The following is a 57,671-nucleotide window of genomic DNA, read 5'->3' on the forward strand; positions in this document are numbered from 1 at the left end:
ATCCGATCGCTGTCGAGCACAGTCGCGAAGGTCGAGGACTGTTGACCGGTACAGCGGTGCGCCTCATCGGCAATGACCAAGTCGAATGCGGGCACATGACCGAACGTGAACGCCTCGGCGATCTGTGGAGATGACTGGTAGGTGCAGAACACGACACGGGGGCCGGACCCCGTGCGCAGGAACTCGGCGATGTCAGCGGGGTTCGTGGTGACAGGCAAGCCCAGTTCGCTGACGTGCTCCACCGGGGTGTCCTCGCCGCGTGACACCGTTTCGTCGGAGCACACCGGCAGCACTTCGACTCGGTCCTGACCCTGCCACACTCGCATCGTCTGCTTCAACAGCGATAGTGATGGAACCAGCACCAAGATGCGCTGTGCGTCCAATTCCTTGCTGATGAACTGCGCGGTCAGTGTCTTACCTGTGCCGCACGCCATGATCAACTGGCCACGATCGGCGGTGTCGAAACCGGTGACTACAGCGTCGATCGCCTCTTGCTGATAGTCGTGAGGCCGGACGGGTTCCAACGTTGGTGATGGCCGTAGCTGTCCCGGGTCAGCCGGCCACTCCACGTCGGCGGTGAGCAGGTCGCTGAGCCCGACGAGTCCCACCGCCTTCTCCTGGGCGGCGATCGTGCGCCGGGCGGTGGAACTGAGCTTGTCGGTGGTGGCGATCAGCAACCGGTAGGAGAACACGGCCCTGGACGACTCCGCCAAGAACGTATCCACGTCAGCCTTGGTGACGGCGTACTGCTGGCCATACGCCTTCGCCTGAATAGCCCACAACCGCCCCACATGGTCTTCGGCGACCAAGTCGATACCGGCGTCAGGACCCCACCGGCCGGTCCACTCGTCCCAGAGCCACACCCGACGAAGGATGCCCCGATACTGGGGGTCGTTCGTCAGATACCAGCGGCAGAGATGTTCGAACTGCCTGCCACGTACGCGAGGATCCACGGCAAGAGAAGCGAGAAGGTCGGTGAACGTGGGCACGGTGATGAAAGCTACCCTCAACGGGTGACATCCCGGCACCTCAAAATCCAGACGCCGCAGGCCGCGATCATGATGACCGTATCGGTCCTATTCTCCTGTCCGTCCCGGATCCACAGCCCTGGCTACTCAGCGCTGTGCCGATCCCCCGTGATGCGGTCCGCGACCGGCGGGGCGTCCGGCAAATGGCCCTACCGGCGGTTTTTACTCGGGATGACGACGATGGGCGGGCGGCCAGCGCCCGCTACTCACCCCCTCTGCCCTTGAGAGGCTCCTTTCAGTGCAGCTTCGTTTCCCTACGGAAGGTTGAGATGAGAGATTCGGTAACCGACTTCAGTTTCTCTTGAGACATACGGGGTTCGAGCGTCTGAAGGTTACCGAGCTCCCACCGAACGATCTTAGTGGTGCTGTCGGAGTGGATTGAGTGAAGTGAATGGGCGCATTCATACAGATCGCCGGAACCGACAATCCTTATGCGCATGACCTGATACGCCATCCCCCGTTCGTGCTTGAGCAGAATGTTGATCAGGGAATTACTCAGATCTGTGCCATCGTAATTATGCCAATCGATGATCGTTTGGTTACGCGATGTTGATTCTTCGATGAGGGTAGCGACAGCGTCGGTCAACATCTCCCGCCTAGTCTTTTCTACCTCCCGCCGGTTCGCACTCCTAACTGTGAAGAACAGCGAGAATGCGGAGAATACCAACGCGCTCGCGGACAAAATTACCGTTACATTCATCGCCGCACTCCTGTTCTTTTGGTCGCAGAGTAGTTGCCAGCAACTCCATCCTGCCCGCACAGCTAGCCGACTATTCACCTGTTGGCACGAAGTTTCCCAAGAATCGATAGCGCTGGTCAGGCTATCGGAGTCTATGCGCCGCGGCAGGCACCACCACGTCTTCGATTGCTTTCAGCACGTCCTGACAGACCTGCCGAAGCCGCCGGCTACCTCCCTGGACCGACATGAGCGATGGAAGGTCCACGGCGCCCCGGGATCGTCGACAACCGCGGTGGTCAGTTACCCGCAGCGACAATAACGGATAGCTCACCAGAACCGCCATCGTCGTCGAAGGCGGCCTGCCGCACCGATTACCGGCGCGAATGGTGAACACGACCTCGGCGTGGCCGCGTACCGAGCGCGCGGCCCCGTCGCTGTACTCCGGCGACCGGGACGAGCGAGCGTCTACGTTGTACGACTCGGTTACCGCCCGAACCTGTGGCGGTGGTCGACAAACCCACTCCACACCCGACACCACCGGATGGGGCGGATGCGCCGCGTGAACGCGAAATTCCCAACCAGCAAGATGTTCTCGTTGTGGCGCCTGGCGAAGTCCGTGATTCCCGAGACCACCCAGAACGCGCTCACCACGCTCGAATGGGTTCATCGCCGGGAGAACTTGGCCCGCACACCCGGACGCCGAGACGCTCGACCTCCTCATCCGCTACGTGGAAGCGCGCTCAGGGTGCGACTCCAAGCATGTCCTCCGACCAGTCGCGGCATTGGCGCTGATCCAACGCAATACCGTTCCGAGCTACACCGAACGAAAACATTTCATTCAAACTCGGCGAACCCGCCGTTGCAAAACCACTCATCGGACGCTAGCGCCTGGAATGCGACGCCCTGATAGCCGTTAGTTCTAGCGACTTGGCGCGACTCGGCTTCGTCGGACAGGTAAGCCGATACACCGGCCGCCCCAGTCCTGTCTAGCAACTTCTGAAGTCTGGTCCGAAGATCGGGAATGAAACTGTTGGCTTCAAGCGAGAATCGAGTTAGCAAATCGAACACTTGTACATGATGCCGCAACCGCTCGGCCCGCAGCGCGCCCCAATTGGCGGGAGTACGGACGTCATACTCGACGCTAGGCGACTTCTCCCGCATGACACGCGCGAACAGCCACTGGTCGTCACCAAGACGATCAAAATATGGATGCAGAGTCTGCTCAATCGCGACAGCCGGAGTAACCTCTAGTTTTGATTTGTTGCATTCATTACAGGCTGGGACCAAATTTAGAGCCGACACACATAACGCCGGGAACTGCATCTTCGGCAAATGATGATCTAACGTCTTCACACGCCCGAACCCACAAAGCGGGCACCTTTCGTGAGGCGAAGACTGCATCAACACGTCGTAATATACTCGTCCGGCTTTCCGGCCAACCATCCCGTCTTCGTATACTCGCTTCACGAGCACCTCCGCCTCGATGCCGTCGAACTTGAACTCGTCCGATCTGAGTTCATGAAGGGACTCTGCGACAACTGCTAACTCGAACTCAAGTTCCGCTCGAACAAAATCCGGGAGCAGCGAAAGAACTTTATCGCGAGTTTCTGCGTCTCGCATCCCTGCGACACACGCTGGTAAGACAACAGCAATGTCGAACGAGGGCCGGTTTAGCGGAAGCATTACGCAGTGCCTCTATTCCGGTCCGCGAGCAAAATTCGGACCATCGCCTTGCCTTCCCCCCCTAGCTGACCATTGAAATGCCGGATTATTTGCTCGTACGTTTCAAACCGATCGACGGCCTGGGCGATCTCACGATGAAATCCGGAGCCCGTAACTTCGAGCCCAAAAACGTCGTGGGTCAAAGCACCAATACTCTCGCCGAACGTTTCCATTTCTGGCCTTTCGGCAATCAGAACATCGCCGCGGCGCCGCAACTTCCATACGCATCCGCTTGGCACCTCCTGCAGAACAACCGGAGAGTGTGTTGCGATCACTGCCACACCGTTTCGGTCAATCAACAATTCTGAGAGCGCTCGGATGAAGGCCGCGAGCAGAGGGGGGTGAAGATGCGACTCAGGCTCGTCGAGCAGCACCAACGATCGCTCCACAACCACCTCCACAAGGCGGGTCATCGTCAAGAGGACTATCTTGTGGCCAGAACTCATTCCGTCGAAAAGCACCCTCGCCTTCTCACGATCGGTCGCTATCTCCTCCTCGTTTCGCAATTCCGTTGCGCGATCAAGGAGGGAAGTTACGGCGTAATCCGCGAAATTCGGGTCGTTCTCCAGCAGCTCGACGGCACTTCGCCAGCGTCCGTGGCGACCAACCGAGATAATTTCCTGGAGACTGTCAGCGAACTCCTCTGCGAGTTCGTTTGCATTTTTCAATATCCGCCCGACGGCTTCGTCAACATCTGTCATAAAAACTCGCGCTGGATCTACGTTCGCCCTCAGTCCAACATAAGAAAAACTGATCCCTTCGCTTGAGCTTGAGTCAAAAAACTCTGGGTAATCAAAAGGGTCGAAAGCGCTAAATGCAACGGAAACAAGATTTACAAACGGCTCAGCCTCGCGGTCGGCCATATCCTCAATCTCACCAAAATTGTGATTATTCGGCTCCCGAAGAGTGCGCGCCAACCTTTGAAGGAGGGTCGTTTTTCCGACACTGTTACGCCCAATGATCACGTGCACATTCGTCGGAGGATTCGACTCGGGGTCAACATTGAAGGTTAGCTCCGGCGAAGTTAGGAAGTCGGTACCCGCCGGATACTGATATTTGAAACTGAAGGTAGAAAGGCGTACGCCGCCCTGCGCGATTCTCCGAAATTGACGGATTACCGTACCGCGCTTAATTGAACGAAGAAGAGACACATCTGTAACTTGCTGCGCGGAAGATACTTCGAAAGCGCTCTCGCTGTATGCGATGTCCTGTAGGGATTCGAAAACGTCGGCACGAAGAGGCTCGCCAAAGTCTCGGATCGTCTCGTAATAGCTATCATCTTGACCGAGAGAGAAATATTCCTTCGGCAAACCGGTGGTGAACTCCGAGCCGCCACTAAATGGTCGTTCGCGCTCGCCTAACCCAACGCGACCGACCTTCACCTTGCCGAGGTTTCTGAACATATTGGCCGTTCGAATCCATAGATCGTACGTCGTGGTGTAGTGATAGTCATCCCAGCTATCTGGCACCAGAACGAGAGCTGGGGGACCACTTTCCGATGGGTAGATCCGGTCGGCTTGTACTGCAACCCGCACGATGTGCCCTCCACTTGACAATACAAGATCATAGATTTCCGTCGAGACGGTCGTAACAGAATAGAGGGTCGACTCAGGCAGCTGGTTGGCGGCCGTGAGTTTCACTCACGCCGCGGCTACCGAGACCTATGCCTCCGCCCCTGTCCGAGGCGCCCCTCTAGCCGAGCTTGTGTGTACGCCGAACTCCTATCCCTTCCCTACGGATTGCAAGCCGTCAAATTCAACATGAGTCCAGACCCCAGTGTCAGAGAATTTCTCAGACATCGCCGATCAAGTGCCGAGCTTGATCGGAGATGCCATCTGTCGCGGAACCTGTTCCCCCTTGATCGCGCGGACAAACGTGAACTGCTCGCGGACATCCACCGAAAGAACGTCGAACCCGTAATCGGCAAATACCTGCTCAAGTCGGAGTTCGTCTGCACCGATGTGCGAGGTGGGCTCGCTAAGCCAGAGTTGTCCATCAACTGGGAGGATTCGGTGCGCTTCGCGCACATAGTCAGTGTGGTTCTTGCCCATAAGGGCGAGCGAGAGCACTGCCACATCGACGGAGGCGTCGTCGACCGGAAGTGCCGCGATATCGCACGCGGTAACTCGATCGTCGATGGCGACGTGATCGAATGGCAATACAGTGTGGGTCCCCGTCAAGTGGTCTGCGAGCAGCATCTCGCCGCATCCTAGGTCCGCGACTGTGTACGGACGTTGCCGCCTATTGAGCCATCCGGCAAACTCGATGGCGGGCACGACAGACCACTGTTGCCTCGCCCGCTTGTACAGATCGTGATATCGGAACCATTCAGTCGGATCTTCGGCCAGGCGTGTGTGCGTAAGGGTGGAACGCGTAGATGCCCAAGCACCGTTCATCCTTGACAGCTCTCCAAAGCGTGCGATCCTCGTGGTATCGGACATTCGGTCCACATCCTCGCCCAGGAGGCCGTCAATGGGTTTCCGCGTAATGGTCTGAGCGCCGATATCCTTGAGACGGCGCAGCCAGTCGACGCTCGACTTTGCTGCTTCTGCTGGTGTGACCAACACTCCTCTCGGAACCATCCCGTCGACCGCGCAATCGGACAATGATTCTTTCATCGCCACGCGTGCCCAGCGTTGCCCGCACCACGACCACCGCTCGACATCGCCGTCGGAATTAGTCACGTCAGCAAACGTTGATGGCACGACAACCTTGACAATGTGCGACTGTTGACCCTGTCGGTGAACTCGGCCAACTATCTGCTGATAGTTTGCGTGCGTCCACGGTAGGGTTGCGAAAATCAGTGTGTTACAAACATGTTGAAGCCCATCGACGCCGGTCGAGATTGCCTCGGATCCGATCAGAACATCGACCTGTTCTTGATCGGCGACCGGTTCGCCGCTTGGCCATTTTCCGGTGAACCGACTGAGTCCGTCCTTGTCGTCACCCGTGAATAGGCCGACCCGCAGCCCTGTAGCGGTCAGCGCTTGCATCAGGGGCTCGACGATTCCGGTCGTAAATTGGGTATAGATCAGGGTCTTTTGTCCGATTCGGCTTTCGGCGACGATGGTGTCGAGTTTGTCTGCCAGCAAGACTTGGTCGAGCGCGGCCGGCACGGGGTGCCCTCCGAGCGCAATGACATCGTCGAGCCGGTGTGACACGTCGATTGCCGGGGTCGTGAATTCGAGTTCGGCCGCGTACTCGGGCATCCACCTCGATCCCACCCGAACGAGATGTTGGTGCATTCGCATGGCGTTGGGAACCGTGCTTGCGGTGTCCAGGTCCTCGAGTTTGACGCCCTCGATCATTTCGAGGAGGCTTCGTGCTTCGTGCAGGTCGTTGACCACGGGGGTTGCGGACATTCCGAGAACTGCTAGCTCTGGATTCGATTGGCTCGCCTCGACTGTGAGAGCGGTCAATACTTGGCGCCGCTGGGACGTTGGAGTGTTCTGGCGTTCCTTGACGTAGTGCACTTCATCGATCACAAGCATGTCGACACGGTTGTCGACAATGAGGTTCTTGATCGCACCCTCACGCCCTGGGAGTCGGTCGTAGTTGAGGATCAACCACCGCGGACCTGCCCCTCTCACCCATGTAGGCGAGAGTGTTCTCGACGCGACTCGAGCGTCGGGATAGCAGTTCTTGATGGAGCTCGCCCATCCTGCGACGACGTTGTTGGGACATATGACCAGCACGATTCCACCGTCGTGACCGGCGTGAAGTAGGCCTGCGGCGAGGATGGCCGAAACCGTTTTTCCCGCGCCGGTGCCAGACCAGTTGCCGACGCGCTTGCGGCTGAGAAGCTGTGCAGCGACGTGCTTCTGCATGAGGTTTGGTTGGGTGACTTCGGTGGCGTCGCCTACTCTGAATGACCAGTTGCCGGCGGGGACGAGGGCGATCGCCTGCTCATACCCAGACCGGAAGCGGAGGCGAATGCGTTCTGAGTATTGATTTGAGCGTGGTTCGATCGTCTTGTCGAGTTCAGTTTGCAGCTCGTGGCGCTGCGCATCGCTGAGATGGCGCTCGTCGAGTCGGTAGGCGATCTTCCAGATCTGTTCGGCTGCAGCGATTGTCAAGTACTCTGCCGTGTCCACGTCGGAGCTTGCCAGAAACTTCTCACCCATCGCGAGCACTTTGTCGACCGTGAGTGAGGGCAGGCCGGCGTCGTGACTATCGCAAGTCGGTTCGTCGTCGGTATTCGTGTCGTCGGATGTTGCAGACGCAGCTTCGTCCGGTGTGGGGATGTCGCCTGCGGGGTTGAGACCTTCGACAACATCGGAATCGGGCATGTCCTGATCGGGAAGGGGCGAATCAGAATCCAAATCTGCCAGCCCGATGAGGCGTTGCGGGTCTGCGAGAAGGTCGGTGATGTCGCTGGCCTTCGTTGATGCCAGGACACCGGCTTGCTGACAGATGGCATAGAGCATGGCTGGGGTCATCGAGTCGGCGTGCTCTCCGAGATCGGCGACGAAGCCCTCGAGCCGGCGTGCGTTCCACACCTTCACTTCACAGTGACAGCCCATCTTCTGATTTGTGCGCCACAACACGGGCATTTCGAATTCGTGGCCGCATGGACCGAGCCACCAGACGCGCTTGTCGGTCTTGGACGTTACTCCGCTGGGTGTCAGGGCGCCGTTCTTGCTGGGATGCCACTGCGCGGCGATCGCCGGGAACAGGGACGCAAGGTCATTGAACCCGGCCTTGACTCGGCGGCCTGCGCAAATGGGGCAGCCCTGGCTTCCCCGTGTTCGATCCTTGATTGGTGCGTCCCACTCATGCCCGCAGCTGATGCCGAGCCACCAAACTCTCCGGTCGTTGATCGCGGTGATGTGCTCAGGTCGCGCGTCGCCGTTCTTGGTGGGGTGCCACTCGGATGCCACCTCCGGGAATCTCGACTTGAGGTCGTTAAATCCTTCGAGCACGCGCAAGCCAGCGCATATCGGGCAACCACTGGCGTGACGAGTCCGATTCGCGACTCGTGCGTCCCACTCGTGACCACAGTGGCCCAACCACCAGACTTTCCGGCTGGTTCCGGCACTGATCGCGTCAGGAGCGGTGTCGCCGTTCTTTGTTGGATGCCACTCCGCCGCGACGTCGGGGAACTGCGAGGCGAGATCGTTAAAACCGGCAATCGTACGCAGCCCGGCGCACACCGGGCAGCCGGTGTTTTGACGGGTCCGATTCACAATCGCTGCGCGCCACTCGTGCCCGCAGGCACCGAACCACCAGGCGGGCTTCGCGCTGCCAGCGAGGATGCCGTCAGGAGTGAGGTCACGGTTCTTGGTGGGATGCCACTCTGCTGCAATCTCGGGGAACTGCGACGCAAGATCGTTGAGGCCAGCAAGGACCCGTTTTCCTGCGCAGGTCGGGCAGTTCGTGCCCACCGTGGTGCGGCTGACGACCGCCGCGCTCCACTCATGGCCGCAAGGTCCAAGCCACCAAGCGTCGCGATTGCTACCCTTGCTGATTTTGTCTGCGGTGAGGTCGCCGTTCTTGGTGGGATGCCACTCCGCCGCCACCTGAGGGAACTGTGACGCAAGATCATTGAAGCCCGCAAGAACACGGCTACCAGCGCAGATGGGGCACGCTTGGCCGACCCTTGTTCGGTTGGACACCAGGGCGTCCCACTCGTGACCGCAGTGGCCTAACCACCACACCTTCTTGTCGGACCCAGCGCCGATTTCGGCAGCCGTGACATCCTTGTTCCTGGTGGGATGCCACTCCGCCGCCACCTCGGGGAACTGCGACGCAAGATCATTGAACCCCACAAGAACACGGCGACCAGCACAGATGGCACACCCCGTTCCTCCTCTGCTGGTTCGGTCATTGACTGTTGCGTCCCACTCATGGCCACAAGCACCGAGCCACCACACTCGCGTCGCCGTGCCTGCCGCAATCTGGTGTGGCCGCAGGTCGAGATTCTTGGTCGGATGCCACTCTGCTGCGACGTCGGGAAAGCGGGTGGCAAGATCGTTGAACCCTGAAAGGAGTCTCCTCCCAGAACATACCGGACAACCAGAGCCGCTACGGGTCCGGCTTGCAACCAGTGCGTCCCATTCATGGCCGCACCGGCCCAGCCACCAGACTTTTTTCTCGCTGCCGGGGTGGGTGGTATCGGGTGTGGTGTGACCGTTCCTTGTAGGGTGCCACTCGGCGGCAACCTCGGGGAAGAGAGCACGCAGATCGTTTACGCCCGCATGAATCTTCCTTCCCGAGCAGATCGGACACGCACGCTTCAGCGCCGTCCGATCCACAATTCGAGCTTCCCATTCATGCCCGCATCCGCCCAACCACCATGCGGAGGATTCACTGTTCGTGAAGACGGATTCCGGAGTTGGCGTGTTGTTCTTGGTGGGATGCCATTCGGCGGCTATTTCTGGTGATCCGGTCGCCAAATCGTTGGACCCGACGGCGACTCTGCGGTTGGAGCAGACCGGGCATCCGTACTGCCGCTTGGTCCGTTTGCGAATCGACTGGTCCCATTCGTGACCACACCGTCCCGACCACCATGCAGTTTTGGTACTGCCCGAAAACACACTTTCCGGTGCGAGGTCACCGTTCTTGGTGGGGTGCCACTCGGCGGCAACCTCCGGGAATTGCGAGGCGAGGTCATTAAACCCGGTCAGAACCCGCTTCCCCGAGCAGATTGGGCAGCCGGCGCCGATGCGGGTACGGCTCGACACCGGGGCGTCCCATTCATGGTCACAGGGTCCACGCCACCACACCTTCGTATTGCTTCCCGCGCCAACCTGGTCCGATGTCACCGAGCCGTTCTTCACGGGGTGCCAATCGGCGGCAATGTCCGGACGCTGCGAGAGCAAATCGTTGAATCCGGCCAGAACCCGCTGACCCGAACAGATAGGACATCCGGGACCTCGTTTGGCATGGTTGTTGATCGCCGCATCCCACTCGTGTCCACATTGCGCAAGCCACCACACCTTCTGCTGTGAACCGGCACCAACATCTGCAGGAGACAGGCCGTCGTTCTTAGTGGGGTGCCACTGAGCGGCGACGTCAGGACGGCGCACCGCAAGAGACTTGTGCGTATCGCGGATCGGATCGAATTTGGCCATGTTTATTCCCACCCTGTCTGACTCATACCTTGCACGCTGGGGCGCCGTGGCAAACCATACTGGTTTTGATTTTCAAAACTATTCTTGCCCAATACATGTCAATCCGTTTCTGGAAGGATTCGCCAGTTCGTCCGCTTTGCTGGCAAAGCCCTGTTCACCGCCGGTCGCAGGGAGTTGGGCACCCGAGGTGACTGCCGTCCGACCACCACGTGCGCATTCTCGCCGATAGGAAGGAATGGCTTCACGCTCGTGCCATTGCAATGCCGCTGGCCGCGGCATCTGCGAGAACACGTTGAAGGTAGGCGGCGGATCGAGCGATGCCTTGGCCGTAGGCGGCGATCTTGTCGATTTGCTTTAGGTAGGCGACGACTGATCGCTGGTCGATGATCGGGATTAGCGGGATGGTGACGTTCTTCGATTGGACTCTGGGCACGATGCTGCCGACCGTGACCGGCTCCGTAATCAATCTTGATGTTAGGCATAATGCTAGAAACTCTGGATCGAATTCTGCCGCGTCGACGACGCGGAGGATCTCGGCGTGAGAATTGGGCAGCCACCCCGCCTCGTTCCACACCTTGGCGACAACGCCGCTTGGTGTGGAATGGGCGACGACGTCTCCGGGCTGAGTCAGAGTTATGTTGCCGCGCACGGTGTCCGGATCGACGTATCGAATGTCCTCGTCGGTAGCGCGTCCGTTGAGGGCTTGCAGGGAGAGCACGGGAACGCCGGTCTCGGGATCGGCGTCGAGGACGCGGCGATCGAGGCTGGCGCCGCGATGGATTTGGATGGCGGAGAGCAGTCCGATGGTCGTGTGCCGTGAGGCGAGTCCGGTCTGAGGTGCCCAGTCGGTGTCGATCGTTGTTGTGATCCCGGAGAGGGCTTTCTCTAGGTTTGTTTGGGCCTGATGGAGTGCCTGGACAAGGTCATCTACTTCGGGGCGGTTTGCGGCTTCGCGCCACTTGGAAGGATCAAGGGAGCCCTGAGGCGACAGGATCTCCCGCACGGGTGCGCTGAAGGCGTAGTCCGCATCGGTGTCGACTGTCGCGGTGGCGAGCCACCGCCGGTAGGTGCGAACCGCGGTCGAGAAGTCAGGTCGATCGCTGCGCCGCTCTGGCTTGGCGAGATCGATGAGCAAGACGTTCTCGGGATCGCGTACCTCTCCTGGGCGTGCGAGCACCAGAAGGCATAAGCCGACTCCGGTGTTTCGCACTACACCTGGAGGGAGCGCGATAACCGCTTCGATACAGCTTTGACGAATAAGGCTTTCGCGGATGGCCCCGGCGCCACCCATCGTGTTGAAGAGGACCGACTTAGCGCATAGCAGGAGTGCGCGACCCCCCGGGTTGAGCCGGAAGATAGCGTCTTGCAGGACAGCCCAGTGCATGTCTCCGCGAGGCGTTCCAAACATCCACCTCGGGTCGGTGTCGTAAATCCGCTGATGCTCGTTGTTTAGTTTCCTCCCCAATGGGGCGTTACACACAACCGCATCCGCTCGAAGATTTGTAGGCATGTCGCCGGCGATGACGTCACCGCCGAGAGCGGTGAGCCTGAGGCCGGCAGTCAGCGTCCACCGCATCGTCGATTCGAGGGACGAGTCATAGGGGGACGCCACCGTCAGGTCCGCTTCAGGCCGGTGCAACCCACACGTCGCAATAAGCGAACCGCTGGTGCAGTACGGATCGAAGATGCTCTTTGCGGCCTCAGGAAGGAGTTCGGCGACCATTGCTGCAAGATCAGTAGGAAGAGTCGCTTCCCAGGAGTGTTCGGAACGGGCGGCGTCGACGAGCGCATCGTGCATCGACTGTAGATTCTCAACCGTGTCGATCTGGCGAAGGACGCGTTCAACAATGTCGATGTCCTGGCGGCGCGTCATAAGCAACGGAGTAAGAATTGGGAGCGTGTCGGTCACAGGGCTAGAGCGTGTCCACACATTCGCCGCCTCGATTGCATCCGATAGTTCGGTGCCATATACGCCGCTTGTCCAACGACAAGCTTCCGGCAGGATCTCCGCGCGGGACAGGTGCGCGTAGCAAACTGCCGCGCTGAGGACGTCAGCGTGCAGTCCCTGGTTTCGGAGCATGTCGAGAAGTTGTGCGACGATCTTTTCGACCCCAATGCCGCGGAGTTGCTTCTCCGTGGCCTTTCCGTTCGCGATCAGCCAGCGGAAGATTTCCTGCCGGTCGTACAAGGGACTGCGCGGGGTACCGGCCACGGGCTCCGGGAAATCGTCTTTGCGACTCTTCCAGTTCGTGATGGTGCCCCGGGTGACGCCGAGGATCTCCGAGATCGCCACCGTAGAGATGGTGTCGGTGGCCGAGGTGGTCATGCGTGCTCCTTGGCGAAGGCATCAAAGGACAACTGGGTGAAGGTTCCGGCAGCCATTCGCAGACGCCTGGAAGCGGTACCGAGTCCAGCGGCGATCTGCACATGGACACCTCCGACGGCCAAGGCTGCGGTGATCTCGGTGAACAGGCCGTCGCCTGTGCCGATGCAAATACTGGAGAAACGCTCCGCCACACGCTCTTCGCGGAGGACCTCAATGAGGGCGAGGTCGGCTCCGTCCGCGCCCGAGCGAACGCAGAACCGAGCGGAAGGAAGCGCGCCACGGACGGCGAACACGTTGTGATGCGAGACCCCCACCACGACATGATCCGACCGTCCGATCCCAACCTGCCCCTGATACGCCTTCAGTGCCCCTCCGGCGGAATCTTCGGTCAGATGACTAGCACCACAGAGGTTCTCGATGTCCAACAGATGCAGACGACGAGCGTCGCGCCGGCGACGGGACCCAATGAGGACGTGCGTGGACTCGGCGGCGCGGACCCGGGCGGAATGGAGGGTGACAACGTTCATGTTGACCTCGCTCTGTCGACTGCTTAGGTGATCGTTTGCTCTGTTGACGAACATACAGATTGAACGGACTGTATGCAAGTACACAGTTTACGAGTCAGTTGATCAGTGTCACGGCAGGCTGTGTACAAGTGCGCTGGATCAAGGCGCCTACCTGGACCGCTTAACAGCAGCGGCGGACCGAACGCCAAGGGGCAGAGAGGATGCGGTGCTGAACCAGGTGGTCGAGTAGTTGATAGAGGAGCGCGAAGAAGGTGCAGATATTGGGCAGGAGCTCGTCGAGGCCAGATCATGCCGACCAACGTCGGCCAGTGGTCGAGCGGCCCCCGGTTGGTTGGGCCGTACCTCCGCCGACCCCAACCAGATTTCGCGGGTGGTGGCAACGTTGTACCGAAGCGTCGACAGAAGGATGCCGTCGTCGTCCGCCTGGACCCCCTAACCGCCAAGCCGGCGGCGCGATCACCCAGGTATCGAGCAATCGCCGAGAAGCAACTACCTTCGATCTAAGGTTGCGCCCGAGGTGGAGCGGTCGGCCCTCGGGCCGATTTCGTCAGATGGTGTGACTCGCGAGGCGTCCCGACGGGGCAGTCTGCGGGGAAACCGTGAGAGAGGACGACCCGTGCGTGGAGGGGTCGACCACGGTCAAGGTGAGTGAATGACCCGCCTTGTCCGTGAGCGCGACGAGCAGGTCGGTGACTGTGCGCACCGGCGCATCGTCGGCTGCGGTCACAATCTGCCCCTCGCGCATCCCCGCCCGCGCCGCAGGTCCTCCGGCCGAAATGTCGGCGACCTCGAGGCCCGGCGTGCTCCCCGCCGCCGGGTGGACCTGTATCCCGATAAAGCCTTCGATCGGTGCGGACGGTTGTGCAGCGTGCGGGTCGGCCAACGAACCCAAGGTGACCGCGACGGTGCTGTCCTGGCCGTGTCGACTGATGAGCAGCGTGACCAAGTCCCCGGGGTGATGAGATCCGACTTCGTCGAACGCGTAGACGGGTTTGCCGACAGGTACGGCGGCGCCCTTCACGCCGAGAATCAAATCGCCCGGCTGTAGCACGGCGGACGCGGGTGATCCGGGGATCGTGCTCACCACGACTCCACTGCCGGTGGGCCCGTCTCCCTCAGAAGGTTGGCCCAGCCATGCTCCGAGCCATGGTCGGTCATCGCTGAGATCGATGAGGAGACCGGCATTGCCCCGTGCTCCGATGGTTCGGGTGTACTTGCGTAGCGGACAGCATGCTGGAGCCCAGGGCGGAAAGTAGTCGCTGGTAACGTTGAGTGTCTGGGGACCGGTGTCCGGGCCGTCCACCTGCACTGTTGCGTTCATGTCTTGGTTGCTGCGGTAGGCCAGTTTTGCGACGCCGTCGCTGAGAGAGACGATCCCGGTCAGGGTCAGCGGATGATTCGCAGTGGAGTCGACACCAGTGATCAGCAGGTACGCCGGTTTGTCCTGATCGGCACGAAACCCCTTTACCGTCACCGACATCAGACGATTGGTTTGAGGAAGCAGCGGCACCGCGTCAACGGATCCGGCCGCAGTCATCGAGTTCGCGGCATCGAACGTGACGTTCCACCGCTCAGCGATCGCATCGTAGGACAAGATCTGAACGTCCTGAGTCCCACCATCAACCGGTTTGCCCGCGTCCAGACCCGGACCGGCAGAGACGACAATCCGATCAGGAGTGGGCCCGCCGCCCAAGTCGAGGGCACTCGTCGTCACGACCCGGTAGTTCGGGATGGAGGACCGACGAATAGTCCGGCTCGGACGCAGGGGACGACAGCACGGACGGTTGTGCCGTCGTCGCCAACCCGTCGGACGCCGAGACCGAGCAGGCTGTCGCGGCCAGCACGATGCCCGCGATGGTTGCGAGTACCCACAATTTCACCACCGCATCATCCACTGTCGGACCATGTTGATGCAGCGCAGGGGGCGGAAACGGCGCTCTGCGTCACTGCTCACCACCTACTCGACGGCGCCGTGGGTCGCGGCAGCGTGCAGGTAGAGGTCGTTGTCGTCGATGTACGCGAGGTCGGGATCGATCCGGCATCCGACGATGCGGCCGTGCGGGGTCACCCAGATGGTGCAGTCGCGGACCCCACCGGGGATGGTCAGAGTAGTGCGCGTGGTTCTTGCGGAGATGATGGACAGGCCGACGAGGATGCCCACGCAATCCAGTGCACGCAGAACGCGGCGGACCCGGCCGGAACGCGAGCACAACCCATCCCGCACGTCCACGAATAGAGGACGTTCGCATCCGTCCGTGCCCCTGCACTTACCCGAACGAGGACCAGGGCCCGGGTCATCTGGTCGACATCCTCGAAGCCGCGAAAATCGCGAAGGCCGCCAGCTGCCGTGCCCGCAACTTTTCCCGGTAGTCGATCACGTCGCCGCTCTTCAGCCGGGTGCAGGTGTCGACCTTGTGTGTGCTCGGAGCTCGCCGGCCCGGAGCAGTGTCATCAGGGTCGGGCGGGAGATGTCGAGCAAGTCCGCCGGCGGCAGGTGGCTGGTTATGGCCCGCCGAACCTTGGCGACACCACCCCGCGGAGTCCGTTGCTTCATTCCACTTCGTTGGCGTTCGATCTCGCGCGGGTATGCCTCGCATATGCTCCTGCGGACAGGGACTCCGAGCCGCCGGCTTGACCGCCGTGTCGATGGTCACGGGAAAGGGAACAGTGCGATGGTCGTGCACTCGAGAAGTTCGGCGTTGGGGTCGGTGAACCTTGCGGGGTCGCCGAAATCGTCGCCTCCCCCGCAGCCATACTCGGAACAGACCTCGACGCCTCACAATCCACGGTCGACGACACACCTGTCTACTGGGCTGATCGCGCGACGACGCCATTCTTCATCGTCGCGAGCGCGTTCGGCGGCCTGGTCGCGATCGCCGTGTGGCTCGATCTGCTCTTCGGGGTGACGTTGCTGCCCTGAACTGGGGAATCACATCGACGACGCTGAGTACGAAGATCCCCTCCGGGAGGCCGTTTTCCTCCTCCCGAATCGACCGCACCCGGACCGAGCCGCCAGTCTGCTACCGGGCCCCACTGTCAGCTACCCGGACCGGACTTCCACCGGCACGCGACGACGAACTTACGAACACGACACGATCGACGACCTCGAACTCGTAGCCGCTCCTCTCGGGTCCTGCTGGACGCGCCCCACCTCGGATACAGCCGGGGACGTGTGCGGGCGATCAACTTCTCGCTTCGTCCAGCCCCACCCCGCAGGCCACGCAGCGCCGTTTCCGGTCCCAGGAAGGCCACCCAGCGGCGAGCGGCTCCGGTTCATCGAAACCAGGTCCCGATCCGTGCCCACCGCCCTCAGAAGGGCATTCAGCGCCTCCGCAGCGGTGATCAGGATCAGCCCCGGTGCGGGTCGCCTGGTCGCCAGCTCGTTCACGAAGACCGCCCGCTGCAGACAGTGGCGGCAAGGTCACCGACGTGCACCCGGATCTGATCAGATAGCGCGCAGCCCTGAGGGCTCGGATCGCCATTCGTCCCAGTGCAGCTGGACCCAGGCCTTCTGCTTCTTGCTGAGCGTGATCCCCACCTTGTTACCGTGAATATCACCGTACGACGGATACTTCCGGATCTCGTCCGTGACGTCGATGGTGCCGCCACTGTCGATCGCGATGAGACCGTGGTCGAAGAGCCGGTGGAGATCGCGGCGGAGCAGGAGTCCGCCTTCGCTGTCATGGACTCCGACGTCCGCGTAGCTGTACAAGTGGCACGCTTCCAACGTCTCCGCTGGTGATGGTCCGGTGAAGGCACAGTTCAATCCGTAACGCCGGATGAGTTCCGCGCGAAAGGCGGGTTGCCCGACCCGAACTCGGACAGGGCGGGTTGAGTGACCTCCGCCCGAGAGCTGTCTGCTGGTGGCTTCGACGATCGTGAGCGGCTGTCCCGGTGCGGCCGATTCGACCGCTGCCCGGAAGTCATCCCAGCGGAGTTCGCGGATACTGTTCTGTGAGTAGTTCTTCACGCAGAGTGCGCGTAGTTGTTGGGCGTCGAGTACACCGGCGAGGTCGACCCATCCCTGGTCGTGTGTCGTCCGAAATGTCTTGACGTTTGACTCGGTGAATGTCGGCTCGTCGAATTCGGTTCCACAGTCGTAGCAGCGGTACCGCGGCTGCAGTGTCTTACGTTCCAGGTAGTTCGTGGTTCCGCACTCTCTGCATCGACCGATTGCCTTGGTCTTCTCACCCTCGGCGATCGTTTCGATCACCGAGGCGCCGATGAGGTCGTTCTGGTCCCAGACGACGATGGCGTCGCCGGGACAGACTTGGCGTGAGTTCGCCACATTGCTGTCCCAGCTGTAGTGGCTCGCGGCGTCGTCGTCGTACTTCTCCCCGCCGCCAAGTCTGCGGTACTCGGTTTTGGTCATCACCAGCCAGGCGCGGCGCTGCGCGGGTGCACCCTGCGGTGCCTTCGTGAGGGTGAATCCAAGGGATTCGAGCGCTCTGACCACTGTGTTTTGTCCGCCGGAGAATTCGGCTGCGGTCAACGCGCGGCCGGCGGCGTAGGCGTGGGCGACGCCGGCAATCGCTTTCGAGTCGTACTCGCGTCCGTCGTAGAGGACCCGGTAGAACCGTGCGGGTGCAAAGCCGTATTTGGCAAGAAATTGGTCCTGCCCGAGTTCGTCGCACTCCGTGATGGCGTCGAGCACCGATTCCCGGGTGATGTCAGCGAGGGTCACGGCGAAACAATAGCGGGGTGGGAAAAATAGTCGTTGCTCAGCACGCCCCAAACGAGGCCGTGTCACCGCTCTCCAGGCGGATAGACGGCTCCACGACAGTCGGCACGTAAGACTGGACCATAAGGGGGCGCCCCGGCAGCATCACGCGAATTCGCCGGGCAGGGTGCATGTATGGGGGACGAATCCCCCTTTGCCCGTAGCCTCCCGTGCGGACTTCTTCCCGATCGTGCAGACAGGTCGTGGGGATCGTGCGGTCAAGGCTTACATCGGCAGTGCAGTGCGCGAACTCCCACGGATCGGTGTCCGTGTGTTCGTCGACACTCCAGGACAGCACGTGTCCGTGCCCAACGCTGCGTCTCTTCCCGACCACCACGATGGGCGCAAGGAGCTCGGTGACGGCGGCAGGGTTGCCGACGGCCCGCCACACCGGGTGCCGGCGCACCGTGAGGAAGCGGCATGACGCGGGAGCCGAATCGGCCCTGGCGTTCGGACACCAATACAAGTAGCTCGGCGGACATGCGGTCGAGGGCGTGTTGGTCTGGGCGGGGGGACCAGTACTGCACGTGTTCTGCGCGACTATCTTCGGCGATCACGTCTCCGAAGATGACGGTCAGGGAATCAGACATCGGGGCTTCCTGCGGGTTCGCGTTTCGACTACGGAAGGTAGAAGCGCGTCACGCCGTGTTGCACTCCTTCGTCCGGCCGATCTCCGCGCCACCCAGACCGGGACGTGCCATGAGCGCAGGTCAGCACAGCAAAACGCCCTGCACCCGCCATACGGGTGCAGGGCCTTTGCCATCCCTTTCTGCGCCGGACGCGCCGACAGCGTCAGTCCACCGTCAACTGGAAGTCTTCGGGCTCGATCGCGATGTCCGAGACGGTCGCGGTGACCTTCTCGAAGTTGGCCTTCGCCTCCCCACCGACGATCTCCCGCTGAAGTTCGTTGACCACGGCGTTCTCCCACGCGTCGGGGTTCTCGGCGACCGCGTCGACGTACACGTCCTTCGGCAGCCGCACGCGGGCGCGGACGGTGAACTCGAGTTCGATCAGATGCGGGTCGTTCATGCGTGTGCGCTCCTCTGGCAGTTGAGATGTGGATCAGGCGAGTGGCAAGGCAGACCGTGGATGCAGGTCGGTTGTGGCGGCCCCTGCCAGGCCGCCGTGGTGGTCATCGTTCGCAAGGACCCCGCCCTCGTCATCGCCGCGTTCAGTCGACAGCGGCCACCGATGGGCGCCCCCGCCGCACAACCGTAAGGCAAGCTCAGAAGCCACGCGGACGCACCCTTGCGATCTTCGGTCCCCTATGCGCCGCGCGTGCGTGGGCCGGGACCTCACTGGGTGCCACCATCGGCCTCGACTCCGGTCAGTTGCCGCGAAAGCGCCGAGGGCCAGGGCAGTGGTCCCGGAGGTCTGCCTGTGGGACAGGGGCATCGTTCAGTCCTCATCAGTTCGGGGCTTATGTGAAGATGTCGACGTACCAGCGGCCGTCGATCTTGACGGTGGTGATGGTCTGGGTGCCGCGTTTGACGGGCTGCGCCGGTTGCATCACGGACAGGTCTGCGAGGTAGACCCCGACGGACAGTTCGATGGTTCGCAGGCAGTAGTTGGTTCCGGCCGGGACGGCGTCGATGACCTTCTGCAGTTCGGGGCCGGGCAGCACGGACGAGGTGGGGGTGGCGAGGGCGCGGGCGGCGTCGCCGTTGCGCTGGCTGTAGTAGGCGTGGTTGAACGCGGCGATCACGCCGCCGCCGCTCTTCTGGTCGCCGCGGTCGGCGCGGCATTCCCCGTCCGACGCGACTGGCTCCTCGGTCGGTTCGGGGTCGGGCAGGTCCAGGATGGGCAGCCCGTTCTCGTCGGCCGCAGCGGTGGCAGTGAGTGTGGCTGCGGCCTGCGTGGATTCACTGTCGCCGCCGCGCAGGTGGCTGATTGCCATCGCGCCGGCCAGGGCGACGGCGGCCGCCCCCATGACGGCCGCCGCCTTCTTTCCCGGGCGGCGGCGCCGGGTCGAGAACGGTGTGGGCGCCCGGGGCGGTGGTGGTGTGGCCGGGCCGCCGGGCGCCGCCGTGCGGGCGCCCGGCGGGTTGTCGGCGGTGGGTGAGCCGCCTGGAAGGTCGATCACGGCGGGATGCCGCGCAGTCTTACGGCCGAGGGTCGGCTTCTTCATGGTGTGCACCCACCTTCCGATGTCAGTGGCCGGGCGTGATGCCGCCGCCGATGGCGCCCGACAACAGGTTTCCGGCCAGACCGGGCGTGGTATCGGTGACGAACGACTGCAGGGCGTCATCGACCTGGTCGATGATCTGCTCCCCGCCGGGCCGGGCGGCGGCGAAGTCGCGGGCCTGCTGGTCGATCGCGGGCGCGGCCAGGGCCGTGTCCTGTACGGCGTCGGCGGCGGCCCGGCCGACGGGGCCGGAGTTGTGCCAGTCGGTGAGTACCGTCTCGGTCTGTTCGGTCACGGCGTCGGAGTCGATGTCCGGGACCTCGATCTCCTTCGGTTCGCCCTTGTCACCGGCGGCGATCGGGGTCACCGCGGCGACCGCTGCCGCACCGCCTGCGACGGCGCCGAGCGCTGCCGCGGGAATTCCCACCGCCGCGCCGCCGGCGGCGGCTCCGACGCCGGTGGCGATGGCGCCGACCGGTGCCCAGCCGATGCCGGGGAGGAACGCGTTGCCCGCGGTGGCGCCGACGATTCCCGCGACGGTCCCGACGGCGGCGCCACCGGCGACGGCGGCGGGGATCCCGACCGCCGCGGCACCGGTCACCGCTCCGAGTGCGCCGGCGCCGACCTGCGCGGCGGCGATCCGGTCGGCACGGGACGTTTCCACACCGACCGAGCGCCAGGCTGTCGAGACCCCGGATTCGACGACCGCGAAGGTGTTGTTGGTGCGGTCGGTGTCGACGTCCGTGACCCAGTTCGGCTGCGTGATGTGCAGTTCCCCGATCCGGAGGGTGTCCCGGGGCGCGATGAACGGCTTCGTCGGCTCCACCGGCGTCGGCAGGTGCAGCTGCTCGAACGCCGCCGGCGCGAGGTGGTAGTCCTCCGGCTCGACATACACATTCGCGTCGTAGTCGTAGTTCGGGAGCGGCTGGTACTCGATGTTCTGGTACTGGGCGGGCGGGGCGACCCAGTACACCGGTTCCGCCGGGGTCTCGGGCACGTATGCGGGTGCGGGTGCTGGTGTGGGGGTGGTGGTTCCGTCGGGGGTGTCGGCGCCGGTGACGCCGTCCTGGTTGCTGCCGCCGGTGACACCGCCCTGGATCGGGTCGGCGGCCGCGGACGGGGACAGCGCGATACCGGAGGCCAGGGCGGCGGTGATCACGGCCAGGGCGGTGGCGGCCTGGGTGGCGCTCTGTCGACGGTGCCGGCCGCGGGCGCGGCGGGCGGCGCGGTTGCCGGTGTTGATGTCGTTGCTCATCGAGCATCGCCTTTCATCTGGGTTCGCCCCTCGCGGGAGGCGGGGATCTTTTGTGGAGTGGCAGGGATCGGAGGTAGGACGGTCACACCCGGCCTGGCTGGCTGGCTGGCTGGCTGGGCCAGCGCATCAGCCCACGGCGCCCGCCATCAGGTCGACGACGGTGGCCGCGAGCACGGTCAACGCGTCCCGTGTCTTCCGGTGCAACTGGCTGAGCGTGATGCGTTCGCCGGAGGCGAACAGCGGCTCGAACGGCATCCGGCACACCGGCACCCGCAGCGCGGCGAACGCGGTAACGGCCTCGGTCTCGACCATCGGGACGTCCCCGGGCCCGGCGGTGATGACCACGACGGTGCGGGCGAGAACGTCGGGTCGGACCGCGGCGATCGCGGCGAGGGTGCGCTGGGCGGCCACGGCGGCGTCGCGGCGCAGCGGGACCGGGACGATCACCGCGTGCGCGGCCGTGATCGCCCACCGCCAGCTCTCGGCGTGGCTGGAGTTGCCGGTGTCGGCGACCAGGGCGTCGCGGTGCCGGCCGAGGATCGCCCCGAGCGCTGCGGCGTCGTCGTAGCGCAGGGGTGAGTCGGCCCCTGGCCGGCCGGCGATGATGTCGGAGCCGGCCGGCTGGCGGGTCAGGAACCGTGCGAGCCTGGACGGCCGGACGCCGGTCACCGGATTGATCACGGCCAACAGGTTGACCACGTCCTGGCCGGCGGCCGGAGGAACGGCCACGCGATCGGCGAAGCTGGCGCCGACCTCGCCGAGGTCCATGCACGTGACGGTGGCGGGGCCTCGGTGCTCGGCCAGCGTCTCGGCCAGGCTGATCGACATCGGGGTCTTGCCGACGCCGCCCTTGAGGTTGGCGAAGGTGATCACTGCGCCGTCCGGGAGCGGGCGGGCGATCGTGGTCTGCGCGTCGCGCAGTCGCATCTCGAGCGAGTCCATCTTCGGTGCGAGCTCGAGTCCGAGGATGGCGTTGAGTCGGCCACGCCCCCCGCGCCGAGCAGGCTCGCTCGCCGCGGGGTTCGCGCGGGGCGCGGACAGCTGCCCGAGCACGTCCAGCAGGCCCGTGACCGGGCCCGTGACCGACTCTGCCGGAGCGGCCCGTGCGGGCGCCGCGGGTTGCGGGGCCCCGGCGTAGGCGATCTGCTCGGCCGCCACAACCACCGGCCTATCCGGCGGGGTGGAGACAGGCTCCGCTGCCACCGGTTCGGGCGCCGTCGGCACGGCGATCGGCAGGGGCATGCTCGGGGCGCGTTCCTCGGCCTTCCCGTCCGGTCCGACGGTCAGGAACCGAGTGTCCTTTGCCGTCCGATAGACGACCTCGACGTCGGCGCCCTGGGCCTGCGCCATGTTGTGCAGGAACTCGTGCACGACAGTGGACAGGGTCTTGCTCTCGGTCGCCGCCAGATCCATCGGAGGCACGTCGGCATCGGCCAAGGTGGCCGATGCCGTGGTCGTGGAGGTGATCTCGACATCAACGGTCGGCGGCGTCATCGTCAGCTGACCCCGAAGGCGCCGGCGCCAGCGAGTGCGGTGTCCATGTCGTCGACGACGGCCTCAGCTGTCGCCAGCTCGGCCAGGGCCGTGTCGCGGGCGCCTCCGCCGGGCAGCGCTTCGATGACGACGCGACGCTTGGACGAGGCATCGCGGATTTCCGCGAGCCGCTCGCGGGTCAGCTCCTGCTCCTCGCTGAGCTTGGCCAACCACGCGGGGACCGAGTCCTTGAAGTAGTCCCGCAGCGCCTTGATCACGGGGTCGTTCGCACCCTTGGCGACGAACGGTCCGCGCAGCGCGGCGACATCCTCGGTGGTCGGGGTGATCGACTGGGAAATGCGGCGGCTCATCGGTGTTCCTTTCGGTGGTGGTGGATCCGGCAACGAGGGGTCACGCCGACGCGGCAACGCGGTCGGCTTCGGGGAGGACGACGACGCCGGTGGCGTCGAAGGTGATGCGGGTCTTCACGCGGCCGGTGCCCACGGTGAGGACGGTCTCGACGACATCGCCCTTCGCGCTGCGGCGGACGTCGACCGAGTCGACGGTGACGGGGACGAGTTCGCCGTGGTCGTCGTCGACGAGGACGGTCTGGCCGGCCTCGACTGCGGAGGCCGGAATGACGTCCGAGAAGTCGTCATCGCCGGTGGGCGCGGCGTTCACAGTCGGCGACTCGGCGGACGTGTCGCCGTCGGTGGCGGCGGCCGCGCCGATGACGATCGGCTCGGGAGCACGGCCGTGCCTGCGTGCCCGCGTGGCGAGGGCGCGCTCGGACTCGATGAACGAGGCCAGCTCCTGCGAGTAGCAGGTGAACTGCGGGGCCTCGGTCGGTATGAGGCCGTCGATGATCGCCGTCTCGCTCTCGGCGAGCTGGTTCCACTTGTTGGGGTGGCGGTCGACGTTCGGGGTCCACCACATCTGCGCGTCGACGGGGTGGCCGTCGTCGCCGAGCGCGATGCCGCGGCCCTTGACGGAGGTGTCGACCTCGCGGCCGACGGTCGAATCGCCCCACATCATCAGCGCGCCGTCCTGCGAGAGGTTGCCGAGGCTGATGCGGGTACCGAAGTTGTCGCGCGCGTTACCGGACGCACCACCGAACAAACTGGCGTCGGGGCGCTGCACGCCGAGCAACAATCGGATGCCCGCCGAACGAGCAAGAACGGCGAGGTCGGCCCACGCCCCGAGCGGGTCGAGTTCCTTGAGCTGCTCGCGGGTCTCGTCGTCGCCGGTCTTGGCCAGGCGCTGCCACTTGCCGGAGAGGATGAAGAACTCGTCGAGCACCGCGATCATCAGCGGCAGCTGCGCGCCCTCGATCTTCATCTGGTGGATGTAGGCGTTGCGGGCCATCATCTCGGTGTGAAGCGCACGCACGAACATCGCTGCACGCAGTGCGTCGTAGATGATCGCGCCGCAGCCGGGGTAGCCCTCGAGGCCGTCGAGTTCGATCATCTTCGGATCGACGCCGACGAACGGAACTCCGCGGCGGGCGGCCTCGGTCAGCAGGGTGCGGATCACCGATGTCTTGCCGCCACCGGTCGGGCCGACGATCAGGCAGTGCGGTTTGTTGGAGCTGGTGGAGACGTCCCAGTACATGATGCGGTCCGCGGCGCCGGTTGCATACGGCAGGTGGCGCCGGTTTTCGTCGACCAATGCGAGCGGGTGGTCGAGGCGATCGGGCATGGCGGTGACCAGACGCATCACCAGGTGGCCCTTGTCGGGGTACCAGTCGGTGGTCCAGTTGCGGCCGGACTCGTGCTGCCCAGCCAGGGAGACGAGGGCCTCGTCGACCTTGACCTGGAAGCCCTTGGCGCCTGCGTTCATCGACTTTTCGAACGCGATCCGGTATCCGATCTCGATGCCGGCCTCGTCGACAGTCTCTACAGTGACCTTCGGGCCGGTGAAGATCGAGGCGTCGTCGAGCGCGCTCTGGAGGACCTTCTGGCGGTCGGAGCGGGTGTCCGGGGTGATGGTCTTACGGGCGATGATGATGCGGTCGTGGTGGGCCTCGTGGCGGACCTTGACCTTCCACGTGTCACTGCCGGGGAACGCGGCCGCGACCGCGCGGGAGAGCTCCTCGAACGGTTTGGGCCGAATGACGGTGCCGCGGTGCAGTGTGATCCTCGCGCGGCGGATCACCCGCCACCCGGGCGGGAACGAGACGGCGATCTTCTTCGGCAGGTGTCCGGTGGCCTGCCGGACCACCGATTCGAGCATCTGCGACCACCTGTGCGCGCGGTGGCGCAGGACGTCGACCATGACGAGCAGGGCAGCGGCGGTAACGAGCAGCACCCGGTAGTCGTGCAGTGTCGTCAGCATGTCGACGACCGTCTCGTTGTCGGCGACCGCCGACAACAGGCGCGGGGAGTACACGGCAACGCCCGCGGCGGCGACGGCGATCGGCGAGAGCGGAGTAAAGCGGCGGATGCGCGTCGGGTGGCCGTCCGCGCCGACCCGGCCGGCGCGACCGCCGCCGGAATCACCGACGATGTCGCGCCACGTCGCGACCAACCAGTCCTCGAGTGGGTCGTGATTTCCGCTCACCGCCTGTGCCTTTCGATCGTTCGAGCCTGAACGCCGTCCGGGGAGGCGTCGTTGAGCACAGTGACAGAAACCCGCGATTTTCCTCAACGGGGTGTCCCCCTCGTCTGGCGGACCCAGGCCGGATTGCCGAACCCTCAACCCGTCCGACTCGCACCCTGACGGGCGCTGTTCACCGCCTGCGTGCACGGTGGTCGCATCGGCCCGCGAACCGCTGCGCCGGGGCGCTCTGTCGAGCGCTGTGCGGCACGCTCGTTCGAGCGCTCTTCCGCGGCGTTCACCGAGTGCTCTACGGGGCAGTGTGAGACACGGTTTTCAGCGCTCGCGCGAGTGCTCTTTCGAGCGCTTCGCCGCGCGCCTCTGTGGGCGGATGCGCCCGCTCGAGCGAGCGGTGTTGTGAGCGCTGCGGAACGCGTCGACACGTGTCGGCGGTGAGTGCTCGCCCCGCAGCCGATTCGAGCACTGCTCATAGCGTTCTACGTGGGCGCTTTCGAATAGCGTTGGCGCTGAGCGTAATTCTGGATTACACTCCCCCCAAGGAACGCCGGGGGGAGTGGCCCCCGGAGGGGGTGGGCGTGGGAGGCGCCTTTTCGAGCGGTCGAATCCACCGCCGAAATCCATCGCCGAATCCGGCGCCGTTTTCACCGCGTATCTGAGCGCTTTCTCCACGCACCGGTTCACTGGGTGCTCGAGCCGCTCGCTGCGGACCTGCCGCGACTGCCCGTCCGGGCGCCGCCTCCGACGCCGCCTCCGACGCCGCCGTCTGCACCGCGTGCGCACACCGCCCAACCCCCCGCTTGTGGAGCCCGTGTATGTGCCCATAACCCCTACGCCCCATAAGGTCCTGATGACCGCGACGGAAACACGGGCCGCCACCATCGTGCGAATCACCGTAGGAATCCCTTCACGCGCCGCCTGGTTACCTTCTGACCATCGAGGTCGCGCGGTTCCCGCCGCGCCGCCCCTGCGCGGCGGTCGCGGGAAAGACATTCCCGATGCCGCACAGCTCCGTTGGCCTGCGTCGATGGCCCGATCCCGGCGCGGACACCCCGTTGAGATGAAAACCGAGATCGACTTACGGTCGTGCGCATCCACATTCAGATGCACCTACCGAATCTCAGCGATGGAGAGTGCTCATGTCCCTTTCGTCCGCAGTCGTCGAACTGGCGACCCCCCCACCCGGAAGCGTCGACGTGCTCGCCCAGGACACCGAAGTCTCCACCGACAGCCTGCGCGCGTGGATCGGCGACAACATCATCTTCACGATCCTCGCCCTGATCGCGTGCGTGGTCCTGATGGGCGGCCTGCGCGGCAACCTGTCGAAGGTATTCACCGTCGGCGGCCTGTCGCTCGTCGGTATCGCGTTCTTCTCCCTCGCGAGCAGTGAGAGCGCCGCGACCGGCATCGGCAACTGGATTCTCGGCCTCTTCGGCATCCGAGTGGTCTGACCTGCCGTGCCTGACCAACCGATGATCGACGGGAGCGGACTGTGATCGACAACGACGATCTGCTGCACCGGGTGGATCAGCACTACCTCGGCCCGACCGGGTTCACGCTGCCGGTCCGGATTCGGTACGCGGCGCTCGGGCTCGGTGCCGCATTCATGGTCACCGTCTTCGTCGTCGCCCGCGGCGTCGTGCACGTGCCGCTGGGGTTCAAGTCCCTCGTCGTGATGGTGGTCATCACTGTCGCGCTCACCGCGCGGGTGACGAAGTTCGTCAACGCCGATCGCCCGGTCCGGTCGGTGATCCGGGCCGCGTGGAACGACCTGAACGCACCGCGCCCGCCGAAGCCCGGCCAGACCGTCGTGCTCCGCATTCCCGCCATTTCCCGCGCTGCCGGCAGCGCGCATGCCATCACGCCGATCGAAGGTGAGTCCTCCCGATGACTTTGCAGCCCGACAACGAGATCGCCGCACTGTTCGATCCGAACTTCGACGAGCCCGAGCCGGCCATCGTTGCGCCCGGTGCGTTGCCGCCGTCGTGGGCGGCGGCGATGGCGGCGAACCGAGCGGCCGCCACACCGGCCCCGGTCCAGGAATTGGCTTGGCCTCAGGCTCCGGGCAGCAGCATCGCAGCCCCCGCACCGGTCGCATCCGCCTCCGCCGCACCTGACGCGGAGCCAGAACCCACCGGAAAGGGCAAGCGGCGCGGGAAGAAGCGCGGCCGCCGCGGCGACCCGGAGGCGGAGTTCACCCGGCAGGTCGCGGCGGCGAAGAAGCGTGCCGACCGCGAGCGCAAGGCGGTGCGTCTCGCGCTGGTCGGGGTGGAGGGCAACGTCACTCGCACGCGCCGGCAGTCGACGGCGTGGTTCGTGCAGCCGCCGGGGCCGTGGAACATGCGTCCGGTCGGCAAGCAGCGCCGCTACATCCAGAACGAGGGCCTGGTCGTGGCGAACCTCGCCGAGTCCGGTGTGATAGGGCTGCATCGGCGGCTGGTGCGCACACCGTGGCCGGTGCGGCAGTGGGCGCAGGCGCATGACGGGTGGGCCGATCCGATCCCGGACGTGCCGGGTGCGTTGTCGTGGGCGGATTATCTGCGCGGTCAGCAGCATGCGATGTTGTGGGGCAACCCGACCCAGAAGGGCCGCTATTGGGGCGTGGAGCTGCCGCGGCGCTCGGTGCTGGCTCAGGGTCTCGACACGCTCGGGCAGTGGCTGCTCCCGGTGATCGACGTACCGCTGCTCGGCCGTATTGCCCGGCTGGTGCGCACGTGGGCGCGCGATGCGTTCCTGGGCGAGCAGAAGGCGATCGCGGACCATCTCGCCACGATCGAGCGGCACCTGTCCGGGCAGGGTGTGAACGCCAAGCCCGCGACCGCAGCGCAGATGGACTACCTGATGCTGCGCTCGGCGACACTGGGGCTGCCGCTCGATGCGGACGGCGTGATCTGCGGCGGCGGCGACTGGGAAGAATCCGACGTCGCCGCCCTCGAAGACCTCACCACCCTCGAGCTGACCCCGGGCGAGGGCTACACCACGGTGCGCGGCCAGGTCGGCGGCCGGGACTACACCGGCTACGCGATCGTCCTGACCCTCGGGCGGATGGCGCCGCTGCCGATCCCGGAGAAGATGCTGCCGTGGCAGGTGCTCGGCGATCCGTCAGGGGAACCCCTCGAATGGTCCGAGCGCATCTCGCTCAAGACCAAAGGGCAGACGCTGCGCAGCCTGCGCCGGTTGACGTCGAAGATCGAGGCCCAGTTCGACCACTACACCGTCGAACACGACCAGGTCCCGCCGCAGGAATTGGCCGAACAGCACGCACTCGCCCAACGGGTGATCTCCGACATCGAGGAGGACCACTCGGGCCTGTCGGTGCGCACCGAGGGCTGGTACCGCGTCCTCGTCGTCGGTTCGTCGCCGGAGGAGGCCAAGGAGAAAGTCTCGCTGCTGCAGGAGATGTACGCGCCGCGGATTCGCCTGGAACCCGAGCACGGCCAGTACCAGCTGCTGCGCGAGTTCATCCCGGGTGAGCCGCTGGCGAACATCGCGCACTGCCGGCGGATGAACGTCGAGGCACTGTCCGCTGGCATGGCCGCAGTCGGTGACCGGATCGGTGACCGCACCGGGGTGGTGGTCGGGCAGACCGCGTCGATCGCCCCGCGGCCCGCGGTATGGGATCTGTTCGCCGCGCACGAGAAGAAGCACAAGTCCGGCCTGACGCCGATCGTCGCGGTGCCCGGCTCGGGTAAAACGTTCCTCGCCGGCATGCTCGTCTACCAGGCGGTGCGGGCGGGCGCCTACGGTGTGGTGCTCGACCCGTCGGGGCCGCTGAAGAAGCTTGCGCAGCTACCCGAGTTCCGGGGTATCGCCGAGGTGCAGGCGCTGACCGGTCGCACCTCGCGTCCGGGATCACTCAACCCCTACCGAGTGATCGTCGACCCCCGCCGCGGCGACCCGGAGTACGACCCGACGAGCCCGGACTACACCGACGACGCCGATCCGGTCGCCGCCGCACAGTCGCAGTACGAGGCGGATCTGCGAGCCGCGGAGGCGGAGCGGATCTCGGTGGCGGTGTCGGTGCTGAAGATGATGCTCACGCCGTCGCGACTCGAGCACCAATGGACCGAGACGGTTCTTCAGACCGCGGCGAACATGGTCGGCGGCGACCGCCGCCACAACCTGAGCGAAGTCCTCGCCGCCATCGCCACGATCGGCGATAGCAAGGACGAAACCAACGTCGACCTGATTTCCTGCGCACGGTCCATCCACCAGGACCTGGCGACGATGTCCCAGCTCTCCGAGGCTCGCGTGCTCTTCCCCGAGGAGGGAACCATCGGCGACGGCGAGGACGGCGACCGCACCGTGCGCCTGACGGTCCTGACGATGCCGGGCCTGCAACTACCCCCCGAGGGCACCGACCCGGCACAGTGGACCCCGCAGCAGCGGATGGCCGGCCCGCTGATGCACATGGCGGCGTGGATGGCGAACCGGCTCGTCTACGAGCTGCCGCGTTACGAACGCAAGGTGCTCTTTCTCGACGAGAACAAATACCTCGAGCAGACCGGCGCCGGACGCACCCTGAACCTGCGGATCGCCCGCGACAGCCGCAAGTACAAGGTTCGCGCGCTGGTGTGCTCGCAGCTGCCCGACGACTACCTCGGCGTCGACGGCACCGACGACAAGTCCGCGCTGACGTACGAGGTGATCATCGGTGACCTCGGCGGCAACGCCCACGCGATCGAGGGCGCGCTCAAACTGCTGAACCTTCCGCTCGGCGAGGGCTACGAGTCGCTCCTGGCCGGGCTCGGCGGCGGCGGCGAGGACACCCTCGACGAGGACACCGACACCGAGCACCTGGACCAGGCCCGCCGGTTCATCGTGAAGATGGCCGACGACATCGAGCTGATCCGTTCGGACTGGACGCACTACGTGCACCTGGCCCACGTGTTCGACGCCCTGGACTCGCGAGCGACCCGCGCCGCGATCGGGGGTGCGCCATGAGCCCGCTGGGGCCCCGAGCCGCACAGGTGGACCGTTTCCCTGCTTTGGACTCGCGAGCGACCCGCGCGGGGATCGGGGGTGCGCCGTGAGCCCGTTGCGGCCCCGGGCCGCACGGATGGACCGTTTACCTTTCCCGCGCCGTTTCGGGTGGCGTACGGGGCTGGTAGGGCGTGTTCTGGTGGTGCTGATGCTGGCCGCGGTGTCGCTGATCGGACTCGGTGGCGCTGTGGCATCGGCCGGCGGGTTCGACTGCCAGGACGTCCCGTCACCGGAGTTCCCGAACGAAGTTATCGAGACCACCTTCGACTCGACCAGCGCCGACCGGCCGACCACCGGCGGCACCGGCTATCAGACCTACGGGTGGGCCGGGCTCGAATGGCACACCTACGACCTCGGCTGCGGCGCGGACCTGGTCAAGGCACCTGGTGCAGTCGGCGACACCACCCTGGGCAACACGTTCTTGACCATCGGCAAGTCGATGGCGGCCGCCGCGTTCTGGCTCGACGACCAGACCAAGACCGGCCAGGACGCCACCGAGGCCGGGGTCACGCCCGCGCTGGAGAAGTTCGACCAGATCGTCTTCTCCATCACCGAGGGCATGCGAGGCCTCTACGGGCAGTGGGTCGGCATCGCCCTGGTCGCCGTGGCCGCGATGGTCCTGTGGAAGGCCCTGAAAGCCGACACGGCCGGAGTCACGAAGACCGCGGCGATCGCCGCGGCGGGGCTCGCGCTCGGGGCGTTGATGGTCGGGGCCCCGCAGAAGGCGCTCCAGGTGGCCGACGAGACGTTCGGGTCGCTGATCACCGACACGCAGGACCAGATTTTCGCCGTGCAGTTCGGCGACGACGGAGGCACGCTCGCCGGCGGCAGCACCGACCCCCGAAACGTGCTGATCGACAAGGTCTTCCTCGACGACTGGCGCAAGGGCTGGTTCGGCCAAAACTACGACCCGGAGGACAAGGACCAACTCGGTCCGAAGCTGCGGGATGCGCTGGCGTTCACCTACGACCAGCAGAACACGGTGAAGGACGACCCGAAGGCACAGGCGCAGCTCGCCGAGGAGAAGGCCGACCAGTTCCGCGACATCGTCTCCAAGCTGGAAACCGACTACCAGCTCTCCTACTACCAGTTCCAGGGCAAGGACTCCGGCCGCACCTCCACCGGATTCATGGGCATGATCAAGCTGGCCATGCCATCGCTGCTGTGGATCGGCGCGTCCCTGCTGAAGCTGACCGCGCTGCTGGCGATCCGGTTCGCGGTCCTGTTCGCCCCGATCTGGATTCCGGTCGCGATCGCCTACGGCGGGTGGCTGGCCCGGGTGATGCGCATGCTCGCCTCGGCCTACATGTGGGGCGTAGCCGGCTCGGTAATCGTCGCGCTCTACCTGATGGCGCTGGTCCAGCTCTACGTCAACTCGAACGGGGCCGTCGACGGGTCCTGGCGACTGTGGTTCATGGTGCTGCTGACCGTCGTGTGCTGGGCGATCATGCGGCCGTTCAAACGGATGAGCCAGACGTTTACACAGAACAGTGCGAGCATGGTCAACCGCAAGGCCCGAAGCGCCAAGAAGTCCATCAAACGCAAGGCATTCGACGCTGCGAGCTTCGCGGTCGGCGGGCCGGCGCAGGCGATCGCGGAGAAGGCCACCGAGCGTTTCGCCCGTCGCGGGCGCGACGGACATGAGGACGACGATGGGGCGAGCACGGTCACTCGGCCCGAGGGTCGCGCACTGGGTAACCGCCGCCAGCAGGCGCTCACGCAATCGCGGGCCGATGCCCGGAAGGCGCAGGGGCTGGGCAGATCCGCACGCCCGGGCCAGGCCTCCGACACCGGGACCGAGCGCGATGCACGTCTCGCCGGGATCGCTGCCGTGGCCAGCCGCGACATCGCCCGCGGCAAGGGCGGGGTCGACGATATGGACGCCGATCGCGCAGTCCGCTCCGGCGCCGCGGCGTGGAAAAGGTTCGACCAGAACGAGGCCGACAACCTCGTCCAGGAACGCCGGGCCCGCAAGGAACTGCTGACCGCCAGCGTCGGGCAGCGGTGGGACGGAGGCGACCGCTCGGCCATCGCCCCGATGAAGGTCTACACCCCCACCCGCGGCCAGCGAGGGGCACCTCACGCCACCGCGTCCACGCCGCACCACTCACCGGCGAAGGCGCCGCCGAACGCGAAGGTATGGAACGCCGCCGTCCCCACCCGCACGACACCTGAGGACCGGTACCTCTGATGTCGGCATCTGGACCCAACCCTGTCCTCGCACCGATTCGCCGATGGGTGCTCTACTCCCGCACCCACCTGGCGATCACGGTGGCCGGCACAGTGGCGCTGCTGTTCGCCGCCGGCGCGGTCTTCGGAGAGACCCCTCCGCCGCGGGCAGTCGCCCACGACGCCGACACCACCGTCGAATCAGTCACGCCCACGGAGACGATCAGCTACGACCTCGACGAAGTGAGCGAGTCCCTGGTCGCCGCCAAGACCGCAGCCTGGGCCGCCTACAGCGCGCCCGCCACAGCGATGGCCTACGCGCACGCCTTCGTCAACACCACACCGTCGGATGCGCTGTGGGCCAGCACCATCGGCCGACACACCGCCGACAAGCCGGGAGAATACGTCGTAGCAGCCCGGCCACGGACCCCAGTGGTCATCACCGGACCCACGGTCAGCACCCTCACCGACGGGCCCGACGGCACGAAGACCGCGCGGGTGACCGTTCCGACGCAGGCCGGGGACCTGCGGATTACGGTCACCGTCGACGAGGTCAACGGTGAGAAGCGGTGGGTCGTCGACACTCCCCTACCGACCCTCGACCTCTCCGCGGTCGAGAACATCGCCCCGCCGACCACAGCCACTCCGCGCACGTCGACGCCACCGACCACCACCGCGACCGCGACCGCGACCGCGACCGACACCACACTGCCGCAGCCGATACCGACCTCGAGCCCATCGTCGACGGCGCCGCAGCCGATGTTCGATCTCGACGAGCCGGCAACCGCGCCGAGCCGCGGCAACGACCCGGTACCGGTTCCCGGTCCGATTCCGATCCCGGAACTCGACACCCCGATCCCGGGGGGACGGTGAACATCCGCCGCGCACGGAGGGCGCTGCTGCTCACCGGCGCCATCGGCATCGTCATCGGGACATCGGCCTGCTCACTGGGCGCACCGGTTATCCCGCGAGACCCGTGCCGGACCGTCATCTCCGACAGCACCGACGGCGTCGGGTCGATCACCGAGGACCTGACGCTAACCGTGTCCGGCCCAATCCGGCTGCCGGTCGAACCCGGGACCACCACGTTCACCTCCGGATTCGGTGAGCGCTGGGGAGCCCAGCACCAAGGAGTGGACCTCGCCGGGCCGGTCGGCACGAAGATCCTCGCCGCGCTCGACGGCAACGTCGTCAAAGCCGGGGACTCCGGCGAAGGGCCCGGGGTCGGGTTCGAGCACTGGGTGGTCATCGACTCGAACGTCGACGGCAAGCCCGTGAGCACCGTCTACGGCCACATGTTCGCCAATGGAATTCACGTCAAACCGGGCCAGCAGGTCAAGGCCGGCGACCACATCGCCGACATCGGCAACGCCGGCGGATCGACGGGCCCGCACCTGCACTTCGAGTACTGGCAGGGCGGCCGGTTGCAGGGCGGAACGGCCCTCGACCCCCTCACCGTCCTACCCGACATCGCCAAGCAGAACGGCACCAGTGGAGGCGACCCCAGCACCGCCAGCAGCAGTCCCATCCAACTCGTGGCCGCATCCCGGTCCACGGCTGACTGCTCCGGCTTCAGCATGGCCGGCGGCGGCGAGCTGGCATTCGGGATCGTGCCGGCCGAGTTCGAGCCGTGGCTACGTCGCGCCGGCAGTGTCTGCCCTGAGATCGACGCTCCGTTGCTCGCCGCACAGCTCCAGCAGGAGAACGGATTCCGGCACGGCCCCCATGCGCCGGTGTCGGAGACCGGAGCGCTGGGTCCCGCACAGTTCATGCCCGGCACCTGGGCAACCTGGGGTAAGGACTACGACGGCGACGGGAAGGCCGACCCGAACTCCATCGGCGACGCGGTGATGTCGCAGGCGCACTTCATGTGCGCCCTGTACCAGGACGTTTCCGGTTACATCGCCGGCGGCCAGGCCAGGGGCGACCCCATCGAGCTGACGCTTGCGGCTTACAACGCCGGTCCCGGCGCCGTGGAGAAGTTCGGCGGTATCCCGCCCTTCGCCCAGACCGAGAATTACGTGCCCAAGATCTTGCAGGCCCGTGCAGGGTTCACCAATCCCAATGCTCGCGGCCGATTCATCCCCAACGCGTCGGGTGGCAGCAGCCAAATCGTCACGGCTGCTCGCGAATACCTTGGTACCCCGTATGTGTGGGGCGGTGGCGGAACCGGTGGACCCTCCGGCGGTGGGTTCGACTGCTCCGGTCTGACCTCGTACGCGGTGCACGCGGCCAGCGCAGGCAAGGTCTCCCTCCCCCGCACCTCGGAACAGCAGTGGGGTGTCGGCACCGAGATCCCGATCGACCAGGCCAAGCCTGGCGACCTCGTCTTCGGCAGCTGGGGCCCGAACGGGCCTGGTCACGTGGGTATATACGTGGGCACCGGTCAGATGATCCACGCCCCGACGCCGGGCGATGTCGTCAAGGAAGCTCCACTCCAGGAAGGGATGAAGGCCCGTCGCGTGATGTAGGGGAACGTGCCATCTCCGCAGAAATAGGTTCTCACACTACTTTTTGCTTTCACACCGATTCTTAGTCAATCTTACGTTTACGCAGAACGGGTGGGAATCTGCGCAGATTGTACGGCACTCCCGACTAGCTTGCGAAATTTACCGAGCGGGTCACGGGGAGGAATTCTCCTCCCGCCCCACCCTTGTCGGGTGTTTCGCCTCCGCCGCACGATGCACCATGAGCTGCCGTGATCGATGTCGTATCCCCGCTCCGGACCACCCATTCGGAGTACGGGGGACGTGTCATTTATCGTGGTGAATGGCCAAATTCGGCCACTGGGAGGGAGAATGATGTGAGGGCGCGAAAGCTCGTCATCGTGGTTCTGGTGGTCGCTGTCATCGGATTCCTGGCCTACACGTATCTCTCCCGAACCAACGATGACGAGGACTCGGCGAGCGTGGCGGCGTCGACGACCACCCGCGCGCCCACGACCACGCCGGCCATGCCGCTGGCCGATGTCGAGACCGCCGATCTGCCGACTGCCTCCCGCGACGCTGAAGAGGCCGCTCGACAGGGTCTGACCGTGGCGTTCACCTGGTACCCGGCCACCGACACCACCCAGAACGACGCATATGGGCGGGCCCGAAACTGGCTGACCGGCAAGCTCGCCGACCGCATGATCATCGATGCCCGCACCGAGCGCGGGCCTGGCGTGCAGTGGGACGAGTGGGCGCAGCAGCAGGCAAAGGTCATCGCCGACGTCAGCGTCGAATGCTCCGGCTGCCCCGAGGACACCGACACCGCCGTCCACCGCGTGGCCACCATCAAGCAGACCGCGGTCGCCGGCAGCAAAACCGATACGGTCAAACCTGACACCACGGTGTGGGTCACCGTTGTCCGCGAGGGCGACCACTGGCTCATCGACGACATACGCTACTGACCCGGAGGACCCCGTGACTCGCAAGAACGTTGCCGCAGTCCTGATCCCCGCATTTCTCGCCGTCGTCCTGACCGCATGCAGCAGCGATGAGTCGACGACCACCACCCCCGCCAGTGCACCGATAGTGTCCACGACGGTGTCTGTGTTCGGCACCGACGAGTTCATCGCCAACCGGCTGCGCCGCTCATCTACAACGATCGTCGAGACAGTGGAGGAACGCGGCGGCACACCAGAACAGGCAATCGCTGCTCTCGTGTCCAGCGAAGCCGAGACGGGCTGGCAATCCGGACTGCGGATGTCCCCGCCGGCAACGGACATCCGGGACATCTACGGCTGGCGGCTCAAGTACAACCTTCCGGCCGACTCCGCTGAGGTAGTCGTCGCCGCCACCAACACATTCATGGACAACGCCGCCACCGCCACCGTCACCGCCAGCGCCGACGACCCGGCTGCCTACGCCCTCGCGGTACAGCAGGCAGATCCACGTGGGTACAACGAGAAGGAGCACTTCTACAAGAAGGGTGAGACCGCAGCCACCGAGTACGGAGCCGCCCTACCCAAGGCCCAAGCCGCATACGCCGAACTCCGCGGAGCGCAGTAGATGCCGCACCCACGCCCTACAGGGGACGTGTCATCTTGCAGGTCAACTGAACTATCCGCTGCCGGTCGACGAGTACTTGGCGACAACACCGCAGCAGAGCAATGATCCGAGGTTTCAATGCAGTCCCGCTTCCGTACCGTCCTACCGAGCGTGCTCGTAGGGGTGGGCGTCTTCCTTCTCACCATTGCCGTGTTGGTCCCGACCTACGCAGCCCCTCGGATCAAGAAGCTGCCCCTGGACCTGGCTGTCACAACGATTTCCACTGCCGAGGCGACGGTCGTCGACTCGGTCGCGCTGGCGATGGGTCGTCCGAAGGTCGAGACCGGTGTTCCGGTCATCGCGCAGCGCCATGTGACGGTGCAGGATCCGGTCGACTCGGAGATGGCGACGATCGAGGCCGGATTGACGATCCGCCGGACCGACAAGAGCGGTGACTCGGGCCTGCTCAGCGCCAGCATCGACCGGGTCTCGGTGGACCGGGCCACCGGGATGCCGACCGGTGATGTCGCGACGATCCAGACCAGTCCGACCGAGTCGGCTGTCGAGGTGCCGAGGGAAGGGCTTCAGTACAAGTTCCCGTTCGGAGTGGAGAAGAAGAGCTACTCCTACTTCGACCTGAACATGCGCGAGAGCTTCCCCCTCGACTTCGTCGACGAGACCGAGATCGAGGGCATGCCGGTCTATCACTTCAGCCAGACGGTCGGACCGTCGGACACGATCAACGCGCTCGGCGCCCCGGGCACGGAACTCACGCTGCCCGGCACCACGTGGGGAATGGACACCCCGGAACCGGTGACCATGCACCGGATCTACAGCACAGTTCGCGACCTGTGGGTCGAGCCCGTGACCGGCCTGGTACTCGACGGCCGCGAGAGCGTGCGGCAGGCATGGGGGCGCACGTCCGACGACCAGTACCTGATGCCGTTCCTCGCGATGACCACCGGATTCGACGAAGCAACGCGGGCAGAACAGGTCGACATGGCGACGCAGTATCGACGGATGATCCAGTGGGGCATGGTCTACGGACCGATCGGCGCAGGCGTCCTCGGGGCAGCGCTGCTCGGGGCAAGCGTCGCGCTCGGTGTTCGGGGCCGGCGGGGTCCGGCGGCTACTTCGCCGGGGCTGGAGCCGACGCGTCTGCTCCAGCCCGCCGAGTGATCGAGAGCCGGAACCCGGCCGGCTTGAGCGTCATCTGCTCCGCGATGTCGAGCGTGTAGTCGGGGTCGGCAGCGAAGTCGTAGCGGTGCAGGATCGTGGCGAGCGCCAGGATCATCTCGTGGTAGGCGAACTGCCGACCGATGCAGGCGCGGAGGCCGGTGCCGAACGGCTTGTACCCGTGGCCGGGCCGCGCCCGAACCTCCTCCGACTGGAAGCGGTCCGGCCGGAACTGGTCGGCGTCGTCGCCCCACACTGCCGGATCGCGGTGTACCTGTTGCAGGACCACCATCAACCACTCCCCCTGCTTGAACGGGTAACGGCCATCGAGCACGGTGTCCTGTTTGGCCTCACGGAAGTAGCCGGGCGAGGCCGGCCACAGCCGCATCGTCTCGTCGATCACCCGGCGCACGGTCCGCAGCTTCGCGACCTCCTCGAACCGCACCGCGGCGTCCGTCGACCACAGCTCGTCGACCTCGGCGCGCGCCTTCGCCGCCTCGTCCGGGTGGGTGGCCAGCAGGTACAGCGCGAAGGACAGTGCCGAGGCGGTGGTCTCGTGACCGGCGACGAGGAAGGTCAGGATCTGGTTGCGGACGTTGCGGGCGTCGAGCTGCTCGCCCGTCTCCGGGTCCTTCGTGGTGAGCATGAGATCGAGCAGGTCGCGCGGCTCGTCGTGCGGGTTGGCCTGCCGGTCGGCGATGACGTCGTCGACGACCTTGAACATGTAGTCGACGTTGCGCTGGTGCTGGCGGGTTCGCCCGGTCAGGGCGTCGACGACCTTGCGGCCCGGGACCGGGACGCCCTGGGCCTGAACGTATTCGAGCATGTCCTTTAGCGCGGGCAGGAACGGGTCGACCTCGCTGCGGCCGAACGAGTCGAACCGGTAGCCGAATCCGCAGCGGCCGATCGTCTCCAGGGCGAGCTTGGTCATCTCGGCCGCAACATCGACGTCCCCGGAGGCCCCGTCCCACGCACTGCACATCTCGTCGACGACCTGGACCATCGTGTCGTGGTACGAGCGCATCGACGACTGGGTGAACGCCGGCGCGAGGATCGCGTGGGCCTTGTGCCAGTTCGGCTCGTCGTTGTACGCGGTGAACAGGCCGTCCTCGGCGATCGGGCGCAACAGCTGAAGCGGCCGCGGCACGGCCTTCTGCCAGGTCGCGTCGTCGTTTGCCTCGTCGGCGATGTCCGCGCCGCCAACGAAGGTCAGCCGCATGCCGAGGATCCGCCGCTGGTAGATCGGGCCGATCTCGCCGAGAATCCGGGCGGTGTTCTGCATTGGCTTGACGGGGTCCAGACCGATGATGTCGCCGATCAACGGCACTCGCTTCGGCGGATGGGGCGGGCGTAGGACACCCATCGGTGGCTCCTTCGGTCGGGGTGGAGCGCTCGTCATCCGAACAACGGGCTGGCCGAGCAGGTCGTTGCAGTGTAAGTGTATGAGCCCCGACCGCTTCAGTTCGTTCGCAGGGCTAGACTTCATCGGGTCCAGAACCGCCAGTTCGGAGGGCTGCGGTTTCATCACATCGCATCGGGGGTGCTTGATGCGCAGTAAAGTACCGGCGCGCGCGGATACAGGCGTGCGTGGGCAGCTGTTGCCTGTGGTCGCCAGTCTCGGGCTTTCACGGAAATGGTCGGTCAGCGAGGCGATCGCCGCCGCGAGCCGGGTGACCGGCCGCAGGATCGTCGTCGAGACGATGGACCCGGCCGTCTATGCGGCGCAAGGCGGTGCGACGGCATGCGGGATGACCGTACGCAACTTCGGTGTCGACACGATCTACCTGCGGCCGACGAATTCGCTCGCGCAGAAGAAGCAGAATGTCGGCCACGAACTCGGTCACATCGTGCTCGACCACCTGGAAGCACCGATCGAGACCGAGCACTTCGACGCGCACGAGTTCGCCAGCCAGCTGTTGGGGATCGACATCCCGCGCGATGTGACGGCGAGGGCGCTCGCACGCGTGAACTCGATGTTCTCGATCCCGGATGCCAAGCCCCGGTTCGGCACTCGGAACGAATTCGAGGCCGAGGTGTTCGGCACGCTGCTGGTGATGAAGCCCGACCTCCGTGCTGCGCGTGAGCGGCCCGCGGCGTTCAGGTTGTTTTGAGAAGCATTCACAGACCCGCGCACTTCCGGCTACGTCGACTCTCCGACGGGGACGGTCCTCGGCGAGTTGCGCAGGTGAGCACCATCCTGTTGGCGGTCTTCGCGCTCGTCGCCGTCATCGTGCCCTCGCCGTACCGCCCCGTGTCGGACCTCCTATGGGACGCTGGCTACGTCCTCATGGTCGCGATCATCGGCCTTCGGCTACTGCTGGTGAACGACCTTCCGTTCGACCGGACCAGCAATCGCGCGGCCGCAGCAGCCGGCTTCGTTGTTGTCCTGTGCGATCCCACCGTCGCGCTGCTCGTCAGTCATGTGCTCCCTGGGGGCGCTCCCCAACTCACCGATCTGTGGCACGCGATCTTCATCTACACCTGTTTCGTCCTGATCGCCCTCGTGCTCCAGTTGGATCGGCCGGAGGAGGACGGCACGCGCCGAATAGGTCTCGGGTTCTACGCGATGCCGGCCGCGATCGTCGCGGTGCTGCTGGCGCTCAGCTACCCCAGCGTCGCGAGCGGACGGGAGATGTACCAGAGCCCCGACTGGAGGTTCGCGGCCTACTTCGTCACCTACGCGCTCGTGCCGATCGCGCTGTGCGCCGTCGCTCTGTGGGTGTTCGCGTGCCAGGTCAAGCGAACGGAGGGCATGAGGGACTGGCTCGGAGTCGGGGCGATTCTGGCGTGTGGGCTGATTGGTGCCGTCAGTGTTGCGAGCATCGCATTCGGCGCCGTCATGATGGCGCGCGGCACGGCCAGCAGGGAACTGGCGTCGGCCACCATCTCGCGCGTGCACGGCCTGTTCATGCTGCCCTTTGTTCTCGTGGTGCTGTTGTCGTTCCTTCCGAGCCTGAAAGACGCTCTTCAGCGGTGGTGGATCGAGCGTGAGGTTCAGCTTCTGCGGCCGATGTACGAGGACTGCACGGGGGCCATCCGCGATGTTGTGCTCACATTGGAAGATTCCGAGTTCGACGCTGAGGAAGAGCTGCACCGCATGAAGGTCGAGATCGCCGACGCGCTGCTCGAGCTCACCCCTCGAATCGAACCCCTACCCGACTCGGTGCATACGAAGAAGCGAGGCGGGTACCTAGGACGGTATGCCGTCGAACTGGTGTTGACTACGCGAGCGATAGCAGCAGGCGAAGAACGTGAAGTTACTGACCGAACGCCGCCCGCGGATGTGGATCCGTCACGGATTGCCGAGCACTGGCTGAAGGCTAGGAAGATGGCCGATCGGATCGGCGAGGGCCATCGGGCATCCGCTCCAGAAGCTCCAGCAGCGCCTCAACCGCATCCGGACCGAACTGAGTTCCGTCAGCCCCAGCCTTGATCCCCCGAGCGGCCACACTCGTCACACCGGTGCGTTGCAGCTCCGCGACCAGGCGGGCGTGCCGCTCGATGTCGTCCTGGGTGTAGGCGGGCCTCTCGCTCGGTGTGCCGCCGGCGAGCACCGACGCTGCACTGCCGGGCGCCCAATCGAGCCCCTGGTCGATCTTCGCCAACGTCGTACCCGTCGGGCGCGGCTTCAGGCCCCGCTCAATACGGGTGAAGCTCTTCGGACTGGGGCCACCACGCTCAGCAACTTGCTCCTTCGTCAGAGCCAGCTCCTCACGGCGCGCGGACATGAACGTGCCCAGCCGTACGATCTCGGGACTGCTCAGAACATCACCCATGACCAGGGATAGTACAGGCGTCAACCCCCAGGTTGTGCGCCACGACCGTTTGCAACCCGCAAATTAACCGACACATGGTCTTTGTTTTCCCGATTTTATTCCGATACGGTGGCCATCATGCGTCCAGGAAATCCACCTGGGCCGGGCGCCGAACCGTCGGCGCACCTCCGGCCTTCGTTGCGAGCACTGCGGGTCGACCGCAAGGTCGTCATGACTGGAACTCGCCCGCTGTCACCAGAGGAGCCTTGTGGCTACGCCGGCGTGCCGGGCTCACAGGTCTCGCGCACGCTTGTGGGCAGCACGAAGCGCATCCGTCGCAATCCCCCAGGACCGAACAGAGCCTCGCCGCCACCTCATCGGCCAAGCGAGCTTCCCCCCGCTCAATCGCGCCGACCATTGCGGTGCTCACACCAGCTTGTGCGTCGAATGAACACTCACATCGCTTACTGCACCACCACGGTCGCCAACACCCACGCACCGTACGACTCGAACCGTTCTCTTCGCATCCGCGACGCCCGAGGGCTATGCAGGAGCGCCGGCGGCGCGGGTTCGCACCCGCTCGTAGCTTGCTCGCAGCTCACTCTCTGTAATTCCGAGCGCATCGGAGAGCTTCGCAGCGACGTTGCCAGACAACGAGATGACTCCACGTTCGACACTGCTGACGATCTGCGTGGCTACGCCCGCCTTCGCCCCGAGCTGGGGTTGCGTAAGCCCCAGGAGCACCCGCCAATCCCCCGGGTAACGCTCATCTGCCGGAATGTATACGACATCGGCAATCTCGACCCCCAGCGCTTCGACGACCTTGGCGAGCAGGTCAACCTGCGGAGAGGTTTCCCCTTGCTCCCATCGTCGAATCGTGTCCGCTCCTATGCGTGCGACACGGGCCGCTTCCATTTGGGATATACCCGCGGTACGCCGCGCTTCGCGCAGAGACACGGGACTGAACCCGCGCATAACACGTCGGCTCACAGACCGAGTCCTCCTAGAGAAGTCATCATCGCTAGACACTGTGCAGTCCTCTCGATACGATGCGCACATCTGAATGTGATTAAACAAGTATGAATAGATGCCAGGAGATGTGGGGGAATGTCAGTCAGAAGTGAACGATCCCCCGGCTGTTAGCGCAGCCGGGGGACCATCCAGAGCAGCAAGTCGACTGTTAGCTCAGTCGGACAAGCCATGAGACCAGCGGGTTAGCGGCCCGCGGCCTCGAATGCAGATCGGAGCCTGCAAATGAACACGTTAGATGGTGCTGGTGCTCTACGCCTAGCGACTGCAAGTTCTCATGCTGGTCGGGAGAAGGTCGACGGGCACGATCGCGTGACCGACGGCCCTCGCCGCGAGACCCTGGCCAAACACCGTCCGAACCATGACCACACGGCCTGCACGGCATGTGGGTTCGTCTACACCCCTGCCCGCCCGCTGTGCCCGTCCGTCGCTGGCGCTCTGCGCGAGCTGTCCACGGGCGCCCTCCGGCCCCAGGACCTGTCTCTGGGCCACTACACGACCGGTCGGCTCCGCGCGATGACGCGCGAGCACACCGGCGAGGGCCGGTGCCGGCGGTGCGGGTTCGTCTACGCCGGTCAGGTGCGTCTATGCCCGACGTCGCGGCGGATCACCGCCGAACTCGAGACTCGCGGCAAGGCACCCGTGACCCAGCCCCACACAGGTCAGGGGCTGTGCGCAGGTAAGGGCTCCGGTTGGACCGTCACCAGCACAAAGGCCGCGGTGTGGAAGCGTGCGATGGCGGCCTGCTCGGTGTGCCCGCTGCTCGCGCAGTGTGAGACGCAACTGGAGGACAGGCTCGCTTCCGGTGTGAAGGTCCGCGAGCAGATCATGGCCGGACGCCTGTTCACCGTCACCGGCCGCGAGGTCGAAGCCGCTGGGGTTGATGCGTTCGCAGTTGCCCGGGGGCGGACGAAGAAGAAGCAGCAAAAGCCCCGGGCACCAATCCCGGCCCCTGCTGCTACTCCGGCTCCGGCGCGGCAGCTCTCGCTCTTCGAGAACGGGGCGGCATGACGGTCCGCTCGGGTTTCGGCCTGTTCGACGCACTCGCACAGAATGCCCTCAAACTACCGACCAGCGGCAACTCAAGAGAGGGGTCCTCGAGATGAGAGTGGTCCCCCCAGCGGTTTGCAGCAGCCGGGGGACCGAACACGATGCCAGTCCAGCTGACCGATACAGCCGGAAAAGCCGTGCAGTGACGGGTTGCCGCCCGTCACTGCAAATGCAGAAATGAGTGCTCTGCGATGACCACGATAGTTGGCGCGTCTGCTACGCGCCTAGCTCCTACCACCGTCGATACTGATCCACAGCATGTTCTCGCCGTTCACAGACGCATTAACGGACAGTGCTCCGGATGTGGGCACACCCAAACTCCGGGCCGGCCGCTCTGCTCCGCAGCCGCTCGCGCACTTCGTGTCCTCGCCGGCCGCGGCACCCGATCGGCTCACATTCGAGCGCTCGCCGACCACTCCGACAGGGAGCTGTTTCGGTTGGCCGACGAGCACACTGGTGATCATCGTTGCCGCCGCTGCGGTTTCTTGTATTCGGCGACTGTTCGGTTCTGCCCGACGTATCGCCGCATTCGTGACGTGCTTGAGTCCCGCCGGCTGGTACACATCACCCCAAGCTCCTCCCCCGCTCATGGTCTCTGCGCCGGCAAGGGGTCAGGCTGGACGGTGACGGGCATCGATCTCTCATCCTGGCGTAAGGCCATGGATATCTGCTCGGCCTGCCCGCTCCTCAGGAAGTGCAGAGAGGAACTGAACACTCAACTCGATCTCAGCCAGCGGCCCCGCGAGCAGATCGTCGCGGCCCTGCTCTTCACCACCACCGGACGAGCCGTCACCCGCGCCGAACTCGACGACTATGCGATCCGCCGCGGCCACAGTGCCCGCACCGACCGCCCCGCCGCATCATCTCGACGAGGCCAATCACGTGCCGCCAGAATTCGCGAGGTCGCAGCATGACGTCACTCGTCGATCAGGTCTATCTGATGGCCAACGGACATGCAATGACTCCCGCCACCGAAGGGCCAGCGGAGATCCGCTGGAACTGGTTCGCAGACCTTTACGCCAACCCGCGGTGGGGGCTTGTCACTATCCCGGGCTTCACCCCGGCGGCCGCGCACGCCGTGGCCGGACTGTGCCGGGCGACGGCTCTCGGTCCCACAACTGATGCCACAAAGGTTGCGGTCCGCGCACTCACGGCACGCTGGCAGACCATCGATCGCCTTGCCGCAATCAAAGGTGGCCGCGCACGATCCGAGGCCGCCGACTACGCCTGGGCTGCAGTGTCGGATTCCGCTATCGACGCCTACGACTACCTGGCCGGCATCGAGTTCAGCGGTGCCGAGACCGTCTCCTGCGCGTTCTGGGCCCAACTCGCCACCCAACCCTCCGAAGTCGCGGAGGCCCGCATCAACGCCGCTATCGATGCCTGGGAGGCCCGTTTTCAGGGTTCGGCGACAGGAGTCGCAGCGTGACGACCGTCAGTGCTGTCGACTTCCTCGGGCGCCGGTGGGAACTCGTCCCGATGCAGGATGTCATCTGCGCCAGGAACATTGCGGACGGCGTGGCGACACCTACCGTGCTTTCCGAGCAACTTCTCGCCGAATGTCCTCTGGTGATCTCGACTGAGGCGCTGACCCTGAGTGTGGGCGCCCGAGAGAAGCTTGCCGATGTCGTCGACTTGGTCGTGACGAACCCTGAAACGGCTTCCATTGAACAGATCCGTGAGGTCGCTTCGCTCGCCCGTCTACTTCTCCACCGACATCCCGCGTAGCAGTACAGATTCAGCGCGCTTCAGAGCAGGGCAAATCGGTCCCGATCACCCCAATCTTGTCGCGCCCTCACTAGAAGCGGGGTCGCTGAAACCCGCGGCCAAGTCCGTTCAGTCCTGATACGCCGAATCCTTCACGAGAGGCAGTCACCTTCGATGACCACTTCAGTCACATGCGACACACCGAAGAGCGCCGGTTACCCGTATCGGTTACAGGTTCGATCTAGGGTTTGCTCATGGCACAGCACAACAAGGGGCCCCGTGGGCAGATCGCTACCCGCGCGCCCCTCAGACACCACAAGGTTTACGAGAGTCGGGCAGCCGAACTCGGCATCCCTGCTGGCGACTACTCCGTGCTTATTCTCGCCATCACGCACGGACTGGACATCCCGGATTACATCAGCGAGAAACTTCAACCGGAACAGCTCCGGCTACTTGAAGTCGAAGCTGCGGGGTCGCTGCATCGCATCGAGCAGTTGGCGATGGGCGCATGAACGACACCTAAACACGGAACAACCCCCAGGGCTTGGCGGCGTCGGGGGTTGTCCGTCTATGAAATTTCGGGACCTTACCAGCTCCCTGACCACCACTACCTCGAAAGGAAGAGGCGGTGCTTACTCGATGATAACGCACGGCCGCAACTCTGGCCCGCCTGCGAATCTCCAGTCAGTTACGTGTCTGTCTCAACGAGACCACATGCCGGCTACGGCGCTCCCTCACGCTCAAGAACACTGCGACGGCGCTACCCCCGTGTTGGCTTACCAGGGCGCCCATTACGCGACGGAATCTGCGGGTTCTGAGCTGCGACTTCCGGTGCCGCTTGTGCGCGCACCGGCCCTTCTAGCTGAGGAGGGCGGTGGGCCTGGCGAATAGCGCATCGGAACTAACTCGATAGCTAATTCAAGAGCAGCGGTACCACCCAAAGGGACCCCCGGGCGGGGGTGGGTTTAGTCAATGAATCCCGCTGGGAGGACTGGCAGGTCCTCCCGTCTAGGGCGATCGTCTGGCAGGACGGTCATTCCCTGAGGTGAGTGGAAGAAGTGAGCAGCCTCTTCGACTCGGTACTGCATCCCCGAAGGGACTACCTGTGCTACGAGGTACGTCTCAGGGTAACGCATACCCTGACGCCCTTTCCACGGTTCAACATTCCGATCTCGGCGTGTCGTGGGATAAATCACACAACTCGCCGGTTCCACAAACCGCTACACAACCAGCAACGCAACCACTTCAGACCCCGTGGATCGACGAGCTACGACGACTCAATACGGACACCGATCAGCGCGGAAAATCCTGGACGCTGCCCATCAACCCCGGCCAAGAAGCAAGCATCCCGATCTGGACAAGCCGCGACGGATGGATGCGACAAGTCCGGTACGCAGTCACCAAGACCGCCGCCGGCCGCGCCGCAGCCGCCCGACACAGGATCGGCGTCGAAAGTATGGTCGCCATCGCTGCCGCGCACGCGTCGTCGGCCGACTCGAAAACTGGGCGCCGCGTTACTGCCACAGTCCAAAACCTCGCCGCCCGCGCCGGTGTGTCCGAGTCGGTGGTCAAACGAGGTCGCCGCGTGCTGAAAGCACTACACCTCGGCTTCGAGCTGGTACGGGGCCGCACCCTGACTACGCGTGAATTCCAAGCCGCAGAAGTCCACCACGGTGGGCGTCAGCACCGCGCTGCCAGCGTATGGGCTCTTTCCTCCCCACCTGACCTCGTCGCAGCCACTCCCTCTCCCCCACAACCAAAAAAGCGCAGCTCCCACCGCCGGTCACACCGCGCGGCGAAGCACGCTCGCCACACCACCCCGGCGGGTTCGAATCCCAATCCTCAAGCCCGCGACCGTGACCCCCTATCTTTGAGTGGTTTTTCCCCGAAGGGGATCTCTTGTAGAGAAGTAATCACCAAACGCGCATGCGCGCGCGCGAAGCAACCCTCATCCCCGAATCAGACGAACCCACGCCCACTAAATCTCCAACGAGCCGCCTCGGCCCTGGTCGCCGCAGCTCCAGTCATCGCACCCAACGGCCACATCGGAGCCGTGTGCGACGTCATCGATCGTGCAGGAATCGACACAACCCGCTGGACAGGACGGGATATCGCCCAAGCTTTGACCGCTGACACCGTCTCGCGAGGTGAGCTCTGGCCGAACACGGTTCGCACACCGGTCGGATATCTGACCTGGCGTTTGTCCAGAATCGACTGGTCGGGCCCCTCCCCCAGCGAGCGACGCGTCGCGGAGGCTGCGCACAGCGCACAGCGCCGCGCTGAGCGTGACGCCGAACGCGAACGGGCCCGTCGCGCAGCGGCCTCGCCTGAGCACCGGAAAGCTTTCATGGAACAGATCCGCGCCGCCCTGGTACCCCAAAAGCAGGCGGCCTGACCATGCCCATCGATCCTGGGCTCACCCTGCACATACGGCGACGCTGGTCGGACCGACCGCGGACGATCACCACCGCGCCGACCGAGGTACCAGTCATCAACGAGTCTCGGCCATATACTGCGAGAATCATCGTTGCCGACTCGCACAGAACGGAGTGCGCTCGTGGGTAAGAAGAACACCGCGTCCCGATCGACCCACCGCCACCCACGGGTCTATGTCAGCCGAGTCCAGGCGCCCCACCACATCAGCCGCAACGCAGACTCGATCCGCGAACGCCTCCGCAACGGCGCCAAAACAGTCGTAGTTGACACTGCAGGTCAGCTAATCGAACTCGACGACAAAACATTCGCATCGGCCGGCGACGAGTGGACCCTAAGATTTACCGCTGGATCGCAAGCACGGATTCATCTCGACTCACCACTACCCGCGACCGCGCACATCGTTGCCACCGACGCAACGACCGTGGAAGTCACAGGGCAAGTTCATGTCTGGGCCTACACCCACGCGACAGTTACTGCCTTCGACCGGTGCAGGGTTGTAGCTCACAATCACGCATTCATCAGAGCATGCGACCACTCCACTGTGTGGGCCGACGACAATGTCGTCGTCCACGCCTACGACGAGGCCACGGTCCAAGCTAGAGATCACGCGATTCTCGCGCTTTCCGATGAAGCACGTGCAGTAGTGGACACCGCAGTTGAGGTTCGCGGTCCGGCCCGCAAGAACGTCACCATCCGGGCCACAACATGATTCCCGACCATCGGCAGACTCTGCTCCGTTGACGCACCTGTCCAACAGCAGTTCCGAGAGGGCCTTCGTATGCCTGGCTGTCGAAGTTGGCCCTCTCAAGTGCGGTGCGGCCTACCCCTCTTGGCTGTCCGGAAGCTACGTAACCCAACCTGACGTTGCTAGCAATGCGAGCTAGCATTGCTAGGCGACTCTAGCGACCTCGAATAGTTAGGCGAGCGTTGATACCTAGACTACCTACGGCTTCTGTCACGTGACGGCAGATACGGTCATCGCCTGAATCTCTCACCGGACGGCGCGTCGCGATGGCGCCTTGATCGGTGTCTGTGGTGGACTGCGAATATGCCCAAGAGCCGAGGCCGCCGCAAGGTCGGCAAAAGCCGACCCGTCCGCCGTGCTCCCCGGCAACTCCACCCCGCCGATCTTCTGCTGCGCGACGCCCGGCAACTCCTCGAAATCGACGACGTACTCACCGCCGAGACCTGGGCCAGCGGCTGGCTCGGCGAGGCGTGGTCGACGGCGGCAGTGACCGAACGCGAGCCCGAGCATCAACTGTGTATGCAGGTCACCGGGAGAGCATGCACCACACCGTCTCCGCACTCACTGGCCGCGATCGACGCGCTCGCGCGGGTCGCACCTGCGGCCGACCTTTCCATGCTGACCGACACCCTCGACATCTTGGCCGAAACCCAACCGCTGCCAGCCTGGCACACCGTCGAGGCGTGGACTCCGACCGCGGCGTGGCGCGCGGTCGACGTGTACGACAGCGAACGGGTCCTGTTCATCGACTACGACGGACCCCACCCACACACATTGATGGCACATATTTACCAGGTCGGCGGGCTGATGATCGACAAGCTCGCTCTCCTGGATCCCGGCGCAGCCACCACGTGGGACCAGCTACGCGAGCCCAATGAGGCACCAATGCCACTCCAGTCGGCCCCGGTCGCCGAGGTGCTCGCTGATCTCGCGCACGCGTTGCGCACCACCGACATGACCTGGCCCCGCACCGACGACGAGGACTTTTGCGATCACCGGGCGCTGGCATGGTCCCGCTGCCGGGACTACCTGCCAGAATGGCCCGAACACGCCGGACTACCCGAGCAAAGGCGCCGCCAACTGGTCGAGGACTTCCTCACCGATATCGGAAGCGACGACGAGGTGAGCCGGTCGCTGGCGGAACTGTTCCTGGACTACGGCGACGGCTACATCGGCGCCGGACCGCTGTGCTGGAGCCCGGGCGAGGTGATGCTTCTGCTTACAGATTGGCTTCCCCGCAAAGCAGTCCTCGACGCCGACCAACGCAACGCGCTGCCCTTCGTGTTGCGCCGATGGCTGACCTTCGCGCTGACGCAACAGGGGATCGACCGCCAGTGGATCAGCCTCGTCGTTGATGCTGTCGACACCTTCCTACCCGAGTTCCATGACGCGTTCGACGATGAAAAAGCCTGGGGCCCGGCCAAACAGGTGGCCGCAGCGCTTGCCGAGCGAGGCGTCGACCTCACCGACCGCCAGGCCGTCGACGACGGCATTCGGCAACTCAACGCCGAACAACTCGCCCGCCGATTACTGCCATGAACCGTCGGCTGTGAGCACACCCGATTCACGCGTCCTGCCGATTCCTTCTGAACCGGGGAATTCCTGCGACGCGCTGCCCAGCGAATGTGCGCTCATTGGGAAAGCGACGTAACCCCACAGTGGATGCTAGAAAGGCTACCTGGCGTTGCTAGGGAGACTAGGTAGCAAAGTAACGCTATTCCAGCTATCGCGACTAGCTAAGCGAGCGTTGATTGCTCGACTGCCTACCGCTGCTAGGAGTGAAGTAGTAGCTAGCGGTGAAGCGACCGTTGCACTAAGGCCGCTGGCGAAAGTAGCAGTTCTCGCTCACCGAGATAGGGACGCTAGCCTAGCTAGCGAAGTGCGGCTAGCTCGAGAATCGTGCTCGGTTGATCCGGGGCGAGATCCGCTCGGGCAGCATGTCGAGCGGTGAAGACTCGAAGCCGGCCTGCTCTGATTCGCCGGGTTCCGCCACGCCTAGGCAGATGCGATCTGGTTGGAGGGATGCGTTTCGCGTGACGGTGCCTCGTGGCATAGTTGTGGCGACGACCCCCTGACCTGCTGAAATATCAACGCTAGCTTCGATAGCATTGACGGGATCTACTTTGGTAGCACGAAGGGAAGCGTAACTATCCGGGCTATTTGGGCTATCGTCTCTAGCCTTCATATCGCGAATAGTTCTGCTATGGAGACGATCACAGCTACCCGTTGTATCGCAGCGATTCTCGCAATCGTAGCTATCAGAGAGATGTCAGCAAAGATATCTACCTGAGCTAGACGCCGTATGAGCGCTACTGTAGCAGCGCTTTCTATAGACGCTCGCATGTCTAGGCGGACTCGCCTTTCTAGCCTTACTAAGCTGGCTACGCAGTCTAGGAGTCGTAGGGTTGCGTGCAGAGCTATGAGTGCGAACAAAACTACGAGCGCAACGCTTGCTAGAAAAGTTCAAATACCGAGCGTTGCTGTCATCGCTATAGGCGCAGTCGTATCTAACGTCACTATGAAAACTAGTGCAGTAAGCGTTGCGAGCAAAGCGATTACAGACACCGTAGATAGGGTCGCAATCGTAGAGGCGATATCTATGTCGGCTTTCGCAGCGGTGATCGCTACGAAAGCCAAACTAGAGACACTAGTTACGCTATGCACGCTAGCTCACCTAGCGAAGAACGCTAGCGTTGCTCGGCGTGTCGAGCTAGCTCAGCAGCCAAGCCTCGCTATGCTCCCTACGCGAGCGTGCGGAGTTGCACTAACGCTCATCGCGCGCATCTGGAAGTCTCCTGGCCTCGACGGAACGGAAACCAAGTCATGACACGCAAATGCGCGATCTGCAATCAGAAAGGGGGAGTGGGCAAGACCGCCACGACCCTCGGTCTCGCGAGCGCAATAAGCAACGCTGGCGGACACGTCCTCATTGTCGACGTCGACCCCCAGGGTAACGCTACCAATGGCGTGGGCGTCACCATCACCGACGAGATGCTGACAACCTACGACCTGATGAGCCGGACCGAGTCGGGCACGGCGATCGACGCGGTCATTGCCACTCCATGGGACGGCGTCGACCTAATCCCGGCCGACCAGACGCTCGCGAACATCGAGTCGGATGGGGCCAACGACCTCATCTTCCGCCTCGACATCGCCTTCGAGGGCCTCGACCTGTCCGCGTATGACGCTGTCCTTTTCGATTGCCCACCGTCGCTCGGCAAACTCCTCTTCGCCGTTTTCTGTGCAGTGGACGGGGTCATCGTAGTAACCGAGCCCACCATCGACAGCGTTCAAGGCGTCACCAAGCTCCTCGAAACCGTCGAGAACGTCCAGCGACGCCCGAACCCGAATCTGGCTATCGACAAGATCGTCCTCAGTCGACGACGGGGGACAGGCGAGCACCAGTTCCGGGAGAGCGAGCTGCGCGAAGTCTATGGCGATCTCGTCGCGCGCACCGCCATCCCGGAGTACGCCACTCGGCAGGACGCACACAGCGCGCGCACCCCAATCCACAAGTTCGCGGGCGGAAAATCGCTGTCATTGCAGCTCGCGTACACCGACCTTCTCAGCGAACTACCCTTCAAGACCGCAGGAGCGACCGTATGAGCGTCCAACGTGAACCCGCTATCCGCAGGCCGGCGCACCCTGCTGCAGATCTTCCTGAGCGTCCCCGGGTCGTCAAAGACCCCACCCCGGCCGCCGTCGACGAGCAGCCGACGCAACTTCCGACCGAATCGACCATCAGGCCTGTCGCCGACGTGCCCGTCACGCCGGTCTGGTCTCCTGCACCCGAGGCGGCATCGCCTGTCGAGAAACTCAGCGAACAACACAATGTACGGTTGCGGCCCTCGACCAAGGCCCGGCTGACGCGCGGTGTGGACAAGCTGCGCTACGAGACCGGGGACCGGAGCATCACCATCTCGTCGGTCACCGACGCCGCGCTCATCGAGTACCTGGCCAAAAACGGCTGCTAGCACCGATAGCGCCACTAGCTAGCGGTGCTAGGTGAGCCCTCGTAGTTCGAGATATGCCCACCGCAACGCACTGGCCGCACCAACACAAGGAAGCCCCCGCCGATTGCAGCGGCGGGGGCCTCGTGGACCGGGACCCCGTGAAAGGACACCCGATCATGAACGACCTTAGTATCCGAGCAGCACGAATCCAGCTCCGCGCCCTCATTGCTGCCCTAATCGTTGCGATCGCCATTGCGGTCGGCATCACCACAGGAGCATTCGTACTCTCGTTCGCCGTGCAACGCGACCTCGCAATGCAGGCCGGAATCCCGCACTACCTCACCTGGATCTTCCCCGCCATTGTCGACGGCGCAATCCTCGGCGCAACGATCGCCATCGTTGCGCTCAGCAAAATCAACGGCAGCGCAACAGGGAAGCGCTTCTTCCTCTGGCTCGCAGTGGTCGTCGTCTTCATCAGCGTCTTCGGCAACGCCTACCACGCCTACCGCGCCGGGGAAGCCGCTGCGCGGAGTGTTGCAGCGGGCATCAACCTGGGATACACCCCATTGACTCCCACCGGCGCATCGCTCATTGCAGTCATTCCGCCACTTTTGGTCTTGGCTTTCACCCACGGTGTCGGAATCCTCATCAAGGCCATCGGCACCGCCCACACCGAGTACACCGAGGTCGTCCGAGACACCCGAGACCGCGAACAGCGGGACGGTGAGGACATCACGACCGATTACCCGACGGCGGCGGCCGAGTCGATGCCGGCATCCGAATGTAACGTCGGCCATATTGCGGCCCTCGTTGCTCCGAGCATTGCGCCGGATCCCGACGTTGCATGGGACCCCGACGTTGCACAGGACTCCGACGTTGCGCCGGACCCGAACGTTGCGTCGCGCATTGCTCAGGCCGTTGCGCCGGACCGCAACGTTGCACAGGATCCCGACGTTGCGTCGCGCATTGCTCAGGCCGTTGCGCAGTTCGCCGACGTTGCACCGGCAGACGACTCCTCGGCACCCGACGACAGTCGTGAGGCCGCGGCTGGACCCGAGGGTTCCACTGGCGTTGCGGATGCCGCACCACCAACCGAGGCGAACCCAGATGACCTCACCGACGTTGCGACCCTCACCGAGGAGCACGTTGCGCCCAGTGCACTGGACGGGCGCAACGCCGATTCCCTGAAGGTCGGCAATGCGCCGGAGGACTCGCAAGAACCATTCGTGTTGCCGGACGAAGCCCAGACCATCGAGAACCTCCTCGACTTCATCGACACGTGCGCCGACTTCGAGCCTGTAGTGAAAGAGACGGCCCGACTGCGAATCATCGAACAGCACAGCTACGCGGAAATCGCCACGCTCACGCGGGCCAAGGCCGCAAGCACCGCAATGCGCCGATTCGACAAGGTTGCGCAACGCGCGGTCGACGCCGGGTTCCGGACGCCCCCGTTGCCGGAGCTCGAGGAGATGGCGGACGGACGCAATGCGGCAACGCTCGATCCGCAGTACACATTGGTCGGGGCGCCCTGATCACCCGCCCCCGGCAACGCGGCGACGACCACTTCGTGCCCTCCGCGGCACGACCAGGGAGACGACCCAACCAACAGAACGAAGCGCGCCCCACCCAGCAAAATTCCGAACCTCCGCAACACCCAGCGCCTCTGACCGCAACACAGCCCGACGTTGCAGACCAACCAGATGAGGTTGGCAACGCAACGCCTGGTTGCGGAAACGCAACGCCGCCAGTACGAGGTTTGCAACGCCGGCGCCCGATTCGGATGCAACAGACAACCGCACGTGTGGACCGCAATGCAGATGCAACACCATCACAACGTCGGCAATCATCTGCGCAATGCAGGTGGGCGGGTGCCGCGTTGCATGCTGGACACCGGTGACTCATACAGTTCACTCGAGAAAAGTGGACGAGGGAGCGGTTGTGGAGTGGTTCGTGTCGTTTTGGGATCTGGAGACTCAGCGGACATCGGTGCGCGCAGGGGCGGCGTCCGATCGCGACGACGCCATGGCTCAGGTCATCGCCGCTGGACGCGACCTGGCGTGCCGTGACGACGGATCGGTGGTCAATAAGACCGCCCACATCCGCATCGGAACCGAGCTGGCGGTGGTGACCGGGTTCGACAATCCACGCCTGGACGACGAAAACCTGCGCTGCCGGATCGAGACTGCCATCACCGCGAAGCAACACCACGCCCGCACGATGCAGCAACGCGTATCCGTCGAGCTGCAGCCCGCCGCAGGCGCAGATACCCCGCCACTCGATCCCGAATCGGGCGAGTATGGGTGGTGATCGATCCCGACGGGTAACCGCGATCGATCGCGCCACGAAAGTCGAGTGCGGGTCTCGTCAAATGCCATCGCGGCCGCTCGAGTCGTTCGACGGTGACGCGGGCATATCAGTGTGCGTATCGACGCGGGTACGTTCAGTTGCTGATCGGTTGGCGAACCCATCTCGCGCAGCTCTTCTGGCAAGGGGGAGAGCAGGCACGATTTCATCACGGTGACGTAAGTGCCCGAGCCTGGGTCGGTTGATTATTTTCTTCGCCGGCGACCGGATGGCCGGCGGAAACGTCATCACGTGCGGCGGCTGTGCGCAAGGCTCAGATCGATTGGGCTGCAACACCCGGCCCGGTGCGCGGCGCCATCGATCGTGCGCCGAAAAGCTCCGCGACCGTAACCGCAAAGAGAGGATAGCTAACTTCGCTACGCTAGCTAGCATCGCAGTGGGCTGCTCGTTCGACGTTGCGCTTGAGTACGGCCAACATCCGTGCCTGCATGATCCAGACAACCGGGGGAAAGAGCCAGTAGAAGACGACACGTTCAAGCAAGCGAGGGCGGAAGGCTTGATAACCGCCGATCACGAGACGTGTGCGCCCGCCAGGCAACTCCTTCAACAGGAAGCCCCAGAGTCCTTCCGTGTAGGCCGACGGCCGTGGCTGCTGGGGATCAAGACTTCGGCCTCGAAGATCGCTCAACCCGTGCAGTCCCAGGAATCGATTCGGTTCAAGCGCTGCAACCTGCCACGCGTCCACGGGGCCGTGGCGGCGTGTCCAGTACTTCACGTGGTCGCCGAGGGCGAGGTCCTGCCATTCGGGGTGGACTCTGTGGGCACTTGGGCGACCGGCGTTGTCGAGGTGGTCCCAGGAGTACCAGCCGCCGCGATCCCCGCCCAGTTGTACGAGCCACGGCCAGACCTGATCCGGCGGGGCGTCGATCGTGACGGCCATCGCCCCGCCCCTTTCACCGTCGGGAACCAGGTCGGCACCGGGATACGGTCCCGCGACTTCCTCATCCGTCGCGCCCCAGCGCACGAGCCGAGGGCGTACCCAGGCCCCGTAGACGACAGCTGCCGCCCCGGCGACACCGACGATCTTGCGTCCGACTGTCATACGACAAGCATCGGAGGCGCTGCACCGCCCCGCAAGGGACCAACGTCACGGGCGCTGTGCGGCCCCATCGGCGGCCCGGCCGCAGCCCGACAGCACTTGGGACACGAGCAGCGTTAGATCGGTGCTGCCGGGGCGAGCGAGCGACGGACATCGGCGTGTCCGTGCATGCGACACGCAGCGTTCCCTCGACGCCTGGCGGTGTCCGGTCAGGGATCCGCTAACACGACAGCGACCGGGGCTGAGGATTCCGACACGTTCGTGAGAATCACCCGCCGCCACGACGTTGAGAACCCGCAGGCCGGATACACAAAAACGTGCCACCGAGCCGTGCAACCTTCCCGGTCGCAGGTTCTCGATTCCCAGGTCTCCGGTGTGACCGGGTTTGTCACCGGATATCAGTGGCGGTCTGCATGATTGGGTGCGTGGGGTTTGCGTCAGGGGGCGAGGGCGTAGCCGCTTCCGGTGACTTTGGCGTGGTACATGGCCGCGTCCGCGCGACGGATCAACGTCTGCCGGGTTTCCTGCGGTCCGGCGAGTGCGATGCCGACGCTGGCGGTGAACCGAAGTTCGCGACCGGCCGAATCGGCCCCGACCCGCAGTTCGGTGATCCGGGTGGCGATGGCGATTGTCTCCTCGACCGAGGTGGTCTGGGGGCACACGATGAGGAATTCGTCGCCCCCGATCCGGGCCACGGTGTCGGTGGGCCGCACCACCGCCTGCAGTTGTTCGGCCAACCGGATGAGGGCGTCGTCTCCGACGGCGTGGCCGAGCCGGTCGTTGAGGGTCTTGAACTCGTCGAGGTCGATCAGCAACGCCGCGACCCTGCGCTCGCTCCCGCGTGCCGCGTCCAGGGCGGCGTCGATCTGCTGATGCACCAGGGCACGGTTCGGTAGCCCGGTCAGCGGATCGTGCAGGCTCTGATAGCGCAGCGCCTCCTCTGCCTCGATGCGCCGGATCGCCGCGGTCAGCACCGCGGTCACCGACCGCAGGAACATCACCTCCCGGTCGGAGTATTCGCGGGGGCGGGCACTGTGCGCGGTCAACACGCCCCACACCGACTCGGCGCCGATGGGAACGCAGACCCCGCTCCGCAACCCCCGGGCATTCATGGCTTCGGTGGAGAACCGGTGCTCCCCGTACCGGTCGGGGCAGATGATGATCTCGTCGACGGCGGCCGCGTAGCCGGGTTGGGAATCGGCACCGGGGGTGAAGGTTTCCGGGGCGGGTGGTTGACCGCGGTAGGCGAGTACCCGCAATGCGCCGCCCGGCTTTTCGGCCCGGGCCACCGAGGCGCAGTTGACCCCCATCAACGCGGCGGCGGCGTCCGCCGCGGCGGCGAGCACGTGGTCCAGGTCGCCGTCGACGGCGAGTTGACTCAATTCGGCGAGGGCGTGTTGTTCGCGGGCCCGGTACGCGGCCGCCTCCAACGCGGTGTGCAAGCGCTGTTCGTGCTCCTGCGCAGTCCGCAGGTCCTGGGCGATGCAGGCGATCACCGTCGGGCGGTCCTGCGTGCGCTCGACCACGAAGGCCGACAGGGTCACCGGGATCGGTTCACCGGTCAAGAAATGCCGAAACTCCGACCGACCATCCCACTGGCCCTGTTCGAGCAGGGCCGATTCCATGTCGGGGGCCTGCACGAACCCGACATCGGTGAAGAACTCCGGCGCCCAGCGAGCGGCGGCGGCCGCCTCGTCGGTCAATCCCATCAGATGCATTCCGGCAGGGTTGAGATAGAGCACGCGACCGGTGTCGTAGTCGGCGAGTGCGACCAGGTTCTGGGCATGCTCGATCACCGACAGCAACATGCGAG

45 protein-coding genes (1 of these 45 running past the window's edge) are annotated in these 57,671 nt (G+C 64.6%); 24 read left to right on the top strand and 21 right to left on the bottom strand.

Annotated elements, in window-relative coordinates; translation table 11 throughout:
- The 6 genes from ACFWAY_RS22325 to ACFWAY_RS22350 all read right to left on the bottom strand — a co-directional run.
- Positions 1 to 989, bottom strand: a 989-nt coding sequence (locus tag ACFWAY_RS22325) for a DEAD/DEAH box helicase family protein (protein WP_378512183.1), incomplete at its 3' end; no start/stop codon positions are given.
- 274 nt (positions 990 to 1,263) lie between these two features.
- On the bottom strand, positions 1,264 to 1,728 hold the full coding sequence (locus ACFWAY_RS22330) for a hypothetical protein (RefSeq protein WP_378512184.1): 465 nt from the start codon (positions 1,726 to 1,728) through the stop codon (positions 1,264 to 1,266).
- 813 nt (positions 1,729 to 2,541) lie between these two features.
- Positions 2,542 to 3,327, bottom strand: coding sequence for an HNH endonuclease (locus tag ACFWAY_RS22335; RefSeq protein WP_378512185.1), 786 nt, complete (start codon positions 3,325 to 3,327; stop codon positions 2,542 to 2,544).
- A 62-nt stretch (positions 3,328 to 3,389) separates the two neighbouring features.
- On the bottom strand, positions 3,390 to 5,069 hold the full coding sequence (locus ACFWAY_RS22340; protein WP_378512186.1) for an AAA family ATPase: 1,680 nt from the start codon (positions 5,067 to 5,069) through the stop codon (positions 3,390 to 3,392).
- Positions 5,070 to 5,234: 165 nt separating this feature from the next.
- Positions 5,235 to 10,502 carry a zinc-ribbon domain-containing protein gene (locus tag ACFWAY_RS22345; RefSeq protein ID WP_378512187.1) on the bottom strand — a complete coding sequence of 1,756 codons (5,268 nt, stop codon included), beginning with the start codon at positions 10,500 to 10,502 and terminating at the stop codon, positions 5,235 to 5,237.
- A 241-nt stretch (positions 10,503 to 10,743) separates the two neighbouring features.
- Positions 10,744 to 12,828 (bottom strand): N-6 DNA methylase, encoded by a 2,085-nt coding sequence (locus tag ACFWAY_RS22350; protein WP_378512188.1) that lies wholly within the window; start codon positions 12,826 to 12,828, stop codon positions 10,744 to 10,746.
- A 101-nt stretch (positions 12,829 to 12,929) separates the two neighbouring features.
- Here ACFWAY_RS22350 and ACFWAY_RS22355 point away from each other — a divergent pair, with 101 nt between their 5' ends.
- Positions 12,930 to 13,382, top strand: coding sequence for a hypothetical protein (locus ACFWAY_RS22355; RefSeq protein ID WP_378512189.1), 453 nt, complete (start codon positions 12,930 to 12,932; stop codon positions 13,380 to 13,382).
- Between the two features lie 520 nt (positions 13,383 to 13,902).
- Here ACFWAY_RS22355 and ACFWAY_RS22360 read toward each other — a convergent pair.
- The 4 genes from ACFWAY_RS22360 to ACFWAY_RS22375 all read right to left on the bottom strand — a co-directional run bounded on the left by ACFWAY_RS22360 (position 13,903) and on the right by ACFWAY_RS22375 (position 18,039).
- Positions 13,903 to 14,949 carry a PDZ domain-containing protein gene (locus ACFWAY_RS22360; RefSeq protein WP_378512190.1) on the bottom strand — a complete coding sequence of 349 codons (1,047 nt, stop codon included), beginning with the start codon at positions 14,947 to 14,949 and terminating at the stop codon, positions 13,903 to 13,905.
- Between the two features lie 76 nt (positions 14,950 to 15,025).
- Positions 15,026 to 15,250 carry a hypothetical protein gene (locus ACFWAY_RS22365; RefSeq protein ID WP_378512191.1) on the bottom strand — a complete coding sequence of 75 codons (225 nt, stop codon included), beginning with the start codon at positions 15,248 to 15,250 and terminating at the stop codon, positions 15,026 to 15,028.
- 62 nt (positions 15,251 to 15,312) lie between these two features.
- Positions 15,313 to 15,516: a hypothetical protein gene (locus ACFWAY_RS22370; protein WP_378512192.1), complete on the bottom strand. Its 204-nt coding sequence runs from the start codon at positions 15,514 to 15,516 to the stop codon at positions 15,313 to 15,315.
- A 1,284-nt stretch (positions 15,517 to 16,800) separates the two neighbouring features.
- Positions 16,801 to 18,039, bottom strand: a complete 1,239-nt coding sequence (locus tag ACFWAY_RS22375) for an HNH endonuclease (protein ID WP_378512193.1) — start codon at positions 18,037 to 18,039, stop codon at positions 16,801 to 16,803.
- Positions 18,040 to 18,229: 190 nt separating this feature from the next.
- On the opposite strand from ACFWAY_RS22375, the gene ACFWAY_RS22380 reads away from it, so the two are divergent.
- Positions 18,230 to 18,499 carry a hypothetical protein gene (locus ACFWAY_RS22380; RefSeq protein WP_378512194.1) on the top strand — a complete coding sequence of 90 codons (270 nt, stop codon included), beginning with the start codon at positions 18,230 to 18,232 and terminating at the stop codon, positions 18,497 to 18,499.
- Positions 18,500 to 18,867: 368 nt separating this feature from the next.
- Here ACFWAY_RS22380 and ACFWAY_RS22385 read toward each other — a convergent pair whose 3' ends face one another.
- The 6 genes from ACFWAY_RS22385 to ACFWAY_RS22410 all read right to left on the bottom strand — a co-directional run bounded on the left by ACFWAY_RS22385 (position 18,868) and on the right by ACFWAY_RS22410 (position 25,487).
- Positions 18,868 to 19,104: a hypothetical protein gene (locus tag ACFWAY_RS22385; protein ID WP_378512195.1), complete on the bottom strand. Its 237-nt coding sequence runs from the start codon at positions 19,102 to 19,104 to the stop codon at positions 18,868 to 18,870.
- 391 nt (positions 19,105 to 19,495) lie between these two features.
- Positions 19,496 to 20,203: a hypothetical protein gene (locus ACFWAY_RS22390; protein WP_378512196.1), complete on the bottom strand. Its 708-nt coding sequence runs from the start codon at positions 20,201 to 20,203 to the stop codon at positions 19,496 to 19,498.
- Between the two features lie 22 nt (positions 20,204 to 20,225).
- Positions 20,226 to 21,455, bottom strand: a complete 1,230-nt coding sequence (locus ACFWAY_RS22395; protein WP_378512197.1) for an insoluble domain protein — start codon at positions 21,453 to 21,455, stop codon at positions 20,226 to 20,228.
- 126 nt (positions 21,456 to 21,581) lie between these two features.
- Positions 21,582 to 22,949, bottom strand: a complete 1,368-nt coding sequence (locus ACFWAY_RS22400) for a ParA family protein (protein WP_378512198.1) — start codon at positions 22,947 to 22,949, stop codon at positions 21,582 to 21,584.
- A 2-nt stretch (positions 22,950 to 22,951) separates the two neighbouring features.
- Positions 22,952 to 23,299 carry a hypothetical protein gene (locus tag ACFWAY_RS22405; RefSeq protein WP_378512199.1) on the bottom strand — a complete coding sequence of 116 codons (348 nt, stop codon included), beginning with the start codon at positions 23,297 to 23,299 and terminating at the stop codon, positions 22,952 to 22,954.
- Between the two features lie 40 nt (positions 23,300 to 23,339).
- A complete protein-coding gene (locus tag ACFWAY_RS22410) occupies positions 23,340 to 25,487 on the bottom strand; it encodes an FtsK/SpoIIIE domain-containing protein (protein ID WP_378512200.1) in 2,148 nt (715 codons plus the stop codon).
- Between the two features lie 1,133 nt (positions 25,488 to 26,620).
- On the opposite strand from ACFWAY_RS22410, the gene ACFWAY_RS22415 reads away from it, so the two are divergent.
- From ACFWAY_RS22415 to ACFWAY_RS22455, 9 genes are all read left to right on the top strand, one after another.
- Complete coding sequence (locus tag ACFWAY_RS22415) at positions 26,621 to 26,932, top strand: hypothetical protein (RefSeq protein WP_378512201.1); 312 nt, start codon at positions 26,621 to 26,623, stop codon at positions 26,930 to 26,932.
- Positions 26,933 to 26,973: 41 nt separating this feature from the next.
- Positions 26,974 to 27,372: a hypothetical protein gene (locus ACFWAY_RS22420; protein ID WP_378512202.1), complete on the top strand. Its 399-nt coding sequence runs from the start codon at positions 26,974 to 26,976 to the stop codon at positions 27,370 to 27,372.
- The gene (locus ACFWAY_RS22425) at positions 27,369 to 30,425 is read left to right on the top strand and encodes an ATP-binding protein (RefSeq protein ID WP_378512203.1); all 3,057 of its coding nucleotides are present in this window, start codon (positions 27,369 to 27,371) and stop codon (positions 30,423 to 30,425) included. Before ACFWAY_RS22420 ends, ACFWAY_RS22425 begins: the two co-directional genes overlap by 4 nt.
- A 115-nt stretch (positions 30,426 to 30,540) precedes the next feature.
- Positions 30,541 to 32,655, top strand: coding sequence for a hypothetical protein (locus ACFWAY_RS22430; RefSeq protein WP_378512204.1), 2,115 nt, complete (start codon positions 30,541 to 30,543; stop codon positions 32,653 to 32,655).
- On the top strand, positions 32,655 to 33,506 hold the full coding sequence (locus ACFWAY_RS22435) for a hypothetical protein (protein ID WP_378512205.1): 852 nt from the start codon (positions 32,655 to 32,657) through the stop codon (positions 33,504 to 33,506). The genes ACFWAY_RS22430 and ACFWAY_RS22435 overlap by 1 nt, the downstream gene beginning before the upstream one ends.
- Positions 33,503 to 35,104 (top strand): peptidoglycan DD-metalloendopeptidase family protein, encoded by a 1,602-nt coding sequence (locus tag ACFWAY_RS22440; RefSeq protein WP_378512206.1) that lies wholly within the window; start codon positions 33,503 to 33,505, stop codon positions 35,102 to 35,104. Before ACFWAY_RS22435 ends, ACFWAY_RS22440 begins: the two co-directional genes overlap by 4 nt.
- Positions 35,105 to 35,436: 332 nt before the next feature.
- Positions 35,437 to 36,024 (top strand): hypothetical protein, encoded by a 588-nt coding sequence (locus tag ACFWAY_RS22445; RefSeq protein WP_378512207.1) that lies wholly within the window; start codon positions 35,437 to 35,439, stop codon positions 36,022 to 36,024.
- Between the two features lie 13 nt (positions 36,025 to 36,037).
- Complete coding sequence (locus ACFWAY_RS22450; protein ID WP_378512208.1) at positions 36,038 to 36,625, top strand: hypothetical protein; 588 nt, start codon at positions 36,038 to 36,040, stop codon at positions 36,623 to 36,625.
- 117 nt (positions 36,626 to 36,742) lie between these two features.
- The gene (locus ACFWAY_RS22455; protein WP_378512209.1) at positions 36,743 to 37,783 is read left to right on the top strand and encodes a DUF3068 domain-containing protein; all 1,041 of its coding nucleotides are present in this window, start codon (positions 36,743 to 36,745) and stop codon (positions 37,781 to 37,783) included.
- Here ACFWAY_RS22455 and ACFWAY_RS22460 read toward each other — a convergent pair.
- A complete protein-coding gene (locus ACFWAY_RS22460; RefSeq protein ID WP_378512210.1) occupies positions 37,734 to 39,143 on the bottom strand; it encodes a cytochrome P450 in 1,410 nt (469 codons plus the stop codon). The two genes, ACFWAY_RS22455 and ACFWAY_RS22460, sit on opposite strands and share 50 nt — an antisense overlap.
- A gap of 79 nt (positions 39,144 to 39,222) precedes the next feature.
- Between ACFWAY_RS22460 and ACFWAY_RS22465 the strand changes: the two genes are divergently transcribed.
- Positions 39,223 to 39,891, top strand: coding sequence for an ImmA/IrrE family metallo-endopeptidase (locus tag ACFWAY_RS22465; RefSeq protein ID WP_378512211.1), 669 nt, complete (start codon positions 39,223 to 39,225; stop codon positions 39,889 to 39,891).
- A gap of 74 nt (positions 39,892 to 39,965) precedes the next feature.
- Positions 39,966 to 41,213: a DUF6545 domain-containing protein gene (locus ACFWAY_RS22470; protein WP_378512212.1), complete on the top strand. Its 1,248-nt coding sequence runs from the start codon at positions 39,966 to 39,968 to the stop codon at positions 41,211 to 41,213.
- Here the strand turns inward: ACFWAY_RS22470 and ACFWAY_RS22475 are convergent.
- Both ACFWAY_RS22475 and ACFWAY_RS22480 read right to left on the bottom strand, forming a co-directional pair.
- Positions 41,101 to 41,556 (bottom strand): helix-turn-helix domain-containing protein, encoded by a 456-nt coding sequence (locus ACFWAY_RS22475; RefSeq protein WP_378457249.1) that lies wholly within the window; start codon positions 41,554 to 41,556, stop codon positions 41,101 to 41,103. The genes ACFWAY_RS22470 and ACFWAY_RS22475 overlap by 113 nt on opposite strands.
- 522 nt (positions 41,557 to 42,078) lie before the next feature.
- The gene (locus ACFWAY_RS22480; RefSeq protein ID WP_378512279.1) at positions 42,079 to 42,510 is read right to left on the bottom strand and encodes a helix-turn-helix domain-containing protein; all 432 of its coding nucleotides are present in this window, start codon (positions 42,508 to 42,510) and stop codon (positions 42,079 to 42,081) included.
- Between the two features lie 366 nt (positions 42,511 to 42,876).
- On the opposite strand from ACFWAY_RS22480, the gene ACFWAY_RS22485 reads away from it, so the two are divergent.
- The 11 genes from ACFWAY_RS22485 (at position 42,877) to ACFWAY_RS22535 (ending at position 54,762) form a co-directional block, all read left to right on the top strand.
- Positions 42,877 to 43,575, top strand: a complete 699-nt coding sequence (locus ACFWAY_RS22485; protein ID WP_378512213.1) for a hypothetical protein — start codon at positions 42,877 to 42,879, stop codon at positions 43,573 to 43,575.
- Between the two features lie 476 nt (positions 43,576 to 44,051).
- Complete coding sequence (locus ACFWAY_RS22490) at positions 44,052 to 44,528, top strand: hypothetical protein (RefSeq protein ID WP_378512214.1); 477 nt, start codon at positions 44,052 to 44,054, stop codon at positions 44,526 to 44,528.
- Positions 44,525 to 45,043 carry a hypothetical protein gene (locus ACFWAY_RS22495; protein WP_378512215.1) on the top strand — a complete coding sequence of 173 codons (519 nt, stop codon included), beginning with the start codon at positions 44,525 to 44,527 and terminating at the stop codon, positions 45,041 to 45,043. The genes ACFWAY_RS22490 and ACFWAY_RS22495 overlap by 4 nt, the downstream gene beginning before the upstream one ends.
- Positions 45,040 to 45,342: a hypothetical protein gene (locus ACFWAY_RS22500; protein WP_378512216.1), complete on the top strand. Its 303-nt coding sequence runs from the start codon at positions 45,040 to 45,042 to the stop codon at positions 45,340 to 45,342. Before ACFWAY_RS22495 ends, ACFWAY_RS22500 begins: the two co-directional genes overlap by 4 nt.
- Before the next feature lie 233 nt (positions 45,343 to 45,575).
- Complete coding sequence (locus ACFWAY_RS22505) at positions 45,576 to 45,833, top strand: hypothetical protein (RefSeq protein WP_378457244.1); 258 nt, start codon at positions 45,576 to 45,578, stop codon at positions 45,831 to 45,833.
- 2,045 nt (positions 45,834 to 47,878) lie between these two features.
- Positions 47,879 to 48,466 carry a hypothetical protein gene (locus ACFWAY_RS22510; RefSeq protein WP_378512217.1) on the top strand — a complete coding sequence of 196 codons (588 nt, stop codon included), beginning with the start codon at positions 47,879 to 47,881 and terminating at the stop codon, positions 48,464 to 48,466.
- Positions 48,467 to 48,805: 339 nt separating this feature from the next.
- Positions 48,806 to 50,041: a hypothetical protein gene (locus tag ACFWAY_RS22515; protein WP_378512218.1), complete on the top strand. Its 1,236-nt coding sequence runs from the start codon at positions 48,806 to 48,808 to the stop codon at positions 50,039 to 50,041.
- A 1,284-nt stretch (positions 50,042 to 51,325) separates the two neighbouring features.
- On the top strand, positions 51,326 to 52,108 hold the full coding sequence (locus tag ACFWAY_RS22520) for a ParA family protein (RefSeq protein WP_378512219.1): 783 nt from the start codon (positions 51,326 to 51,328) through the stop codon (positions 52,106 to 52,108).
- A complete protein-coding gene (locus ACFWAY_RS22525; protein WP_378512220.1) occupies positions 52,105 to 52,476 on the top strand; it encodes a hypothetical protein in 372 nt (123 codons plus the stop codon). The genes ACFWAY_RS22520 and ACFWAY_RS22525 overlap by 4 nt, the downstream gene beginning before the upstream one ends.
- Before the next feature lie 155 nt (positions 52,477 to 52,631).
- Positions 52,632 to 53,987 (top strand): DUF2637 domain-containing protein, encoded by a 1,356-nt coding sequence (locus ACFWAY_RS22530; RefSeq protein WP_378512221.1) that lies wholly within the window; start codon positions 52,632 to 52,634, stop codon positions 53,985 to 53,987.
- Between the two features lie 418 nt (positions 53,988 to 54,405).
- The gene (locus ACFWAY_RS22535) at positions 54,406 to 54,762 is read left to right on the top strand and encodes a hypothetical protein (protein WP_378512222.1); all 357 of its coding nucleotides are present in this window, start codon (positions 54,406 to 54,408) and stop codon (positions 54,760 to 54,762) included.
- 418 nt (positions 54,763 to 55,180) lie between these two features.
- Here the strand turns inward: ACFWAY_RS22535 and ACFWAY_RS22540 are convergent, their stop codons facing one another.
- Positions 55,181 to 55,861 (bottom strand): hypothetical protein, encoded by a 681-nt coding sequence (locus ACFWAY_RS22540; protein ID WP_378512223.1) that lies wholly within the window; start codon positions 55,859 to 55,861, stop codon positions 55,181 to 55,183.
- 434 nt (positions 55,862 to 56,295) lie between these two features.
- Positions 56,296 to 57,671, bottom strand: partial view of a diguanylate cyclase domain-containing protein gene (locus ACFWAY_RS22545; RefSeq protein WP_378512224.1) — the 3' portion only. The gene runs 22 nt beyond the window's last position; only the last 1,376 of its 1,398 coding nucleotides appear in the window; its start codon lies off the right edge, out of view; the stop codon is at positions 56,296 to 56,298.

The organism is Rhodococcus sp. NPDC059968 (genome assembly GCF_042738615.1).
Classification (GTDB): Bacteria; Actinomycetota; Actinomycetes; order Mycobacteriales; family Mycobacteriaceae; genus Rhodococcus_F.

What these genes read in the sequence shown, in the direction of transcription:
- ACFWAY_RS22330 (WP_378512184.1), bottom strand. Translation starts at nt 1,728, where the DNA reads ATGAATGTAACGGTAATTTTGTCCGCGAGCGCGTTGGTATTCTCCGCA.
- ACFWAY_RS22335 (WP_378512185.1), bottom strand. Translation starts at nt 3,327, where the DNA reads ATGCGAGACGCAGAAACTCGCGATAAAGTTCTTTCGCTGCTCCCGGAT.
- ACFWAY_RS22345 (WP_378512187.1), bottom strand. Translation starts at nt 10,502, where the DNA reads ATGGCCAAATTCGATCCGATCCGCGATACGCACAAGTCTCTTGCGGTG.
- ACFWAY_RS22350 (WP_378512188.1), bottom strand. Translation starts at nt 12,828, where the DNA reads ATGACCACCTCGGCCACCGACACCATCTCTACGGTGGCGATCTCGGAG.
- ACFWAY_RS22355 (WP_378512189.1), top strand. Translation starts at nt 12,930, where the DNA reads ATGGACACCTCCGACGGCCAAGGCTGCGGTGATCTCGGTGAACAGGCC.
- ACFWAY_RS22385 (WP_378512195.1), bottom strand. Translation starts at nt 19,104, where the DNA reads ATGAACGACCCGCATCTGATCGAACTCGAGTTCACCGTCCGCGCCCGC.
- ACFWAY_RS22390 (WP_378512196.1), bottom strand. Translation starts at nt 20,203, where the DNA reads ATGAAGAAGCCGACCCTCGGCCGTAAGACTGCGCGGCATCCCGCCGTG.
- ACFWAY_RS22395 (WP_378512197.1), bottom strand. Translation starts at nt 21,455, where the DNA reads ATGAGCAACGACATCAACACCGGCAACCGCGCCGCCCGCCGCGCCCGC.
- ACFWAY_RS22400 (WP_378512198.1), bottom strand. Translation starts at nt 22,949, where the DNA reads ATGACGCCGCCGACCGTTGATGTCGAGATCACCTCCACGACCACGGCA.
- ACFWAY_RS22405 (WP_378512199.1), bottom strand. Translation starts at nt 23,299, where the DNA reads ATGAGCCGCCGCATTTCCCAGTCGATCACCCCGACCACCGAGGATGTC.
- ACFWAY_RS22415 (WP_378512201.1), top strand. Translation starts at nt 26,621, where the DNA reads ATGTCCCTTTCGTCCGCAGTCGTCGAACTGGCGACCCCCCCACCCGGA.
- ACFWAY_RS22425 (WP_378512203.1), top strand. Translation starts at nt 27,369, where the DNA reads ATGACTTTGCAGCCCGACAACGAGATCGCCGCACTGTTCGATCCGAAC.
- ACFWAY_RS22430 (WP_378512204.1), top strand. Translation starts at nt 30,541, where the DNA reads ATGGACCGTTTACCTTTCCCGCGCCGTTTCGGGTGGCGTACGGGGCTG.
- ACFWAY_RS22435 (WP_378512205.1), top strand. Translation starts at nt 32,655, where the DNA reads ATGTCGGCATCTGGACCCAACCCTGTCCTCGCACCGATTCGCCGATGG.
- ACFWAY_RS22455 (WP_378512209.1), top strand. Translation starts at nt 36,743, where the DNA reads ATGCAGTCCCGCTTCCGTACCGTCCTACCGAGCGTGCTCGTAGGGGTG.
- ACFWAY_RS22460 (WP_378512210.1), bottom strand. Translation starts at nt 39,143, where the DNA reads ATGGGTGTCCTACGCCCGCCCCATCCGCCGAAGCGAGTGCCGTTGATC.
- ACFWAY_RS22465 (WP_378512211.1), top strand. Translation starts at nt 39,223, where the DNA reads ATGAGCCCCGACCGCTTCAGTTCGTTCGCAGGGCTAGACTTCATCGGG.
- ACFWAY_RS22475 (WP_378457249.1), bottom strand. Translation starts at nt 41,556, where the DNA reads ATGGGTGATGTTCTGAGCAGTCCCGAGATCGTACGGCTGGGCACGTTC.
- ACFWAY_RS22480 (WP_378512279.1), bottom strand. Translation starts at nt 42,510, where the DNA reads ATGCGCGGGTTCAGTCCCGTGTCTCTGCGCGAAGCGCGGCGTACCGCG.
- ACFWAY_RS22495 (WP_378512215.1), top strand. Translation starts at nt 44,525, where the DNA reads ATGACGTCACTCGTCGATCAGGTCTATCTGATGGCCAACGGACATGCA.
- ACFWAY_RS22505 (WP_378457244.1), top strand. Translation starts at nt 45,576, where the DNA reads ATGGCACAGCACAACAAGGGGCCCCGTGGGCAGATCGCTACCCGCGCG.
- ACFWAY_RS22515 (WP_378512218.1), top strand. Translation starts at nt 48,806, where the DNA reads ATGCCCAAGAGCCGAGGCCGCCGCAAGGTCGGCAAAAGCCGACCCGTC.
- ACFWAY_RS22520 (WP_378512219.1), top strand. Translation starts at nt 51,326, where the DNA reads ATGACACGCAAATGCGCGATCTGCAATCAGAAAGGGGGAGTGGGCAAG.
- ACFWAY_RS22525 (WP_378512220.1), top strand. Translation starts at nt 52,105, where the DNA reads ATGAGCGTCCAACGTGAACCCGCTATCCGCAGGCCGGCGCACCCTGCT.
- ACFWAY_RS22530 (WP_378512221.1), top strand. Translation starts at nt 52,632, where the DNA reads ATGAACGACCTTAGTATCCGAGCAGCACGAATCCAGCTCCGCGCCCTC.
- ACFWAY_RS22540 (WP_378512223.1), bottom strand. Translation starts at nt 55,861, where the DNA reads ATGACAGTCGGACGCAAGATCGTCGGTGTCGCCGGGGCGGCAGCTGTC.